Source organism: Pelagimonas sp. (genome assembly GCF_058892305.1).
In genome coordinates, this window is the sequence record NZ_JBZXVN010000001.1 from 22595 (window position 1) to 78665 (window position 56071).

A 56071-nucleotide genomic window follows, 5' to 3' on the forward strand; every position below is an offset into this window, starting at 1 on the left:
CGGGCGATGGAAGGGACAATCCGTCAGGAGATGCGCGCAGACGGCCTGACCGCGCAGCAGATCGAGGACCGGGACTGGGAGGTTGTCTCGCGGGCGGAGCGCCGGATCGAAACAGAGCAGCGCGCATATCTCGCAGCACATCCGGACCTGCTCGCACGCCCAAGCGATGTGGTTGACCGGTCCGAGCCCTACAGGGAGGCCATCACCGATGCGGCCCGCGCCAGCGAGATCACCCGCGAGGTCGACCGGATCATGGAGGGGCGCGATGCCCGTACCCCTGTTGCAGACGCAGTCGCGGACGACTTGCGCGCGCGCTATCCGGACATGCCGTCCCACCTCGCCCGTGGTCTCGGCGCGACCTATGCGGCCGTTGTCGAGATACGGGACACGGAGGCCATCAACCAGGTCCGCCGCGAAACCGAGATGCGCGAGGGGCTTGGGGTTGGCACGCGCGACGCACTCCTCGCAGCCCGCGGTGAAACTGCGCCGCAGTCTGACCGTGCCGACCGCCTTGCAGACGAGATTGCGCGTGTTCTGGACCATGAGCGGGCGGGGGAGTTGTCCGCGCCCTTCGAGACCGAGGGGGAGCGGGCCGCATTTCGCGGCGAGATCGCGCGGGTGCTGGACGCTCGCCAACTCGACCGGCTCACATCCGGCGATGCCGATGCGCTGGAAAAGGTTCTCGAGGACCGCCTCGACCGGCTCTATGTCGCCAAGGTCTATCTGCAATCCGATGCCGCGACGGCCAATACGGAGGCCCTGCGCCAGGTAGTCGATGATCTTGCCGACACCGAATACGAAAAACACCGCGCGACAGACGTGGATGGCGAGACCGAGCGGGGTCAGGTCCATTGAGCGCCCGCATGGGAAAAGCGCGGATCGCCACAGGCGTTTTGCTGGTGACACTTGTGACCGGGGCCATGGGCTATACCATCGCCTCGGCCGTGCTGACCTATCAGGATCTCGGCTTCGGGGCCGAGATCGACTTTGCCTATATTGCGCAAAACTACATGGCGATCCTGGACCGCCGCCCGGAGGACGCCCAACTCATCCACCTGATCATCGGCAGCTTCGCCGCCGTCGGCCTGATGCTGAGCCTCGCCCTCTCAGGGTCCGCCCTGACACGCTTTGGCCAGACCCATTGGCAGACCGCGCGCGAGATGAAGGCCAATGGGTTCTTCGGGGCGCCCGGTACCGGGTTCATCCTTGGCAAGCTGGGGCCGCCGGGCTCCCGCGCCAATTACATTTGCTCCAAGGTCTTCCCCCATGCGCTGATCGTGGCCCCCACAGGCCGCGGCAAGACCACGGGCTTTGTCATTCCGAACCTGCTGACCTGGCAAGGCTCTGCCGTGACGCTCGATGTGAAGGGGGAATGTTTCGAGGCCACGGCCCGGCACCGCGCAGCCCAGGGCGACAAGGTCTATCGCTTTGCCCCCACCGATTGGGAGGGCAAGCGCACGCATCGCTACAACCCGCTCCTGCGCATCTATCAACTGAAGGACCCTGCGCGCCAGCAGATGGAATTGCAGCTCCTCGCGACGCTGTTCCTGCAAAGCGACAACGACCGGGTGCAGGGTCTCCTCAAAGGCGGGATCGATCTCTTCGTGGCGGCGGGGCTCTTGGCTTTCCAGCGCAAGCGACCGACCTTGGGCGAGATCTACCGCATCGCCGCTTCGGGCGGGAACAAGCAGAAGGAGTATTTCGCGCGGGGCCACGAGGTGGATAACAGGGCCGCCAAGTTGATCTTCACGCGGTTGGCCTCCACCAACAACGATACGCTGACCTCTTACGTTTCGCTCCTTATGACCTCGGGGCTGGACCAATGGCAGAACCCGGCGATCGACGAGGCGACGGCGGTCTCGGACTTTGATTTCCGCACGATCCGCAAGAAGCCGTTTTCGGTCTACCTCGTGGTCCAGCCTCTCATGGTGAAGCCTCTGGCACCTCTGATCCGACTCTTCTTTTCCGATCTGCTCTCCGCCATGCAGGAAAAGGATCCCGGGCCAGACGAGCCTTGGCCGGTGATGATCATGCTCGATGAGTTCAATCGCCTCGGCAAGATGCCCATCGTGGTCGAGAGCATCGAGACCCTGCGCACCTATCGCGGTCACCTGGCCGTGGTCACGCAAACCATTCCCGCCCTCGATGAGATCTACGGCGAGAACACCCGCCGTGCCTTGCAGGGCAACGCAGGCGTGAAGCTTTACCTGACGCCCTCGGATGAGAAGACCGTCGAGGAGCTGAGCAAGGCGGTCGGCAAGACCACGAAGACCGTCATCACGCGCTCCCAGTCCATCGGCAAGAACCCCTTCGAGGGCCGCAGCCAATCCACCCGGACCGAAGAAAGCTCCTTGCTCCCTGAAGACGAGGCGCGCCGCCTGCCGCTCGATGAGATCGTCATGGTGATAGATGCGCAGATGCCGGTCCGTGCAAAGCGGATTCAGTATTTTGACGACCGGCTGTTCAAGGCGATCCACGCGGCGCAGACGGGTGAATTGCCGTTTCCAGAGCCGGGGGGAGGGGGATCGCAAGGCACGCTGCCGCTGAGTGTGCGCGCCATGCCGATGACGCCGCCGTCGGATGGGCCAGGGGGAACAGAAGCCGATGTGGAGAGGGCGAGCCAGGCTGGCGATGGTCAACCGTCAGGCCAAGCCGACGCCGCTCCAAAGAAGACCGCGCCTGTCGTTCAAGCCGTCATCGCCGAGGAACAGCGCCAGATGGAGATGGATTTTGGCAGCGGCGTCGTGGATTCTGAAGCTGCGAGCGTAGCTGATGAGGCGCAGATGCGCTCTGCAGTCGATGGCTTGGACGAAATGGAAGCGATGCTGCGAGAGGAGGATGGTGAAAGGCTGGTTGCGCGATAGGGTGGCGGACATCGCCTGTTTGTCGGGGAGGACGGAAACCGGACTTTCGCTGCGAGCACGAACTGCCCCTCGTTCAATTTCCAGACCGGACATTCAATAAACCATCAAGCGACTTCATACTGCCGCTAGCTCACAACCGCTCATGCGCGGAAGCCGATAACCGCAGCAATTGTTGCGGAAGTAGAGACCGGCCACAAAAAGGCAAAGGCGATGAGTTTCCCAAAGGCTTGCTAAAAACAGGATGCGCCGACATGTTGCCTTAAACGGCAATGCATATTGTGATCAATATTTTTTTAGGTTCCCATAGAATGAATGATTTTTTTGATACGTGGCTCACCACATCCGAGGAAACGGATCAACGCAAGACTTTGTGGCGTGCAACCGAAGCAGACACACAACGGCAAAACGCTGTTTCTGAACTTGTTGGTAGGACGCGCTCCCACTACGTCAAAGACGAAGAAATCGCAACGTTCCTTGATACCCTGGGATATGAAGGGGCCGCAGAAATTATTCGAACCAATTACCCTGAAGGTCCGACGTGTCGTTCGGGCGATCTGGGTGAGATTTTGTGCGCTGAAGTCATTGAAGAATGGTGTGATTTTGAAGTTCCAATTCGCAAACTTCGCTACAAAGACCACCGCGATCAAGCCATGCGCGGTGAGGATGTCATCGGCGTCGGAGAAACTGAAAATGGGCAGCTTAAGTTGTTGAAGGCTGAAGCAAAGAGTGCCCAAGCACTTTCGACCGAGACGGTTCAATCAGCCCGTGCAGGTCTCGAAGCGAACCTCGGTCGACCAACGCCCCATTCATTGATTTATCTTGCTCGCCGATTACTTGAAATGGGCGGTGCCAAAGAAGAACTAGGAAAGAGAATTCTTACCGAAGCGGGTAGCCAAGCAGTTCCTAAGGGTCGAATTACTCATTGTCTGTTTACTATCACCGGAAATCCAGCCGTCGAGATGCTAGACGATGATTTTGCAGATGCTGATGGTACTAGGGACCAATTCATTATTCACGTTCAAATCCCAGATCATGCGAACTTTGTTGAGCAGATATTTGACGGAGTAAACAATCTTGCGCTCGATTGAAGAAATTGAGCAATTCCTCGGAAGCGCGCTTCAGCCCGAAGCCAGAGGTAGATTGATCGCACGCGGCGAGGCAAGAGCAATTATCCGTCGGGCCGGTGAGTTGCCCTTAGACGCGCCCCAGTTCGCGGTTTCCATCGACACAGATCTCGCTGACCACGGCTTCGCGATACTGGATGCAGCACTCGAATTACGTGAGCTCGACAGGCATCATCCTATGCTAAAGGATGCGTTTCGTACTGCTGGCTCGATTTTCGAGTCTCTTGTCAGAAACGGAAGTTCAAACACTACAGAGCGTGGATTTCATAGGACGGTTGCAGCCGCAGCTTTCCATTTAGCCAGCTACGCTGCTGTTGCCTATGCACTGTTTCCAAATTTCAATGATGCCAATCTCAACCTCAGCCCTGCGGAAAAATCACTTATTTTCCTCATCTTGCGGGACTTTCGAAGTTTACGCGCTTCTTCGCAAAACTGGCTAGGCAACCCCGAAAACAGCGATGGTTCTTTGACCGAAGCTCTACTGACGGACGACCAGGATCAAACAGACACGTTGGGTACTGCAATCACAACGGGCTTCATGCGCAGCTTAGCTTACTTTGAATTCGCTCTTCAGACCGGGGATTCATCTCTTGTAGAGTTCGCCTTGGCCCAATTGGACGCTGCACTTGGTTTGGCTGGTGAAACTGGCCATGTGTCACTGTGGTGGGTGGCGAGACTAGCAAGGGGTCTGATTACCGATCTGTGGGCTAGTTCGCTTCACGTGGTGTTACCTATGGTGCCAAGCAGTGGCCTTACTAGTAATTTTGCTTCAAATCGCGAACTTTTCATCGCCTCGCTCTTTGCACAATCCAGCTCACAGGTTGAGTTATGGCCATCTCAGATCAATGCAGCAGCGAGAGCTGCTGATCCAGAAGATGACCTTGTGGTTGCTCTACCCACCAGCGCTGGCAAAACGCGGATCGCAGAGCTTGCCGCATTGACTTGCCTTTCGCAAAAAAAGCGCGTGCTAATCGTAACTCCGTTGCGCGCATTGTCAGCGCAGACCGAACGTTCTTTTCGTTCGGCGTTTACACCGTTGGGATTTCAAGTCTCTTCACTCTACGGAGCAAGTGGCCTGTCGTCTGGCGACGCAAACGCTCTGGAAACGGATGATATCGTTGTAGCCACCCCGGAAAAACTCGATTTCGCCCTCAGAAATGATCCCGACATCATCAATGATATCGGTCTGATCGTTCTGGACGAAGGTCACCTGATAGGACCGAGTGAACGCGAGGTCAGGTACGAGATTTTAGTCCAGAGACTTCTTCGTCGGTCCGACGCAGGTGCTCGTAGGATTGTATGTCTATCAGCTATCTTGCCGGAGGGCGAACAGCTTGATGACATGACAAAATGGATCCGATCGGACGCACCAGGTGACGCCGTACGATCAGACTGGCGACCGACCACTCAAAGATTTGGCACGCTGGAATGGCGGAATAATCGAGGAGCTTTGCGATATGACCTCGAAGAGGACGGCCCGTTTGTTTCACAATTTCTGAGCGAGATGCCCGCTTCGGGTGGAGATCACAATCCACGCCCCAGAGATATGAAAGATGTTTCTTTGATGAGCGCGTGGCGGTTCGCCGCAGAAGACAAAAGGGTCCTCATATTTGTAACTCAAGCCAACTGGGTCGAAGGGTTCGCCAAACGAGCAATCCTATTGGTGAAAAAGAACTATTTCGATTCATTGCCAGTAGATCAAGATGCGATCCAAAATGCAGTTACGATAGGGGAGGAGTGGCTTGGTTCCGATCATCCCGCTGTGGCTTGTCTTAAGATAGGTATGGCAGTTCATCACGGTGGGTTGCCAAGCCCATTCCTGCGCGAGATCGAGAAATTGCTTGCGACTGGTACAATACAGGTCACCGCGGCTTCGCCGACCCTGGCTCAGGGCCTCAATTTAAATGCTGCTGTTTTGTTGACCCCCTACATCGTGCGTTCCGGATCACCAATCTCAGGTGAAGAATTTGCGAACGTCGCCGGACGGGCAGGCCGTGCCTATGTAGATACCGAAGGCTTGATCCTTCATGTGATGGAAGACAACTATGACTATCGTCGACAGCAATGGAAGTCGTTGGTTCAGCGCGCAAAGGTAAGATCACTCAGAAGCGGCTTAAGCCAGATCATCGATCTAGTCGTAAAAAAGCTCATGAAGCGTGGTGTGGCAAACAATGCCGAAGGCTATGAGTTTTTGGCGAATTCGCGCGAAGACTGGTTGATTGAGCCCGTTGATCCAGAAGGTATTCCGATTGATGACTTGGTCGCCCGTTTAGATGCGATCATCTTTGGCCTGATTGAAGCGTTGGATGCAGATGAAGCTGCACTGCCAGCGTTGCTAGATGAAGCGTTGAGCGGGTCTCTTTGGGACCGTAGGATGGCTGGGTTGGATCCCGGTGTACGAAGTCTGCAGCGAGTTGTTCTGCAAACTCGCGCGAGATTAATCTGGTCCTCCACAACGCCGATCCAAAGAACAGGCTTTTTTGCAATGGGGGTGGGACTCGACAGCGGTCTGCAGCTTGACTTACAAGCTCCTGCACTCGAAGGCCTACTTGATCAGGCGGACCTGGCGGCATTGCAGGGGAATGTAACCGAACTTCATACTTCACTGGTTGAGATGGCCAACCATTTGTTGATGATCAAGCCTTTCTCTCAAGAGGCAGGGCAGGATCTGCCAGCCGGCTGGCAAAATGTACTCCTACAATGGCTGTCAGGATATCCAATCTCAGAAATTGGAGGCGAACATACTAAGTTGATTGAGGACGCCTTTGTGTATCGGCTGGTTTGGGCCATTGAAGCTGTTCGGACACGAAGAATAGCCCATGGGTGGGACGGTGGTGATCTTGCAAATTCAGGTATGGCAGCGTCTTGTCTCGATACCGGTTTGGCAGACTACAGAATGGCAATGCTGGTGCGCGCAGGCTTGCCGTCCAGAGCTGCCGCTAAGCAGGTCGTTGCAGAACTGAATCCTAGCTTTTTAGAAAGAAGCGAATTGCGCACTTGGCTCAGTTCTTCAGCCGTGGAAGAGCTGAGCCAGCATGCGGACTGGCCGTCGCCCGAAACATCCAAACTTTGGGCGCAATTTCGGGAAGTGATCACGCAACAAAAAGAAGGGCGTTGGTCAAAACGCATCCAGACTGGGAAATTTGACCTTAGCGGACATCCCGCAGGGCCCTTTCGAGTTCACCAAATGGAGGACGGAAGCAGTAACATACTAACTGCAGACTTCCGTGAGATAACAAGCTTTTCGAACGTTCTTCAGGCGCCGTATCATGGAGTTCAGTACTGCCGTAGAACGCAAGGTGACCAGCTAGAGTTTGTTACAATTGGTCCAGAGTAGAAGAAACTTCATCACGCTGAGTGACGGGAATCACGCATGTTTAACTCGGCAAGAAACCTTGGGCAGGCCTCGCCTCAAGGTTTGTGAGCTGAGTTCCGGTCACTTACGTTTACACACGGCAAGTGCGGTGGGCCAAAGGCCCACCGAATAGATCTTTAGTTCTCTTCGGCTGCCATGCCGTCAGCCTGAACAGCCAGATCGATCACATGGTGAACAAGAAACGCTTCGATCAAGGAAAGCGCATATTCACTGTCGATGGGCAGCATGTCAGCGCTCAAGTGATGATTATCGACATAGTCCTCGGCGTCCCAACGTGCACGTGTGCCCTTGGGATTGTCCGGTTCAATGCGACGCATCACCATCTCGAACGTGCTGTTGGCCAGCTCGATTGCCTCTTTCCGGTAAGCATCATCAACCGGTAGTGAAGTGATTTGATAGCCCGTCCGCGGTTGCACAGACGGCTTCGACTGCTGTGCCTCATAGTCCCGGATCAACAGACCCCAGCTTGCATAGCCTTCTTCTTTGGCAATGCGCGCCAGCGCTTGATTGAGTGGGATGTCTTCAGCACGACGCAACAGCTTCGCTTTACGTTTCAGTTCATTGATCGGCGCAGATAGATTCATTTGAGTTTCTCCTATTGCGAGCAAAAATTCACAATCCCTCCTTATGTGAGCGCTCGAACAGAAAAAGCTCTATTTCATACCCTGCATGCTGAATACTTTCCCATTGGAGGGGGGAGGCTGGGGCGTCAGCCATAGTCCAAGAATGGGAACTCTCCGGCTGCCCTTCAACCCCAAAGCGAAAGAATGATTGTTTGGTCGCGGTATCAGCTAGATCTTTGTCCAGTCGATCACGCCATGGTCTTTGACATGCTCAACAGCTTCAAAGCTGACATAGTCCCCGAAGATCACCATGTTGCTGCCGTCATGCCGCGCATTTGGCACCAAAAGCGCCGAGGGATCTGTTTCATCCTCTGAGCCTAGGAAATGCGCAGCCTCGCCGATCTTTTGGCAGGCTTCATACTCACCTTCCCGCTTAAGATAAGGCAGCTTTCCATATGTCGCCGGATCAATCCCAAGACCGGACAGGAATGACATGTCGGTTAGGTCGAGAACGCCATCGATCTTCACCTGTAGCTCATGCAGCCGGTACTTGATCTTTGAAGGCGCAATCGGCTGGCCCCGCGCGACATGATAGTACATCTCCGCAAGCGCCCCTTCCCGGCTCAAGGAGGTGTAGAGCACCTCAAATGTGCCGTCATCCCACCGGTTGCCGCCTGCAAAGAACAGCGTCGGATCGCGCCCGTCGCGCGTGACGCGCCACAGAGGGCCTTCATATGCCTGGGTCGTTAGTCCTTCCAGAGCATCGATGAGCGTGTGATCTCTGGGACCTTCGATCATGTGTTACAGATATCCGTCAGTGTCCAGACGATCGAGCACGCGGAAGATCTCCACCACCTCGCCATCATGGATCAAGTCAATGGCCCGCTGACCTTCGAGCTGCGGATGGCGCGCGTATAGCCAAAGACGAATTTCGTCATTGGAGTAGTAGTCTTCCAACCGCCTCACAACATAGATTAGGTCAGACAGAACCCGCTCGCTGGTTGGCTGCGGGCGCTTCGTCCCATTGCGCCAGCGAGAGACCGTGGCTTTGGAGACATCTGTGACATTCGCAATGTCTGTTCCGTTCAAACCACCGATAGATTCAAGATCTGATATGCTCCTTGCAATTGCTGTAGTTGTCATCTCTCCGTTCCAGTCTGGTTGAGTGGAGTGCTCCGACGCAAATCGCCGATCGCCCTCACCGTCGCCCCCTGTTCCGTACGTTCTTGTGCAAGATTTTCATATGTCCCCCTGAGTTTTTCTGATGACGTACTGAATTTGACGAGCCGCGCGCGCAGCTTCGCCAAATCTACATTTTTGGCCTCGGCTATCTCGGCTTTCGGATTGAGCTTCGCAGCCTTGTTCGCCGTGGCAACAACCTCGCGCATGCGCTTATCGGCAAAGTGATCCGGACGATTGACTGTCGGAATGGCGTTGATCTCATCCATGCGGCGCTGTGCATCGTATACGTTGAACTTGCGTGGATCGCGGCGGATGTCTTCCACACCGTTTGGTAGCACCGTCCGGTCGTTGGGCAGCAAGGCCGATTTCGCGCCATGCGCCGACATCAGCACATCCAGCTCCGCACTTGTAAATGTGCATCCAAGTGCCGACACACCGATGCGGGTTGCCCGTCCACCAGGCTTGTCCTTGTCGCGTTCTTCCGGAGGTTCCGCCCATTTTGTGGTTGTGAAGGACGTTTGTTCCCCAAAGCCATGTGCAATGCCTGACACGACATTCATGGCTGCCAAGGATTCGGCCGACAATCCACCCATATAATCCATCACAATCGGTTTCCCGATATTGTGCCACCGGGACAGCGTGCGCACGAGACGCTGCGCATTCACCGGTCCAAGAGCTTTGGACATCGACGCCCGCACCCAGAGATTGTCGTAAGGCAGATCCGACAGGTTTGGCATCATCTTCGATTGGAAGCTCTCATCCATGAAGTCCGTCAGCCGCGCGGCCACGAGATAGTCTATTGCGATTGACTTTCCGTCTTCTGAATCAAGCGCGCGGCGCAACAGCAAACAGGCGTCATGATCGATCGCCTGCCAGCCTTCAAAACCGGGATCAGCAAGGTAATGCGACGGCGACAACACGGCACTGACGCCATGTTTGACGGCACACCGCGCAATGGCCCCATAGATATCGGTCGGGTGACGGCCCCTAAACACATCTGGCGCAAGCGGTACGCCCCGTGTCTCAGGCGCCCATGGGGCGCTCGCGGCTAGTCCGGCACATTTGCGTCGCGCGGAGAGCTCGATGGTGCGCGGATCAAGAACGATCTCTGCACCAAGGCCCTGCAGAACCTGGATGATGTCTTTCTGAAAGCCGATTTTCGACCCATCAACCACAAAGCGCTTGCTTTTGATCACGCCCGCAGCGGCCAGTTCAGCGACTTTTCGGTAACTCGTTTCCCCCAGGCGTATATAATGCGCCACAGGTTGAAAGACGGAGGCTTGCTTTGGAAATGCGATAACGCTCATGGTGTGACCTTTCTGTTTCAGATACTAGATTCGTGAAACGACAAAGTCAATTCCATACTTTTTGGCAGGCAGGTCAGGCCTTAGCTAAACTGGTTCTTTTTCGGTTTTGGGGGCGTTGGAAGTTTGACTATGGCCAATCTAAATCGCCTTAAGCTCGCTTGAGTATCGATTTTGCTTCCGCAGCGAAAGTCCGGAATGCGGGATGCAACCGCAGCATCCGAGCAAGGTGCTGAGAGTCCGGATTGGGCCGTTGGCGGTCATTGGTTTGGAATCAAGTTGGTGATGGATACCGCTAATTCTCGGGAAGACCATCAATATCAGGATGATTTGGTAAGGGAGGAACCATGCACCAATGACTTGGCTCGATACTTTCGTGCATGAATTGACCTGGAGCCGTTAGGCGCAGGGCATTGCTGAACACTTCAATGGCCCAAGTTCCGGCATCATCATCCCAAGAAAGCTTCCCAAAGTGATCTGTTGTGATCCTTCCTGTGAGATCTCGAATTCGAAAGTACCCAACGAGCCTGTCGGTCTGGATTTCTTCATTGGTCGGCGAACGGTGTTCGAACTTGATCCACGATGTTGCAGGGTCTGTCATATTTACCTCCGCCCCAGCCTTCCCAAACGTGCAAGTTGCGCCAGCATTTGAGACCCTGCCCCCGGTGACCCAGTGCCGCTTGCCTGACCCGTCTGTCCCATGCCTTGCCGCACTGGCATCTGCTGTACCCCGAAGAACTGCCGCGCCCTGAGGGCTGCGTATTCCGCGCCACTTGCCCCGCCGATCAGGTAACGGTTGTAAGCCTGCTGACTGCCCATGGCGGCGCGGGCGAAGCTGTAGCCGCCGCCGAGGCCACCCGAGAGGGCGGGCATCATGATGTTTCCGGAGATCGCGCGGACGATGAAAGGCGTGGCGATAATGAAGCCCTTGGCCATGAGCACCATCATAAAGAAGGGGATGAGTGCGCCGATGTTTGAGGCGCCTTCGGGGTCGCCTAGTTCGCCGATGAGCGCGGAGGAAACGCCTGTGATCGTTGCGAACACGCCTGCGACAACGATGGGGTAGAGCGCAAAGGAAATCAGCGCCGACAGCCAGCGCGCGAAATAATCCTTGGTCACTTCGAAGAGGGTCAGGAAAATCATCACCGGGGCGATCCCGATCAGGAGCGCGATCATCAGCCGAGAGGCTACCAAGATGAAGGCGGCCAGACCGCCCAGGATCGAGAGTAGAAGAACACCGACGATGTCGAGCATGGCACCGGCCATCCAGTTCAGCTCGGACCCGGCGGCGTTCAGGTAATCGCCGAGTTCCGAGATCAGCCGATCGAACTCTTCCGCGAACGTGCCGGAGGGTCCGGGGCTGCCGCCCCCGACCGAAGCGACAAGTGCGCCGGCGATGCTGTCGATCCCGGCGAGGATGGCGGAGGAGAGCGCGTTGAACTGCACCCAGTTTGTCGCAAATATCCCGATGAGCCCGATCTTGACTGCGAGCCAAAAGGCCGTACGACCGTCCATCGCCTTGTACTGGTAGATCATGTTCAGGAAGACGAGGATCACCACCAGCGTTGTGCCCAACACCAGCAAGGTGCCAACCGTCGCCGCGACAGATCCGAACTGGGTTTCGGCGGCGGTGTCGAGATAGCCCTGTGAGGTTTCAACGAAATAGGTAACGACGCTCATTGGGGTTGTGCCTCACCAGTTGCCCGCGGCTTCGCAGATTGCTTTGGCCTCGAGACGGGCGTCGTTGGCGCGGCGGTTGTAGACATCCGAGGCTTGCAGCATTTCCCACCGTTCGGCGCTGGCGTGGTGTTCGCGGAAGGTGGCCTCGGCCTCGTCCCAAGTTGGGAACCGGATTGCGCAGTCGCAGCTGCCGGTCTCGACGATCCGCTCGAGGTTCTGGGCGCGGTAGATGTCTTGGACCAATACGCGCTGATAGGCTTGGCGCAGGGGGATTTCTTGCATCCAGGTAGGTTCCGCCGGGCGGTCCGTACAGACGTTGAAACTGGGCTCAAGCGTCGGCACAAGGTTGCGCTCGGCGAAGGCGGGCCCGGCCGTCAGGCCAACGGCCATCGCGATCAGGGCAATGAGACACCGCGCCTGCTTCATGACGTTGCTCCGATGGCTGTGGTTTCGCGCTTCAAGAAGACCGTGTGTCCCACGTTGGCGAATTCCGAGGAGTTGAATGATACGACTTCCCATCCTTCCGCACCCTTTGCATTCAAGGTGTTTTTCATGTCGGCGAGGCTGGTCTTGCGGGTCATCGGAAAGGAGAGGATGTCATACTCAAAGGTCTTCATTGGGATGCTCCGATTTCGCTTGTGCCGGGGAGGTAGAATTCGGTGATACCGCGCCGGCCGTCATGACGACCGGCCTGGATGATCACGTCGATGGAGTTCTCGATGTACTGGATCATGTCCGCATAGGTCATCGGGATCTCGGTCTTGAGGGCTGCGATCGCGAGGCGTTGCACGGCGAGCTGCGGGGTTTCGGCATGAAGCGTGGTCATGGAACCGCCATGGCCGGTGTTGATCGCCTCGAGAAAGGTCATGGCCTCTTTGCCGCGTACCTCGCCAAGGATGATCCGGTCGGGGCGCATCCGCAGGGTTGCTGTGAGCAGCACATCGGCGGTCTGGAATTCCGCATCCCGGTTGGCGATAAGGGTCACGGCATTGGGCTGTGTAGGCAGAAGCTCGGCGGCTTCCTCGATGGTGACGATGCGTTCCTCTGATGGGACGTGAGACAGGATCTTGCGCGCGGCCACGGTCTTGCCGGTGGAGGTGCCGCCCGAAACGATCATGTTGAGCTTGTTCTCGACGCAGAAGGCCAGCGCATCATCGATGACACCTGCGGCCACGACCTCGCGCAGCTCCCGCGCTTTTTCGAGGCGCAGCTCTTCGAGCTTGCGTTCCTTGCCATAGAGAAAGTCGAGTTTGATCCCCTCGAGCGGCAGGTTCGAGAAGAACCGCAAGCTGATCGACATCGCGGAGAGCACCGCGGGCGGCGTGATGACCTGGGCGCGGATCGGGCGGCCCTTGTAGGTGATCGAGACCGAGACGATAGGGCGGTCCTTGCTCATGGTGGTATTGGCTGAAGAGGCGATCTGGTTGCCGAGGTCCTTCACGTCTGTCGCGGTCAGCCTCTGATCCAGTGCGCGCATGAAATGATCGCCTTGGAACTCGCCCCAGCAGGTGCCGTCGGGGTTGATACAGATCTCGATGACATCGTCGCGGGCAGCGGCGTCGATCCGGTCGAGCGAGGTTTCGAGATAGCTCAGCGACATCGGCTCAGAAGATCTCCAGATCGCGGTCGACCATCACCGTGACGCGGGAGCCCTGGTCGACATAGATGACGGGCCCGATGGACAGGTAGTCGCCGATCACAGAGTCGGTGGCATCGGCCAGATCGTCGCCCACGTCTTCGAGAACGTCCGCAGCTGTCTCGTCCTGCACATTTGCGGCGGCTGCACTCGGCGCCGCGGAAATCAGTGAAATCAGCGCCGCTGAGCCGAAGCGCTCATCGAAGCGGGTATCGACAAAGCCGGTCACGCCGGAGCGGCCAAGTTCATCGCCCCCGAAAGAGCTGATCTGGATCGTCTGGTTGTCGGGCAAGATGATCCGGTCCCAAGCGATCGTGACGCGGCGCTGCGCGATATCGACGCCCGAGCGATAGCGCCCGATGAGGCGGGAGCCACGGGGGATCAGGAGGCGGGAGCCGTCGAAGCTGAAGACATCTTCCGAGACGACAGCGCGGGTCTGCCCGGGCAGGGAGCTGTCGAGGGCTGTTTCCATGACGGCCTGGATCATCGTGCCCTGGATGATGGTGTTCGACGGATTGGCGATGACTTCGGCCTGGGTGACGGATGTGGGCAGCGCGCCGTTCAGCACGAAATCCGTCACCTCGCCGAAGGTGCGTTCCGTCAAAGCGGCCTCGCTCGCTCCGGACGTGCCACCAAAGGCGATGGTCGGTGAGGCGATGCGGCGTTCCTGAAACGCGCGTTCCTCGGCAGCGCGGCGTTCGAGTTCCGCCAACCGGCGTGCCTCTTCTTCGCGGCGCAGTCGTTCTTCTTCCCGAGCGCGCAGCTCGTCCTCAGACGGCCCTAAGGGCGCGGGGGCAGGGCGATTGGCTTCGAGTTGGAGCAGTTCCAGATCCATGCGCAACTGCTCGAGGTTTCGATCCCGGGCATTGAGCTCGTCCTGGAAGCGTTGCTGCGCGGCTTCCGAGGTGGCCTGCAGCGCCGCGATCTGGGCTGTCAGTGCATTGATGGCTTCTGCTGCGGCGGTATCTTCCTCGACGACCGGTTCGGGGGCGTTGCGCAATTCCTCGATCTGAGCCTGCAAGGCTGCGATCTGGCTCAGGAGTTCCGCGTTTGGCTCGACCGGATCGGGTGCAACCAAAATCACTTCGGGCTCGGGCGGCGGCAGGGTTTCGATGGCCCCGAACCCATCGCCCTCGTTTTGGAACACATCTGGCGTCGCGGTGGGCAGGGCTTCCTCTTCCTCGGGCTGAGAGAGCAGGTAGAGCATCGCCCCGCCAGCACCGATGACGAGCGCCACCACCAGCGCCAGGAGCGGCGAACGGCGCGGTGCGGCAGGCAGGCGACGCGTGCTGCCTTGCTCCAGGGCCGCGAGGCGTTTTTCCAGCTCGGCATTGCCTGTGTCACTCATGACGACGCCCCTGCTGGTGGCGTGGCCTCGATACAGACCACCTCGTCACCGATCCGCAGGACCCATTGCCTGTTCACGCCGGAGACGCGGATCACGCCGTCCTCGGTGGCCTGCGTGTTCACCGTCCGCTCGCGCCCGCCCCCATAACGGAAGATCGCGGGCACAGGGGCATTCTGCGGGAACGCAAAATACGTAAATGTTCCATCATCCCAGACGCGTGTCGGCGTGAACTCGGTGCGTGCGCTGGCCCCATAATTGTAGTTGGGAGCTTGCGCCGCGATGGCGCGGGTTGGGCGGGTAGCGTCGTTAGGATAGCGGAACTGGACCACGTAGAAGGTCGGGCTGCGCGCTTCCTGGACGTTGAAATAGTAGCTGCGCCGGTTGGTATAGACCGTCACATTGGTATGGACACCACGCGCGACGGGCTTGATCGCGAAAGCCTGGCCACCCGGCACGCCGTCGATCTCAAAACCTTCCGTGTCGCCCGCGATGATCGAGCGGATGCTTTCGCCCTCGCCAAACTCGACGGTGGTGACATGGGTAAGCGAGACGTTGAGACGGTAGACCTGACCCTCCTGGTAGGTGGCCACGCGCACGCGATTATCGTTGGGACCGCCGCGCGGGATGGCTTCGGAAAGGGCGAGACCTGGCAGCAGCACAAGCACAATTGTTACGAGGGCCTTCTTAAGCAAACTAATTCTCCAATCTGTCGGAGCGGATGGAATATTCGAGGACCGTGAAGCCGAACGGGTTGGTCCAGACCTCGTCGATGGAGCGGCGGGTCTCGGGGCGGAACTCGAAGAGAAGCGTGGCGGTGAAGAGCCCGGTCTGGACGCCATTGATGGATGTCAGACGCTTGCGCAGGCGCACGGTGGCGCGGTTGTTGCCAATGCGATTGATGCTGAGGATCTCCACATCGAGCCGGGCATTGGGGCCATAAACTGTCGGCGGGTAGTTCTCATTGGCGCTGTTCCAGATCTGGCGCAGCCCGCTTTCAGCCGCCCCGTCCGAGCGGCGCAGCACGCTGCGGATGCGCAGATCGTTGTCGAGCTGGTTATAGACCTCGCGGTCGGTCACATAGCGGAAGACCTCCGCCTCAATGACCGCCTGGTTGGCTGTGACCGAAGTCGCGCCCACCGAAGCCTCGGGCAGGGCAAAGCCGGTGGCAGGATCATAGGGCACGACCACAGGCGGCGGATCGACATCGAGAATTGCGACTGCCGCCGCGCTCAGGCATCCGAGGATGCCGAAGATGAGCCCGATGAGCCCAAGGCGCTGCCAGAGCCGTTCGCGGCGCAGGGCACCATAGACCAGCTCCTCTTCGATGATGTCCTGTTCACTCGCCACGCGTCATGCCCTCGCTCGGCGTTTCGAAATGAGTTGAATCGGTTCTTCGCTGCCTCTCGCTGCGCTCGAACGCGAAAACCGATATTTCAAATTCTGGGTCAATTTCGAAACACCTTAGTCTGCCCGGAGGTCCGGCAAAGTGAAATCCATGAAGCGCTGTTCTTCGGCGATGGTGGCGGCATCGATCACGCCGCCGGTGCCATCGCCCACGGTCTGGATGGCTTCGAGTTGCCACATGGCGACCAGCGCAATGGCGAGCTCCGCGGTCACGCGCGTGTTGAGATCGATGCTTTCCTTTAGTTCGTCCATGTCGTCGATGAGTCCGACAAGGCGGTCGACCCGCTCGAGCGATTGGCCGGCATCCTCATAGCTGTTCTGGGCCGCCGCCGAGACAAGGGCACCGGTGGTGGCCTGCGTCGCCACGCGGTTGGCCCCGGGATTGCCGCTCGTGGCCATTTCCGAGAGGGTGTCATCGTCAAATCCGAGATCGGCCAGCACCCGATCCATCTGGGTTTCGATTTCGCCTGCGCCAGAACCGGAGAGGCCTGAGAAATCGCCCGTTTTGATGGCTTCGATGGTCGCTAGGATATCCCCGAACTCCTGATCGAGCAGGCCGTTCAGCTCGTCTTCCATCTCGGTGCGGATGATTTCCGGCAGTTCGGCGAGACGGGTGAGCGCTTCATAGGTCCGTTGCAGCTCCGCGAGTTGTTCCGTGAGTGTGGCAAGCTGTTCGCGGAGCTGCGTCAGCTGCTCGTTTTGCAGGATCTCGTCTTCGATCATCTGCCGGAGCTGCTGGATGTTTTGCGCGATGTTCTGGGTATCGACGACGGGCACGCCTTGTGCTGCGACAGGGGGTAGGGCGCTGAACTGCAAGCCCATGCCAAGCGTTGTGACCAAAGCTGTCCTCAAGAGCAGACGTCCCATCATTCAATCTCCCTGATCGTAAAATCCATGAACGCGCCTTCGGCCATGCGGGCGCTGGCCTGGGCCAGCTCCTCGGCAGAGAGGACTCGGGTGCGTGCAGCCTGAAGCCGGATGCGTGCAGCGACGAGGCGCACGAGTTCGGCGCGGGCATAGGTGTTGAGCGCGACGCTCTCCTGCACGTCCTCGGTTTCGGAAATCCGTTCGACGATATCGCGGATGCGCAGGGCGGCTTGGTGGATCGCGGCTGGTGAGTTGTTGCCATAGAAGGCAGCGCCGTGCCCGGTGATTGAGAGGTTAGCATTGGCCAGAAGCGCGGGGTCGATCGTGCCAAGCGCTTCGATCCCGCCGATACGGGTCAAATAGAGGTTATAGCGTTCGGGGATCACCTGGACGTAGTGCTGGGTCTCGCGGAAGGGCGGCACGCCGCCATACTCGAAAACCCGGCCTGGTCCGGCGTTATAGGCCGCGAGCGCGTTGATGATATTGCCATCGAATGTGTTGAGCTGGGTCGCGAGATAGCGCGCGCCGCCATGCACCTGCAGGTAAGGGCTGTCATAGTATTCCGGGTTAATGCCCAGATCGCTGGCGGTGCCCGGCATGATCTGGGTGAGACCATAGGCGCCGACGGGAGACCGTGCCCCAATGGTGAAACGGCTTTCCTGCCAGATGAGCGCTTGCAGCAACGCGCGCCACTGGACGGGTGAGAGCCCTGCGCGGCCAACTCCCGCAAAGCCGCTGGTTTCCTGGGCGACGCGGATGATGAGCTGCTCGATGTTCTCGGCGGCGTCGCCGAACATCTGCGCACCGCCGGGATTGGGGTCGATGTCGGCATTGCCATAGACCGCCTCGACTGACCGGGCCGGATCCCCGCTGCCGCTTTCTAGCCCCAAGACCATAGCCGGCAAGCCCTGACCGCCGAAGCTGGTCTGGGCATCGAGGATGCGTTGCAGGGTTTCCAGCTGCTCCCGTTCGATCTCGGCAATGAGTTCGCGCACGGCAAGCTTGTCCGCCTGAACGGCCAAGTCAGCCTCGCGATCGCCAGTCTCGACGATGTCACGCGCGGTCAGCCCACTGTCATTGGTCGGCACGCCTTGAGACAAGGCGAGACCGGGCAGCAGGCAAAGTGCCAGGATATGAGGCAGGCTAGACTTCAATGTCGCCCTCCGGCGCATCTAGAGGCGTAAAGGTGCAATCAGGCGCGACAGGTGCCGTGGACGCGAGGAATGTGAAGCAGTTCGCCTGCGGTTCCTGGTACTGGGCGCAGGAGGCCAAAGCGCCGAGCGCGGTGAGAAGAAACAGGGTACGAATCATGAAAGCCTCCAGAAGTCTGGGCGGTCGCGGTAATCGGCGCCGACGAGCGCCTCGCCTTTCTCCATGCCGCCGAGGATGGTGAGATTGGGCCCGAGAGCACTGAGATCGGCATCGACCACGATCGAGCCCTGATCGTCGCGGATCAGCGCCAAACGGCTGTTGCTGCCCGTGTTGAGAAGGACGTCGAGCTCCTTCTCCGTGAGGTTCAGCATGGCGTAATCCGCAGGCTGCGCGCGGATATTGGGCAGCAGGATCTGCGTCGGCACCGCCTCGATGATGGTCTTGCCGGTCCGGGTGCGCTCGAGCTGGCTCGCGTATTGCGTCATCATCACCGCGACGGTGTTCTGCTTGCGCGCGGTCACCAGCCAGTTCGACAGCCGCTCGGCGAAATACGCGTTATCGAGGGCCTTCCAGGCCTCGTCGATCACGATGATGGTGGGGCGGCGGTCCTCGATCTCGCGCTCGACCCGGCGGAAAAGATAGGACAGGACCGCCATCCGTTCCTTGTCGGCCTCGCTGTCGAGAATGCCGGTCAGATCGAAGCCCACCACATCGCCCTTGAGCGAGAACGTGTCCTCGAGGCTCTGCCCGAAGATCCAGCCATAGCGGCCGTCTTCGGTCCACTCGAGCAGGCGCTGGTGCAGATCGCCGCCATCATCGGTGGACACAAAAAGCGACGCGAAATCCCGCCAGTTCCGCAGGGCAGGGTTTGTAGCTTGCGCGTTCTGGCGCACGACTTCCTGGATGCGGTTGGTTTGTGCAGGCGTCAGCGGCTTGTCGGCACGGTAGAGCAGGGTCGCAAGCCAGTCCGAGAGCCAGGCAGTGCCGCGCGCATCTGTCTCGGTCCAGAGCGGGTTGAGGCCCGTGGGCTGACCAGCGTTCAGGGACGCGTAGCGCCCGCCATTCGCGCGGACCGCCATCTCCATACCAAGACGGTAATCGAAGACAAAGACCCGGGCGCCCGCGCGACGGGCCTGGGTCATCAGGAAGGCCGAAAGCACAGACTTACCTGACCCGGGCCGCCCCATGATCAGGGTATGGCCGCTGGTGGGTTCTTTGTCGGGCGAGCCTTGCTCGTGATAGGAAAACCGGTAGGCGCTCTGCTCCGGCGTGGGCAAATAAGTGACGACCCGGCCCCATGGGGTTTTCGCGGCGGGTTTGCCGAGCTGCGTCCGGTGAAAGGCCGCGAAATCCGCGAAGTTGCGATTGGTGATGGCGCTGGCGCGCACGCGCTTGGGCTGGTTGCCGGGATGCTGACTGAGGTAGTGCGCCTTGGCGGCGACCCGTTCGCCGATCATCTTCACGCCCTCGGTGGCCGCGGCGTTGACGATCTCGGCGCTCAGGGTCTGCAACTCGTCCAGCGTGTCGCAAAAGATCGTCACGACCATGTGGTGTTCGCCAAAACTCTGGCGTTTGGCTTCGAGATCATCTGCGGCGATGTCGAGCGCTTCCATCAGTGAGAGGGCCGCATCCTGTGAGGCTTGCATTTGGCGCTTTTGCCGCTTGATCCGGCCCGCCATCAGGTTCGAATTGATCGGGGTGAAGGAGTGCGTGACGATCATGTCGACTGGCAGGTTGAGCATGTCGAACATCGTGCAGGATGTGGCTTCGGAGTATTCCCCGATAGTGAAGCTCTTGCCGTAGCGATGGCCGACAACGCCTTCGGAAAGCTCAAAGTGATCCCCCTGAAACGTCACGCGGGTATTGGCGACGTTGAAAGACAGGAAACCGTAGGTGTTGGCAGGATAGAGCGGCAATTCCTGGCCGGTGTTCAGGGCCCCCAGAAACCCGATCAACTCGCCACTATCGGAGGTCAGCACACGCGGGTTCAACTCGGTGAGGCCTGACACGAACACACTCACGGCTTCGCCCAGACGGCGCAGGCGCTTCTTGGTTGCTTCTTTCAGCCGGTCCGGCGCGCTGCGGTTCAAGAACGGCAGGACGCTTTTCGGGGGCGGGCGGTGAATGACCGTCAGCGTCAAGGTTTTGTCGCGCAGGCCACTGGTCTTGAGTTTTGCGCGCCAAAGCCGGTCCACCTCGCCCGCGAAGCTGTTCTCCGGCACCGGCTCCAGTTCCGGCGCAATCGCCTTGGAGACCTTGTGCACATAATAGCTGAATTCTGGACCAAGCTGGGCGACGATACGGGCAAAGAGTGACGTGACCTTATCGAGATAGGCATCATCAGTTGTGTAACTGTTGACCCCGTCGAGGCGGATGCATTGGAACAGTTCGTTCACCCGCGTGCGCACCGTTTGGTCATCGACCAAGCTGACATAGGGCAGCATATGCGCGAGGCGCGTTTCTCGCGCATACCAGTTCGGTGTCAGGGTGTGGGGATCAAGCGTTTCGTCCAGGGCATCATTATGGCGCATAGCTGTCCCCGCCATGGATGCTTCTGTTCCGCGTCGGCGGCGTCTCCTGCAGAGCGGTCATCATCACGTCGATGAATCGGGGATCCCAATCGGCCGCTTTCCAAAGAACCGGATAGAGCACGATCGCAACCCCAAGAATCACGATGTGCTGGACCCAGACGAAGAGCAGCACCGAGCCAAAAAGCCAGATCATCGCATACATGATGGGCAGGCCCAGAAGCTTTGGTGGGCGCACGAGGCCAAGGAAGAGGGGCGAGCGCTCAGGCACCGGCGAAGACCGCTGCAACGATGGTGGGGGCGGCGGCAACACCGGCGATCCCGACCAAGACCCAGAGCGCCTGGCGGAGATCGATGATGTTGAAGAACCAGCTGAGGAAGACGCCGAGGACCGCGAGTGTGGCGATGACCACACCAAGAGGTCCGGTCAGCGCATCGACAATGCCCTGCAACAAGCTCTGGATCGGGGAGAGATCGATGCTCTGTGCAAGGGCGGGCTCGGCAATGAACAGGAATAGCGCCAGCGAGGCGACAAAGAGGTTTGAAATCTGTTTCATGAATTTGATCCTTCCAATCGGGCCACGACGGCCATGACGCGGGCCACGTGGTTCTGGGTTTCTCGGTAGGGGGGAAAGCCGCCATATTGGCGGACCGCATCTGGGCCGGCGTTGTAGGCTGCGAGGGCAAGACGCGGATCGCCGAACGTGTCCAACATCATCGCGAGGTAGCGGGCTGAGCCATCAAGGTTCTGAAGTGGATCACGCGCGTCGACACCGAGATCGCGCGCCGTCGCGGGCATCAGCTGCCCTAGGCCAATTGCTCCTGCACTCGAGACTGCCTCCTGGCGGTAGGCGCTCTCGACCTCGATATTTGCGCGGTAGAGGGTCAGCCAATCACGAACCGAGAGATCCGCGCGGCGTAGCCCGGGATGCCCGGCGTAGCGAAGGGCGGTGGATTCGATGGCCGCCAGAACATCGGCGCGGGGCAGGGGTGCCGAACGGGCGAGTGCTGCAAAACGCAATGCGTCAGGTTCAATAGCTGGTTCATCTTCACCGAGGAATGCCAGCTCATCAGCAGCGGACCCCTGTCCGATGCCGTCATTGTAATTGCGGGCAAAGCTGTCCTGGGAGCGGGACGGGGTCAGAGAGCCATCGCTCTCCATGACCAGTACCATCTGCGCAGTGGCTGAACCCGCGAGAAACCAGAAAAGGAGAAGGCTACTTGCTGCCGCCCTTGTCGCTCGCAGCCAGCTTGTGCGTTGTCTGCTGGCCTTCTTCGAGCGGCACATCGGCATGAGAGAAGCCGATCCCGATAAGGAAGGAGACCACGCCCGTGATGGTTTTGAACTCGCGGATCTTGATGTCGTTATAGGTCGTCCGGGTGCGGGCCGTGACCAGCAGCTTTTCCACGCCATCGTCAGAGACGACGCGCATGATCCAGACCCCGTAATAACTCGGGCCCTTCTTGTGTGCCGACTCCTGGCAGAGGATTTCAGCGCTATAGCCACTTTCCACGAGTTCGCGGAAACGTGCTTCCGTAACCACATTCGGTGCTTCGATGTCCCAGTTCATGGCCCGGCTCACGCTTTCTTCAAACGCGCAACGCCCGGGCATTCCCACTTGAAGCCCAGAGTTACGATAGTATACTATTAACCGCAAGATATAATGCGGCAGATACGGCTGTATCTCGGTTACTCAAACTCTAGGCACGGCCATTGGCGTCTATCAAGGAAAATAGGGGTTTCAGAAACCTGCGGTTGAGCCGATGGGTGACGATGCAGGCTGTGGCCCTCCTGATGCTCGCTCCGGTCGCAAGCCAGGCCGGATCCTGTCTCGCCCCGCTCCGGCCATTCGTTCCAAGCGATTCGCAGGCCGCCCGGGATTATGCCGACATCATCCGACGGGACTTTGAGGTCTACATCGCGGACATTCAGGACTACTTCCGCTGCCTCGAGCAGGAGCGCGCGCGTGCATTCGAGGAAGCGCGCGAAGTTAGCCACGACTACGGTCGGTTTCTGGAAATGGTTGGGGATTGATGGGCCTCTGGGCATGCACCAGACTTGAACCCCTTGGAAACCAGACGCCGATAACACCCTCATATATCTACTTTTTAGATAACAGATTCCATCCGCTAGCGACGTCACAAAAGGTATGTGACGCGTGGCGAAAACAATCAGAAGCAAAGGTCAGGAGGCTCTGTGCCAGGCGTTGGTCGACGCCCGGAATAAAGCAGGACTCAGCCAGAAAGAATTGGCAGTCAAACTCAGGCATCACCAATCGTTCGTGGCCCGTGTCGAAAGCGGAGAGCGCCGAATTGACGTCGTTGAGCTTATCCAATTGTCGCGTGCCATCGGATTTGACCCCTTCGAGATATTGGCGATCGTCGAAGCCGCCACGGAGCCCGACCACAAGATTTGAAAACAAAGAAGTTTTGGGACGCTCCGATTCGTGCGTCCCCATTTGAAGTGAGCTTCTCAACAAAGAGCAGTTAGTCAACATCCCCTAAGCGCGGCATGCGGTGCAGGCGAGCACCGCTGTTCGTCACGCTGCAATATCAGAGCCACAGTGCAGGAAGTCCGTAAACAGTGAACGATGATAAAGGTGAGGGCGTTGCGATCGCAAATCTGATCGGGACCGATGGGTGCAGCGTTGTTGGTTGGGTGTATCGCTGGACTACAGGCGCGCATGTGGTGATGTGGGACGTCCATGGGCCCAAGCCGGTATCGGAAATCCGGCCGGACCTCACTGCGGAACAGAAGCAGGAAATTGATTTCGACGCGCTCACGCAGATCGGAAGAGACGAGGGCGGGTGAGGAGGGCAATCTCGCGGCGTTTGCCGAAACGCCATGCTGCCCTTCGACTACCAGGCCCGCGAGGCGCAATTGCACACGTCCGCGATACCGGTCTTCCAGACCGAGCCAATTGTCGTCGGGTCAGTAGTTCACCTGTTCAAAGCCGTAGTTGCCCTCGTAGTCACGCCAATCGACGAAGACAGATCGATGATAGATACCAGGGCAATTCTGGCCCCATCGTTCAAGTCCCACATGGGCTTCGGGCAGGGCAGTTATCGAAGATCTATGCCAAGCGAAATCGCCTTGGGTCCCGTAAGTGCCAAGGACTACAGTCTCGCTACGATTGCAGTCACCGTCACGACCGGATTCGTGCTGCCGCGCATACCGCACATCAAAGACTCTGATGGATCGCACGAAGTTGAACTCAGGTCCGCTGATATCGATGTCCGCGCGATCCTGAACAAGCCGGAGTGCCGGGTCGGTGGGAACGAGATCATGGACTGGCAAGGATTGTAGCGGTCGACGGCTGTCCGTCTGGTACAAGGCTTCAAAGATGCGGCCAGAGTTGTCTAATGGCCGATCGCTCTCATAGGAGGCGCCCATGGGACAGCGCCAGATCTGCAGCGGCGGTTCCACCGGCCAGGGCGTAATCCGCCTGATGAATTCGGCGCGAGCCCGACTACAAGGGACGGAAGCGGGCCATCCGCCAGACAGGCACAAGAGGATCGCGCAATCGATAGCGTAGGTCTGCGCGCGCGCGGGGACCGGTAGCGAAGAACCTGTCACGGTCAAAGCGACCGCGACCGAGGAGAGGAGCTTCGTGAGTAAATGGCGCATGCTGAGGAACCTCCGTGACAGGAGTTCAGCATACATACGATAATATACTATCGCAACGCTAAATATAAAGTCGCATAATGAAGTTTATGTTAATTTACCCTCCAGATCCCCTCTTCCTGAGCCACTCGCGATTCAGAAAGAAGTTTCTGTAAATGAGCCACAACATTCCTTTCGGCGGCCATTGCAATATGCGGGTCAGATTTCTTGTAGACTGAAGCGGCGATATTCTGGACTGTATCGGAAGTATTTAGGAGATGCTTGAGGATCTGGGTCTCGCGGCGCATCCGGTTGGCAAGTAACCGTTCGATGTAAGGGCGCGGATCCTGGAGTACGGGCCCGTGACCCGGCAGGCAGATCCTATCGTCGCGATCAATAAGCCGTTGAAGCTGGTCGCAGTAATCACGCATGTTGCCGTCAGGGGGGCTGACGATCGAACTGTTCCAACTCATCACGTGGTCGCCCGTGAATAACACTCCATCCAGCTTCGCAAAGCAGAGGTGATCGCTCGCGTGACCGGGTGTGTGAAGGACAGTAAGACCGGCAATCCTTTGCCCGTCTTCCAAAAACCCGTCGGGTTGAAATGCATCGTCTGGAAAGGCACGCGAAACATAAACGGGCAGACCTGTCCGTTCGCGCAATCCCGGCACGGCACCGAAATGATCGGAATGGTGGTGTGACACTAGAATTCCGGCCGGGTTGCCTCCCAGATTCTCGACAATTGCTTCGAAATGTGCACTGTCTTCTGCTGGACCCGGATCGAGAATGAACCGACCGTCAGGTGTATCAATGATGTAGCTGTTCGTCCCGTGATAGGTCATCTTCCCGGGATTGCTCGCAACGATCCTCAGGATTCCCTCGGCCACCTGTTCTGCACGCGCGCGACACGGTTCCGGCTCTGTGTGAAACATGCTGCGTTTTGTCATTGAATACGACCACTTTCTGACAGTGAAAAGTCTGGGACTTGCAAAGCCGCCTTTTGCTTTTGCATAGCTTTGGAAGCCTCGGGCTGGCGTCCAGCGCCGGTCAGAACCGGCGCTGGAACAAGGCAACAAAGCCCAGCAGTCAAGCGTGACCCCGATTATGGAAACCTGTGTACAGCACTACAGCAATTGCTGCCTTCGTCAGGTCTCCAAGCAGGAACGGGTAAAGCCCGGCGTTCAGCAATTTTTCGCCATAGCCGACAAAGCTACCCAACCAGAATAGCCCTGCGCAATACATAAGTATCGAACCGGAAAGGACCGCTACAGATGCTCTGATTGAAGGCGGAAGCCCTGCCAGCTTTTGAACCATCCATCCTGCAGCCGCCGCCGCGAGCGCAAACCCAATCAAGAATCCGCCAGTGGGACCCGCAAAATAGGCCAGACCCGCCGGTGCGGGAGGCGTGCCAGCGAAAACCGGCAGGCCAAACAGACCTTCCAGAAGGTACGCAGCGACAACTAGACTACTGCGCACCGGCCCCAGGAAAAGGCCGAGACCCAAGACCACCAGGGTTTGTGTTGACATCGGTACCGGGTAGAACGGCACCGCGATTTTGGCGGATAGTGTCAGAAGTATTGTGCCGATGAGTATTATTGAGATCTCTCGGGTCAGTCTTGCGACCGGTTGGCGTTGAGTGGCTTCCAAATTCATCTGTTTCGTCCTTGTTTCTGTAGATCGTTGATTTGCTGGATAGGGAAGCTCACATGCGCTTGGCGACTTCTTCCAGCATGACCTCGCTCGCACCGCCGCCGATGGCCTGAACACGGGCGTCGCGCGACATGCGTTCAACCGGGGTTTCGCGCATATAGCCCATGCCGCCGTGAAACTGGACGCAGTCGTAGAGCACGCTGTTTACCAGTTCGCCGCAATAGGCCTTGACCATCGAGACCTCTTGCACGCAATCGTGGCCCGCCGCGTCCAGACCTGCGGCATGATAGACCAGCTGCCGTCCCGCCGCGATCCTCGTCTGGCAGTCTGCCAGCCGCTGGCGCACCACCTGCTTGTCCCATAGAACACCGCCAAAGGCCTTGCGCTGCTTGACGTATTCCACTGTCATGTCCAGCGCGGATTGCGCTTCGGCACAGGCCATTGCGCCCAGGACGATGCGTTCGTTCTGGAAGTTTTTCATCACCGAATAAAAGCCTTTGTTAACCTCGCCCAGCACATCCTCGGCCGGGATGCGGACATCCTCAAAGATCAGTTCGGCCGTGTCCGAGCAGAGCCAGCCGGTCTTGTTCAGCGCCCGACCGACCGAAAAGCCCGGCGTACCCTTTTCGATCGCGAACATGGTGATCCCGCGGGAACCCTTTGCATCGGGATCGGTCTTGGCACCGACAAAGTAGAGGTCGCCATGCACGCCGTTGGTGATGAACATCTTGGTGCCGTTCAGCACCCAGTCCGACCCGTCCTGCACCGCGCGGGTACGCATGCCAGCCACGTCCGATCCTGCGCCCGGTTCAGTCACGGCCACGGCGGTGATCTTTTCGCCCGATATGATCGATGGCATCCAGCGCGCCTTCTGTTCCGGCGTGCCGGCATTTTCCAGATGCGGCGAGGCCATATCGGTATGGACCAGTACCGTGGCCGAGAACCCGCCGAAGGTAGACCGCCCCACCTCTTCGGCCAGTACCACGCTGGACATCACGTCCAGCCCCGCACCGCCATATTGTTCGTCATAGCGCATGCCCAGCACGCCCAGATCGCCCATTCGGCGCAGCACGTTGCGGGGCACCATGCCCTCCTCTTCCCAGGGCTCCGCCTTGGCTGTTACTTCGGTTTCAATGAACCGGCGCAGCTGGTCGCGGATCATGTTGAGGTCTTCGTTGAACGGGCCGGTGGCCGCGGTGATGGTGTCTTGTCTGGTCATGTGTTTTCCTCCGGGTCGAGTTTGATAAGTGGGGCGTGCCCGGCGACCGTATCGCCTGGTGCACAATAGATTTCTGTCACCACGCCCGCGACCGGCGCGGGCAGGCTTTGCAAGAGCTTCATGGCCTCCAGCACCACCAGCGTGTCACCGGCTTCGACGCGGTCGCCGAGCGCGACACGTACCTCGGCAACGGCGCCGGGCATGGGCGCCGACAACATGTCAGCGCCGCCAGATCCGCCGGTGGCGGCACGATGCAGATGCTGATCTTCAAGCGTACGCAGGTCTGTCGCGGTCATTCCGGCAGGGGTTTGCAGGTGCACCCGCCAGTGACCCGGCGCGCGCACGACATGGACGATGCGCGAAAACGGAACGCCGTCGATGCGTCCGCTCAGACGGTTCCCTGTCAGGGCGACATTTTCGGCCGTTATTGTCTGGCCGTCCGGCTGTACGGCGGCAAGCACCGTCCCGGGCCCCGGCCCGGACCCGGTCACGCGGATCGGCGCTTCGTTGGTTGTGTCCCAATAGGAGGCCGCACCGAGCCGTCCGGCAGGAGCCGTGAGCCGCCATGATCCCAGGCTTTCCCAAGGCGACGCACTTGCCGGGGCGAGATGCAGATGCAGCGCGATTGCAGCAAGGGACAAGTCCTGGGGATCGGCGGACGGGTGCGTCCAGCCACCCGGGAACATCTCGGGCAGGCCCGAGGTATGGTGCCGGAACATCTGAAAATCCGGGTGTTCCAGCAGCGCGCGCTGATAGGCCAGGTTCAGGCCGACACCGCCGACGGCAAAGGCATCTATCGCGGTGACCGCCCGACGGATCGCCCCGATCCGGTCCGGCGCGTGGACGATCAGCTTGGCAATCATTGAATCATAATGGTGGCCGACGACCGAACCGGACTCTACCCCGGTGTCCAGCCGCACACTCGCGGGCGGATCCCAAAGAGTGATCTGGCCCGTCTCGGGGCGGAAATTCTCGGCTGGGTTCTCGGCGGCGATGCGGATTTCAATGGCGTGCCCGTCAAACTGCACATCGCTTTGCGTCAGCGCCAACGGCTCGCCGCGCGCGATGCGCAACTGCCATTCGACCAGGTCGATGCCGGTGATTGCCTCGGTCACGGGGTGTTCCACCTGCAACCGGGTGTTCATCTCAAGAAAGTAGTATTCGCCGCGCTCGGGGTCATAGAGGTATTCCACCGTCCCGGCGGACCGATAACCGATCGCCTGCGCCAACCGCACCGCCGCCGCGCGTATGTCGTCGCGCACAGCCTCGGGCAAATCGGCGGCGGGGGCCTCTTCGATCAGCTTTTGGTGGTTGCGCTGGAGAGAGCAATCACGGTCGCCCAGATGCAGCACGGTGCCGTGGGTGTCGCCCAGAACCTGCACTTCGACGTGGCGGGCACGGGGCGCGTAGCGTTCGAGGAATACCGCCGGATCGCCGAAGGCGCCCTGCGCTTCTGCCCGGGCAGATGCAATCGCTTCGGGTGCGTCGCTCAACTCGCGGACAAGCCGCATCCCGCGCCCGCCGCCGCCTGCGCTGGCCTTGACCAGAAACGGCGTGCCGAGCGCTTTCGCTTCTTCGAGCAATCGCGCGTCAGACTGATCTTCGCCGCGATAGCCGGGCAAGACGGGCACGCCTGCGGCTTCGGCGGCTGCCTTGGCCTCGATTTTCGACCCCATCATGGCAATCGCGTCAGATTCCGGCCCGATGAATACAAGCCCCGCCGCCTTTACGGCAGCGGCGAAATCGGCGTTTTCCGACAGAAAGCCATAACCCGGATGCACCGCCCCCGCCCCGGTCGCGTGGGCGGCGTCCAGAATGGCCTCGACGTTCAAATAGCTTTCCGAGGGCGCGGCCCCGCCGATGCAGAGGGCGTGATCGGCCTCGGCCACGAAGGGCGCGTCGCGGTCTGCGTCCGAAAACACCGCCACGCTTTCCAGACCCAGTTTACGGCACCCGCGCTGGATGCGGCGGGCGATCTCGCCGCGGTTGGCGATCAGGACTCGGGTGAAACTCATTTGACTCGCCATGACGGAATGCCCTTGTTGAGGAAGCTGTTGATACCTTCGATACCTTCTTCGGTTTCCCAGGCATCGGCCAGTCGGTCGGCGGTGTAGATCATATTGGTTTCAAGGTCGTGGGAGCCGACATAGGCGACGAGAGCCTTGGTGTCGGCAACGGCCCCTGGTGCGGCCTGAAGGTGATCGTGCACCACTCGGTCCACTGCGACGTTCAGGTCGTCCGGAGCGGCAACTTCGGTCAGCAGACCGATCCGTTCGGCGCGCGTCGTGTCGAACAGGGCGCCCGACAGCATGGTTTCGCGCGAATGCACCTTGCCGATGCGCGCCACGACGTAGGGCGATATATTCGCGGGCAGCAGCCCAAGTTTCACTTCGGTCAAGCCAAAGCGCGCGCCTTCGGCACCGATGGTATAGTCGCAGACCGAAATCATGCCGACCCCGCCGCCATAGGCTGGCCCGTTGATCCGGCCGATCAGCGGTTTGGGCAGGGTATCAAGGCGGCGCAACAGATGCGCCAGCGTGGCGCTTTGTTCGACCCGCTCAGCGCGGGTTTTCTCGACGTTCGAGGCGAACCAGTTGAAATCGCCGCCCGCACAGAAGCTTTTTCCCGCGCCGGTCAAGACCACGATACGCACGCCTTCATCCGCGGCGAGATTTTCGGCGGCATCATAGAGCTCGGCAATAAGATCGCCGTTCAGCGCGTTGTGTTTTTCGGGGCGGTTAAGCGTCACCGTGGCAACGCCGCGCGCATCGGTTTCGACAAGGATTGTTTTGTAGGTATTGGTCAACTTGAAGCCTCACATTCTGAATACTGGCGTGTGGCGCCCTGCCTCGGGCACCGAAGAGACAATGGCCAGGCACAGGCCCAGAATATCACGGGTCTGCCCAGGCTCGATCAGCCCGTCATCCCAGAGCCGCGAGGTCGCGTAATAGGGGTCGGACTGTTCGCCATATTGGGCGCGCACCTGCGCCTCGATTTTGGCCAGATCGGCCTCCATCTCTTCCGGGGCATCGCCCTTCTGGCGGCGCAGCTCCAACATCACGTTTGTGGCGATATCGGCAGACATGGTGGCCAGTTCCGCCGTCGGCCAGGCAAAAAGGAAATTCGGCGAAAATCCGCGTCCGCACATGCCGTAGTTGCCCGCCCCGTAAGAGCCCCCCAGTAGAACCGATAAACGGGGCACCTTGGCCACCGACATGGCATAGACCAGCTTGGCACTGTCTTTGGCGATACCACCGCGTTCGGCGTCGGTGCCGACCATGAAACCGGAAATGTTGTGCAGGAAAACAAGCGGGATGTTCCGCTGATCGCACATAGATACGAATTGCGCGCCCTTGAGCGAGCTTTCGGACAAAAGTGCCCCGTTGTTGGCCAGAATACCCACGCGATAGCCGTGGATCCGTGCCGTGCCGCAAACCAATGTTTCACCCCATCCGGGCTTGAACTCGCGGAATTCGCCGGCGTCGATCATTCGCAGCAGAACCTCGCGCATGTCGTAGGGCTCCTTGCGGTCGGCGCTGATGACGCCAAGCAGCTCGGACGGATCATGCGCAGGCGGCTGGGGTGCCTCGTCTGGCTGAATCGGGCGCGACTGACCAAGCTCGGCCACAATGTCGCGCATCAGTGCGAGCGCGTGGTGCTCGTCCTCGGCCAGGTGGTCGGACACGCCGGAGACGCGCGAATGCATCTCGGCCCCACCTAGAGTTTCACCATCGACCTCTTCGTTGATCGCCACCTTGACGATCGAAGGCCCGCCCAGATGGATGCGCGCGTTGCCCCGCACCATGATGACCTCGTCCGACAGCGCCGGGATATAGGCTCCGCCCGCGGTGCAGCCGCCAAACACGGCCGAGATCTGCGGCAAGCCGCTGGCCGACATGTTGGTCTGACGATAGAAGGAGTTGCCGAAGTGGCGCGCATCAGGAAAGACCCGGTCTTGTTCGGGCAGATAGGCCCCGCCACAATCCACCAGATAGAGACAGGGCATCCGGTTTTCCGCCGCGATTTCCTGGGCGCGGATGTGTTTCTGCACTGTCTCGTGGTAAAAAGACCCCCCCTTTACCGTCGCATCGTTGGCGATCACTATGCAGGGCAATCCGTGGACGATCCCGATCCCAGTGACGATCCCGGATCCAGGCACCTCGCCCCCGTATTGCCCGTAGGCAGCCAGCGACGACAGCTCAAGAAACGCGGTGCCCGGATCCACCAGCAGGTCGATCCGTTCCCGTACTAGGAGTTTCCCGCGTTTGCGATGCCGCGCGACCATGTCGGGGCGCCCGCCTGCCGTGGCCTCGGCAATGCGCGCGCGCAGGGTCTCGACGCGCTCGCTTTGCGCCGCGTGGTTGCGGGTGTAGGTCTTCGACGCGGTCTGTACCGCTGTTTCAAGACGTGCCATATATCAGGTATCCTGTCTTTCGAGTATCCCGTTGAGGAATACATCGGCATAGGTGCGTGACAGCGCATCGGCGCTGCCGCGGTTCGGGTCGAACCAATCAAGCGTGGCGTTCAGTGTACCGATCAACATCAGGCGCAGCTGGCGGATATCGACGTCGTGTTTCAGCGCGCCGTCATTCTGAAGCCGGGACAAAAGGCGGTCCCATTCGGCCTCATAGGCGCGCCTCGTCGGCAGATTGGCATCCCGGACGGGCTGTGGCACTTGCCCGAAAATACGCACATTGGCCGAGGTATAATCGCTGACGTCGAGAAGCGCGCGCAGATGCGCTCTGATCGCGGTGCGTAGGATCGTTTCGCCATCGGTATCCGACGGCAAGGCGGTGACGGCTTCTCTCATGCTCTCGTGAACGACTTGGATACCAGCATCGAGAACGGCCGCAACGATCTCGTCCTTGGAGCCGAAATGATAATATATGCTGCCCGCCTTGATCCCGGCGGCCTCGGCGATTTTTCTGAGCGAAACGGACCCATAGCCCTGTTCGCGGAAGAGTCGTGCCGCAATATCCAGGACGCCATCCCGCCCGACCGCTCTGCGAGAAGTCTCGCCGACCTTGATTGCTGTGGTGTCCGTCATGGGTCCTTTTTCCAGCAAACTGCCTAACTAACATATGTTAGGTACTTTGCTGCAATAAGTCAATACTCCTGAACGTGTTGGATTGGTACTTATGGAAAGTGCCGTCCGAGCAACCGTCAAATGGTCGCCCGAACGGAAAGTTTTCAGCCAAGGCCCAAACGCTCGGCGTAGTGGCTGGTGCTAGATCACGAATCCGCCGCCGCAAATAATGTGCTGACCCGAGATGAAGTTCGATTCTGGCGCACAGAACAAATAGACCGCGCCCGCGGCCTCTTCCGGAGTGCCGACCCGGCCAAGTGGAATCATGCGTTCCATCTGGGACAAGAGATCAGGGTTCACGCCGACCTTGATCTCTTTTTCCTCGACCTTGATCGTGCTGTCCCCGTCCGCGCTACCCTCGGTCAAGCGGGTGCGGATCGGTCCGAAGGCTACGGCATTGACATTGACTTTGTAGCGCCCCCATTCCTTGGCCATTGTCCGGGTGACCCCCAGGATTCCGGCCTTGGCGGCGGAATAGTTGATCTGGCCGGCATTGCCGCCGGTCCCCGCGATGGACGAGATGTTCACCACCTTGCGGAACACCTCTTGCCCGGCGGCGGCCTCTTCCTTGGCCTTGGCGCTGATTACCGGCTGGGCGGCGCGCAGGATCTTGAAGGGCGCGGTCATGTGAACGTCGATGATCGCCTGCCACTGCTCGTCGGTCATCTTCTGAACGACGCTGTCCCAGGTGTAGCCGGCGTTGTTCACGATGATGTCGAGTCCGCCGAAGCTGTCCACGCCCGTCTTGATGAACCGTTCGGCAAAACCGTCTTCGGTCACGCTGCCGGCGCAGACCACCGCTTCGCCGCCAGCGGCGCGGATAGCTTCAGCGGTGTCATTGGCCGGGTCGGCATCCAGATCGTTGACCACCACGCGCGCCCCTTCCGAGGCCAGCTTGAGCGCGATCTCGCGGCCAATGCCTCGGCCCGAGCCCGAGATCAGGGCAACACGCCCGTCGAGTTTTCCAGTCATATTAGTTCCTTCCGAAAGGCGCTATCAGGCTTTTTCATAAAGTGTGGTGACACAGGCCCCACCGAGGCCCAGATTGTGCTGAAGTGCCAAGCGCGCGCCATCGACCTGGCGCGCATCAGCCTGCCCGCGCAACTGCTGGACAAGCTCGGTACATTGCGCAAGGCCGGTCGCCCCAAGAGGATGACCTTTGGACAACAAACCGCCCGACGGGTTGGTCACGTATTTTCCGCCATAGGTGTTGTCGCCATCATCAACAAACTTCGCAGCCTCGCCTCGGCCGCAAAGGCCAAGCGCCTCGTAGGTGATGAGTTCGTTGTGGGCGAAACAGTCGTGCAGTTCGACCACATCCACGTCTTCGGGCCCGATGCCCGCAGCCTCGTAGACCTGATCGGCGGCGCGCTTGGCCATCGAAAAGCCGACCACCTCGCGCATATCATGGGCTTCGAAGGTTTCCGGACCATCCGTTGTCATGGCCTGCGCCGCGATCCGAACCGAACTGTCCAGTCCGTGCTTGTCGGCGAATTCCTTGGAACAGATGATCGCGGCGGCTGCGCCACAGGTTGGCGGACAGGCCATAAGCTTGGTCATGACGCCGGGCCAGACCACCTGCGCAGCCATGACGTCTTCCGCCGTCACTTCCTGGCGGAATAGGGCAACCGGATTCTTCGCCGCATGTCGGCTGGCCTTGGCGCGGATCTTGGCGAAGGTCTCAAGAGGCGTGCCGAACTCGTCCATATGCGCCTTGCCCGCACCGCCGAAGTACCGCAGTGCCAGCGGGATCTCCGAACTGCCAACCAGATCGTCGGTTTCCGCGTCGAAAGCCGCAAACGGGCTGACCCGATCGTGAAACATCGCGCCGATTGCGCCGGGTTGCATTTGTTCGAACCCAAGCGCCAGAGCACATTCCACCGCCCCGCTTTCCACGGCCTGGCGGGCCAGGAACAGGGCAGACGACCCGGTCGAGCAGTTGTTGTTCACATTCACAACCGGGATGCCGGTCATTCCGACATGGTACAAGGCGCGCTGGCCACAGGTGCTGTCGCCATAGACATAGCCCACATAGGCCTGTTGGACTTTTTCGTAATCCAGACCCGCGTCGGCCAGAGCGGATCGGGTCGCCGCGGTTGCCATCACATCGTAGCTCTCGGATTTTCCCGGCTTCTGGAACGGGACCATCCCGACGCCGGTGACATAGGCCTTACCTTTTGCTTTCATTCTTTAGCTCCAATTTCTAACGTTTGTTTGATTTCTAGGCGCAGCCACGCTCTCTGTCAACGTCCGCGCAAAGCTGCATCGGCAATCTTGTCTGGCATTCGAACATATGTTCGGTTTAATATTGTAAATATTCAATTTCGACGAGGATACAGTTTGGCGGACGGCCTTTTCTTGAGCGACTGTCGAGGACAGAACTGTGATTGCTACGCTGCCTGATACGGGACTGCGTCTTTCGATCATCGGCTCATCCCTGGTCAGTCCGAGAATCGAGGCACTCAGGACTAACCTCCAAACGGCGTTCTCAAGCAAGAAAGGCAAATTCCGGTGGCAGCAAAGAATCAGAAAACGTCTTCACCAGAATTAATGGCCCGGATCGCGGAGGTCTGGAACGAACGGGCACAGGGCCTGATAACTGAATTGAACCTTCAGATAGAAAGATCGGAACCTGATGGCGTTCAGCTTCGGATGCCTCACAATCCCGAATTTTGCGTCGATGAGGACGGCACGCTGTTGCATGGCGGCATCTTGACCGCTCTACTCGACAGCGCATTCGGACTTGCCAATTTTCTGGCCGTCGAAAACCTTGACACCATGGCGACACTGGATTTGCGGATCGAGTATCTGAGCCCTGCGCAATCGCGTGCTGACGTGATCGTTTTCGCCGAATGCTATCGACAGACGCGGCACGTGGTGTTCAACAGCGGCCGGGTCTGGTTCGACACACCCGGACAGCCCGAAATCGCTCGCGGGTCCGCAACATTCTCGATCATGCGGGGGGCAAACAGCCTACTTGACAAACTTAACACGAAAGGGCCGGGGCAATGACTCGCGACGAGTTGCAGGCACAATGCGAAAAAATACCGTTCTTTCGGTTCCTCGGTTTCTCTATCGTCGAAGCCGGCGACACCTTTATCCTCGCATGCATGGAACAATCTGACCGCCACATCGGTAACCCGGTTATACAAGCGTATCATGGCGGCATCACCGCCAGCTTGATGGAAGCCGTCGCATCAGTTTCCGTATCCCACAACTGGGCCATCCTGCGACCCAAGCCGATTAACCTGACCGTGGACTATTTGCGCCCAGCATTAGTCGGCACCTTGTACGCTCGTGCCGAAATCTTGAAGAAGGGCCGCCGCATGGCCAGTATCGAAACCGTGGCCTGGCAAAAGGACACCGAAAGGCCGGTCGCCAAGGGTCTTTTCCACTTTTTGCTCGTATAGCGCGAACTGCCCAGAGGGTTTTTGCCCGACCAAACTACAAAGAGGTACCAATGGCTCATTGCTATGAATTCAAAGGCTTTATTCCGATCGTCCCGGAAGACACATTTGTTCATCCACAGGCGGTGCTGATCGGCAATGTCATCCTTGGTCACGGATGCTACATCGGGCCAGGGGCGAGCCTTCGCGGAGATTTCGGCAGGATCGTGATTGGCGATGGTGCCAATGTTCAGGATAATTGCATTGTCCATTCGTTCCCCGGTCGAGACGCAGTGGTCGAAGCCGACGGTCATATCGGCCACGGCGCTATCCTGCACGGCTGCACTGTCGGCCGAAATGCTCTGGTCGGGATGAATGCCGTCATCATGGACGGGGTGGATGTTGGGGCGGAATCGATTGTCGGAGCACAGGCGTTCGTTCGCGGCGAAACGGTGATCCCGCCGCGTTCGATGGTGGTCGGCTCGCCGGCAAAGGTGATCCGCGACGTCACCGAAAAAGAAGTCGCGTGGAAATCACGCGGCACGGCGGAATACCGGCAACTGGCGCGCGATTGTCTGACCGGGTTGACGCCCGTCGAGCCGTTGAAGGCGGTCGAAGCCGACCGCCCGGTTGTCGAGCCTTCGGACCTTGTCTCATTGCAGCAGGCAAGGAACAGTACTGAGTGACCGCGCGCCCAGAGCCATGCCTGCGCAAACCATCGCCCAACCGGGGCGGTTATTGACCGGTTGAAGGTAGCGGGCCGTGTTTGCGGCGTAAAATGGCAGATGAGAACTCTGCTTACAGGACAGGAGCCTAGATTCCCAAACCAAGTGCGACACCCGGTATACGCAGGGTCGCTATGGGAACGATATACAACCACTTTACGCTTGAAGAGCGGTGTCGCTTGACAGGCATGATCGAGATGGGCTTTCCGGTGACAGAGATTGCCCGCCGCCTGGGCCGCCATCGCGGAACCATCCACAGGGAGCTGGGCCGGAACCGCAATGTCGACGGTTACCGACCTGACAGTGCGGAACGCCGGGCCTGGGCGCGGAAGCTGCGCGGATCGAGGATCGAGCGTTCCACCCGCCTCGGCACCCACGTGAAGGACTGCCTTGCCATGGGATGGTCCCCTGAGCAGATCGCCGGGCGGATGGAACTGGACGGAGTCGAGCACAGCGTCAGCACCGAGTCCATCTATCGCCACATCTTCAGCCCGGCCGGCCGACGGGACGGCTTGCCGAAATACCTGCCTCAGCGCAAATCCAGGCGCGGGCGAAGGGCTCGGAACGGCAAGCGGGAGCCCGGCATCCCGAGCCGCGTGTCGATCCATCAACGCCCTGACGCGGTTGGAGAAAGGACCGAGTTCGGTCACTGGGAAGGTGACCTGATGCACTTCCGCCGCCAGCGCGACATCCTGCTCACGCTGCAGGAACGCAGCACCCGGCTGACACTCGCCCGTCGTCTTCTCAGCAAGAACTCCGACGAGACCGCCGCCGCAATCATCGCGGAACTTGGTGGTTTGCCTGCGCATGAACCGCCCCGGTTTTACCGGAGACTGTTTAGTTCTTCTTACGCGACTTTATCGACTGTGTTCATGTTTGCATAGAATGCCTCCTCAGCTTCGGCTGGCGTGATGTATCCGATGGGTTCGAGCAGGCGGCGGTTGTTGAACCAGTCGACCCATTTCAAGGTTTCCCATTCGACGGCAGCGGCTGACTTCCACGGCCCCAACCTGTGAATGACTTCCGCTTTGAAGAGGCCGATCATCGTCTCGGCCAGTGCATTGTCATACGAGTCACCGACCGTGCCCACGCTGGGTTCCAGCCCAGCATCGCCAGCCGTTCGGTGTATTTGATCGACACATATTGGGCGGATTCAACCGGTCGTCGCAACACCCCTATGATGGAGGTGTAGATGACAAATGCCACATAGACAAAGCCTTGCCAGGTCGAGACATAGGTGAAGTCTGATACCCAGAGTTGGTTGGGCATCGTTGCTCGGAACTGCCTGTTCACGCGATCCATTGGACACGGCAGGGCTTTGTCAGACCAAGTCGTTTTGATCTTCTTGCCGCGCCTGACACCTTCAATCCCAATGTCACGCATGAGCCGTTCGACCGTGCAGCGTGCCAGATCATGGCCCTCACGGAGCATGGCACGCCACAACTTACGTGCACCGTAAACAGATCGATTGTCTTCCCAGACCTGCTTCATTGCGGGTCGTAATTGGGCGTCCCGCTTGGCGCGATCCGATGCAAGGTCCGGATCACGCTCGATAGCCAGATGCGCATAGAACGTTGACGGGGCAATCTGAAGTACGCGACAGACCGGCTCGACCCCAAAGATAGCCCGATGCTCTTTGATGAAGGCAATCATTTCCGAAACGGGCGGTCGAGCTCCGCCTGAGCAAAATACGCCGAAGCTTTCTTCAGAATCTCATTGGCCTGTCGAAGCTGCCGGTTCTCACGCTCAAGTGCCTTAATCCGGTCCCGCTCAGCGGTCGTTACACCGTCTCGCCGACCCGTGTCAGTCTCAGCTCGTCTCACCCACGCCCGAAGCGTATCCGGCCCACAACCGATCTTCGGAGCAATCGATTTGATCGCAGCAGATTGACTGTCAAATTCGCCTTGATGTTCAAACACCATCCGCACAGCACGTTCGCGCACCTCTGGTGAATATCTGTTTCCACACTTGTTCTTTTCCATAACCCAGTATCCTTACTTCTGGGTCTCCGGCAAACAAGGGGCGGTTCAGCAAGCCCTGCGCACGATCACCCACGACAACGGCGGCGAGTTCGCCCGGCACACCACGGTCACGAAACGGACCGGTCTCACGGCGTACTTCTGCGATCCACACAGCCCTTGGCAACGCGGCGGCATCGAGAACGGCAACGGCCTTCTACGCCGTGACCTGCCGCGCCCCACCAACCTCTCGGATCACCAGGATACCGACATCGACGACATCGTCTGGATGCTCAACTCAACCCCGCGAAAATGCCTCGGCTTCCAGACGCCCATCGAGGCTTTCGCTCAACAACTCGGTGTCGCACTTGAAATGTGAATCCAGCGACAATCAAAACACTACGGTGTCTTAGCCATTATTGGGCTTGGCCGTAATGTACACGGTCCCGGTAAAACCAGCAATCAGGGTGCCTTCGGAGTTCAATACTTCAACCTGATACACAGCAATCCTGCGCGAACGTGAGATTTCATGCGCCTTCGCGACCAACACCTCACCGTCCGACACACCGGCATGGTATGTCATATGCGTATCTATCCCGGCGGCGAGAATTCCGTGGCTGTTTGATGCGACGCCGAAGGCGCTATCTGCCAGCGCGAAAAGCGCACCGCCATGACACGTCCCGTTGAAATTGATGTGGCAGGATTGCACCCTCATACGCAGCTCCGACGTTCCGGAACCGACGTCGTGCAAATTGATGCCCAAGTGCTGCATGAATCCGTCGCGGCGGGCAAATTCCCTGCCAAGATCGGCGGGTGGTGTAACGACACCATCAGCCATCGTGAACTTCTCCTCCAAGGTCATTCAGAACCTGCCTCGCTCCCTCTGAAAGGCTGAGCCGTGCCTCTTGGATGCCTTGAACGATCAAAGCGATCGCCTCCGACCGGCTCTGCATGACATGGGTCTCGGCCGCCTTGGACACCGCCTGTGCCAACAGGTGACGTGTTCGTCCAGCCAAGGCTGAACGGTCGTCGCGCCTTTCTGTGCGGTCAGCCAGGGCATCCACCGCGTCGGCAAGATCGCCCACCCCGGCCCGGTTGATGGCATCGGTACACAGAACCGGCACCGAACGCTCGGTTGGACCGCGCAAGCCAAGCATTGTCTTCAACTGCTGGTGAGTTTGCGAGGCCAATGGCTGATCGGCTTTGTTGACCACCAGAATGTCGGCGATTTCGAGAATCCCCGCCTTCATTGCCTGCACATCGTCACCCAACCCCGGCGCGGATATGACCACCCGAATATCGGCGATCGTTGCCATTTCGACTTCGGATTGGCCAGTGCCGACGGTTTCCAGTATCACCACGTCTCGCCCCGCCGCGTCCATCAGATCGGCCACTTGCGCCGCCGCGGCCGACAATCCGCCCAACGCCCCTCGCGAGGCGAGAGAGCGGATGAACACGCCCTGATCCAGTGTGTGTTCCGCCATGCGGATCCTGTCGCCGAGCACGGCACCACCGGTAATGGGGCTTGATGGATCCACCGCGACCACGCCCACGGTTTTGCCGCGTTTGCGCAATTCTGCGATATAGGCATTTACCAGCGTCGACTTGCCCGCCCCCGGCGGGCCGGTAAAACCAACCACGACCGCATGACCCAGATGCGGCCGGATCGCACGCAGAATGTCGATCGCCATCCGCGTGTCACTTTCGACCAAACTGATTGCGCGCGCCAGCGCCGCAGGCTCACCGTCGACAAGGCGCGCTGCCAGTCTTGGCGTTTCCGGTACATTGTGATCCATCAGGTCAGGCCACGACAAGAGGTCGGCCAAAGCCCAGCTCGTCGCGCAGAACGGCAATGATTTCGCCCTGGGTCGCGCCTGTACGGGTGGCGTCCACGAGGGGGCCATAGGTGTTCTGGCTTTCAGAGCGGGCCGCCGCGCGCAAAGCCTCTAGCGCCGTGTCCACCCGCGCCTGATCGCGGGTCTTCTTGTAGACGGCAAGGCTGTCGATCTGCTTTTGTATCCAAGCGGGGTCGGGCCGGTCAATAGCCGGATGCGAGGTGCCGTCAGCCTCGTCCTCATAGGCGTTGACGCCCACGATGATTTGCTCGCCTGTATCGACCGCATCCTGGAAATGCGCAGCGCTTTCCCCGATCGCCTTCTGGACGAAACCGGATTCGACCGCTTTGAACATACCGCCCTGATCGTCGATCTCCTGGATTACACGCAGGATTTCGGTTTCCATCTGGTCGGTCAGAGTCTCGACATAATAGGAGCCGGCCAGCGGGTCTATGACATCGCACAGCCCGGCTTCGTACTTGAGGATATTCTGCGTTGCGATGGCCACCTTTGCCGGACCCTCGGTCGGGGTGGTGAACACCTCGTCATACCCATCGGTATGCAGCGATTGCAGCCCGCCCAGGATCCCCGCCATTGCCTGCACGGCGACCCGCGCGATATTGTTCAGCGGCTGTTGACGCGTCAGATCGACGCCAGATGTCTGGGCATGGAACTTGAACCGTTTGGCGCGTGGGTTGGTGACCCCGAAACGTTCCTCGACCAGCCGCGCCCAGATGCGCCGCCCTGCGCGGAACTTCGCGACCTCTTCGAAAAAGCTGATGGAAATGTCAAAGAAGAAGGTAAATCGTTCGAGAAACTTATTGGGGTCCAGGCCGCACGCCTTGCAATCCTCGGCATACTGAACAGCCGAGGCAAGTGTCAGTCCCATTGCTTGCGCCGGTGTGGCCCCCGCCTGTTGCATGTGCTGACCCACGACCGACAGCGGGTTCCAGTTCGGGACGTTTTCGGCAAGCCACTCAATCGCATCCAGTTGAACCCGGCGCGCGCCTGTCAACGACAGGCGATAGAACATGTGATTGGCGACGAAATGCGAGATATAATCGCTTTGGTTCGATGTGCCGGTGATCCTGTCCCACGAAATATCGCGTGCTTCTGCCACCACAAGAAGCTGGGCCAGCATGGTGAACGGGTTGGGGTCGTTCAGTCCGATGGAAATTTCGCCGATGGGTATATCGGCCAGACAGATGTCCATATCCTTCTCGGTATTGATAATCGTGCCGCATGTGCCCAGCAGCTCTGGCTCCACCTCGTCGGCGTCTATTCCACGATAGACCGAGTTGCAGGGAATGATGCTCAGTGCCGAGGCGCCGGACTTCAGTATTTTCTTGATCCGCCCGTTGAAATCCTCGGGTCTGCCCAGGCCGATCAGCTGGCGTTGTGTCCAGGTGCGACCCCGATGCATCGACGGGTAGATACCGCGAGTCATCAACCCTGCTCCCGGAAATCCCAGCTTTCGGTCGAATTCCGGGTCAGTCCCGGCCTCGGGCCAGTAGAGCGGTTGGATTTCCAGTCCGGATCGGTTTTTGACAACCTTGTCCGAGCTGACCTGTTCCTCGTAACCGCGCCGCCACTCTTCGGCCATGGCATCACGGTCCGCTCTATCGTCAAGTACCTTGGTGTCTATCTTGTTCATGCGTCTAAACCTTCCTTAACCGTCAGAGCGATTTGCATTGGCGTCCCTTGCCAGCCGCGCCACAACGTCAACAATGTATTCGCGATCCGCGCCGGGATGGAACACGTGTGATACGCCGGATTTCAGAAGAACCGCTTCTTCGTTATCCGGAACGATGCCGCCAACGATTACGCGAATATGACCCAGATCTACGTTACCGAGAGCCTTCATCAGCTTCGGCACTAACAGATGATCCGTTGCCAGCGAACTGATCCCGATCACATCCACGTCTTCCTGTAGTGCCAGCGCCACCACCGAATCGATCTTCTGCCAGGGTTCGGTATAGATCACCTCCATTCCTGCATCGCGCAGGTAGGCAGCGACGATGCGGCTGCCGCGGTCATGGCCGTCGAGGCCGATTTTCGTTACCAGCACACGCGCCGGGATAGTTGCCGTCAGGGTCATGTTTCCTCCTTATGTGTCTCGCTGCAGTCCTGCGCAAATCGCAGATTGGCGATAAACAGCCGCGCCAGACAGGACGGAGTTTCCCCCCCCTCCCGGTACCAGAGCGGGACGTGGTTAAGTGCTCCGATCAGCATCAGCCGAAGCAGGCTTGGATCGGTATCCGAAAGCATCGGCAATGCCTCTACCAGAGCTGTGAATTTCTCTTCATAGCCGTTGCGCAGCGCGACCAACTCTTCCGCGGCCCCGGGCGCGTCCTGCGGTATGACGCGCACAATTACATGGGCGAAATCGCTACCTTCGAGCAATGCGGAGAGATGCGCCTGACATGCCGTCTGCAGCCGATCCCATGCATCCCCCCGGCTGTCTGCCAGCGCCGTGTCCACCGCCTCGCTTATTCGCGTCACACCCTCCTCAAAAACGGCCAGCAACAAGGCCTCCTTGGACGGGAAATGGTAATAAAGCGATCCCGGCAGCATGCCCGCCGCATTTGCGATGTCGCGGATAGACGTGCCGTTAAAACCCTTGCGGACGAAAAATCCAGCCGCGATCTCAAGGATGTGTTCCCGGCGATTGTTCACCTGAGGTTTGAGTTTGGCGCGAACGGTCATTGTGACCCATTAAAAAGCAAACGATTGTTTGGTTATGAGTGAAAAAACCCGCCCTGTCAACTTGCAGGTAAAAGCCCAATTGTGGCCTTGCCAGATCACGGTGTTTCTCATCGACGCTTCTGTTCTGGTCAAACCAGTCTACCACCCGTATCGCGAGGCCCGAGAACCCTGAGGCCGCAGCGATTTGTTCGCCCGACCAAATTGGGCCCGCGTGCGGCTCTTTACTTAAGGGGTCATCCAATGGCTGTGCTTGTTCGAGCAGACGTTTTTCACTCCGCCAACTTGGCAGCAATCGCGCCCAGCAGACGCTGTCGCAAAAAAGGGATATCCGTCTATGCTTCGATCCGCGCGTTCCCCCATTCCCACGTCATAGTCGGAAGATCCCGTAGTGCGGATCGTCGATCGGCGCGTTCAGCGAGGCGGAAATCGACATGCCAAGCGCATTGCGTGTGTCCGCCGGGTCAAGGATGCCATCGTCCCACAATTCCGAGGTCGAGGTATAGGCTTCGACATCTCGGCGGAATTTCTCCAGCACGGGATCACGGATCGCGGCGATTTCTTCCTCGCTCAGTTCTTTGCCTTCGCGCTGAAGCTGCCGGATCTTGACGTCGGCCATGGTATTGGCAGCCTGATCCGCACCCATCACGCCGATTTCGGCCTGCGGCCACATGAACAGCGTGCGTGCATCCCAGGCCCGCCCGCACATGCCGTAATTGCCTGCCCCGTAAGAGGCATTGGCGATCACGGTAAACTTCGGCACGACCGAGCCGCCCTGCGCCATCAGCATCTTGGCGCCGTCCTTGGCGATGCCGCGTTCTTCGTATTCGCGGCCCACCATATAGCCGGTGATGTTCTGGAAAAAGACCAGAGGCGTACGGTTCTGGTTGCACAGCTGAATGAAATGCGCGGCCTTGAGCGAGCTGTCGTTGAACAGCACCCCGTTGTTGGCGAGGATGCCGACCTTGTAGCCCCAGATGTGAGCGTAACCGCAAATCATCGTGGTGCCGTAGTCGGGCTGGTATTCGTGGAAGCGCGACCCGTCTACGATCCGGGCCAGAACCTCGCGCATGTCGAATTGGGTTTTCCGGTCCTTGGGAATGATCCCGTAAAGCTCCTTCGGGTCGTAGTAAGGTTCTTCATAGGACGCAGTTTCGATGATCGTTTTCGGTGTGCGTTTCCATTGGCTGACAATCTCGCGCGCCAGTGAAAAGGCGTGCTGTTCGGTCGCGGCACGATAATCGCCGGTGCCCGAAACCGAGGTATGCATAACCGCCCCACCAAGTTCCTGAACACCGACCTCTTCGCCGGTGGCCGCCTTGACCAGCGGGGGACCGCCAAGGAAAATCGCCCCAGTGCCTTCGATGATGATGTTGTAATCGCTCAGCGTAGGTACATAGGCACCGCCTGCGGTGCAATGCCCGCCGACCACAGCAATCTGCGGGATATTGGCCTGACTCAGCTTGACCTGGTTGCGAAACACCCGCCCGCCCAGATAGCGGTCGGGAAAGACGCCATGTTGCAGCGGCAGGAAACCGCCGGCGCTGTCGCAGATATGGACGACCGGCAACCGGTTCTCCAGCGCGACATCCAGAAGGCGCACGACCTTTTTCACGGTATGCGGATACCAGGCACCGCCCTTGACGCTGGCGTCATTGGCATGAATAGCGACCTCGCGGCCCTGCACGATGCCAATGCCCGTAACCACGGCGGCACCCGGCACTGTTCCGTCATATTCGCGACAGGCTGCGAGGGTGGAGAATTCCAGAAACGGTGTGCCGGGGTCCAGCAGCAGTTTTAGCCGTTCGCGCACGCCCAGCTTGTTTTGCCGCTCAAGGCGGTCAATGTCGCGTTGCGGGCGTTCGAAACGCGCCGCGTGCTGGCGGGCGTGAAATTCCTTCAGCCGCTCGGACATGGCGGCATAATTTGCCTTGTAGTCGGCGGCGTTGGTATCGATCAGACTTTCAATCCTGCGCATTCTCACTCCTCCTCCGGGGCCAATTGGGCCAGGATATCTTTCAGCCCAAAACTGTCGCCTTCGGCGAATGGCATTTCGGCAACGACCCCGTCGCGTGGCGCCGTCAGTGTGGTTTCCAGCTTCATGCTTTCGATAACCAAAAGCGGCTGGCCTTCTTCAACTGTATCGCCGGGTTTGACCGCGACCGACACCACGACTCCGGGCATAGGCGCGACCAACCGATCATCGCTTGTGCCACCATCGCTTCCAGCCAGGCGCTCGGCGGGATCAACCCGCCCGACTTCGTAGGTGCGGCCGTTCATGTGCACAAAAGTTGCTTCCGGCCCCACGGCCAGTCGCAATTCGCGGACAACACCCTTAGCCCGCAACGTATAACCGCCCGGCAGGCCAGTCGGGTCCAATTGGCAGGCAACAGTACCATTGGGGGTATTAAGTACGAACCGGCTGCCATCATGGCCCAACCAACATTCAGTCTCTTCTCCGTCGATCTGAAAAATCCGTTGCATCAGTTTCTCCACCCGCCCATCTTGCGGTGCATTTCCGGTATTTGCATTACGTCGCTCACCAGCCGTTCGTCTGACAGGGCCGCCGCCGCCATCAGCAGGTCAGAGATATCTTCCCCCGGTGCAGTCAGCGTTTCGGATTGTTCAGCTAGGAAGCCGGTTGAAACATCGCCCGAGGCAAAATCTGGATGTGCAAGGATTGCATCTAGGTATCCGGTGTTGGTCGTCACCCCGAGAACCACATAGTTTTGCACCGCTTGCCGCGCACGGGCGATGGCCTCCACGCGGTCGCGGCCATGCACGATCAGCTTAGACAGCATCGGGTCGAAATCGGTGGTCACCTTGCCGCCGTCCAGAATGCCGCTGTCCACGCGCACGCCGGGGCCGGAGGGTTCATCCAGCAGCAGGAGATCCCCGATCGAGGGGCGGAAATCGGCCGTCGCGTCCTCGGCACAGATGCGTAGTTCGATTGAATGGCCAGTCTGGGGAATATTCGCCTGCGTCGCGCTCAGCCCCTCGCCTGCAGCGATGCGCAGTTGCTCGGCGACCAGATCGAAGCCAGTCACCAGTTCGGTCACCGGATGTTCGACCTGAAGGCGGGTGTTCATTTCGAGGAAGTAAAAGGCCCCGTCCTGCGCATAAATGAATTCGACGGTCCCTGCCCCGCGGTATTTGACGGCGCGGGCAATCCCCGCAGCGGTTTCACATATCTCGTCCCGCTGTTCTGGGGTCAGCGCCGGTGACGGCGTTTCCTCGATAATCTTCTGGAACCGGCGCTGGATCGAGCATTCGCGTTCCCAGAAATGGACCACGTTGCCCTGCCCGTCACCCATCACCTGCACCTCGATATGGCGCGGACGTTCGATATAGCATTCGACGAACAGACGACCGTCGCCGAAATACCGCTGGCCTTCGCGGCGCGCGGTTTCGATTTCGGTCTCCAACGTGCTATCCTCGCGCACGACGCGCATGCCCTTGCCGCCGCCTCCGGCCGAGGGTTTGATGAGTAGCGGATAGCCAACGGCGCGGGCGCGTTCGACAAACGTCGCCGGATCGTCATCCTCGATGGCCGAAGGCGCCACCGGAAAGCCGCGCTCTTCAACAAAGGCGCGCGCACGGATCTTGTCGCCCATCAGGTCGATGGTCTCGGACGTCGGGCCGACAAATGTCACACCGGCCTCTTCCAGCGCCGCGACGAAGGCCGCATTCTCGGACAAAAAGCCATAGCCGGGATGCACCGCATCAGCGCCGATCTTTTTTGCGGCATCGACGATCTGCGGAATATCGAGATAGGCGGCCACAGGCGTCGGGCCGTCGATCATCACAATCTCGTCTGCGATCAGATGGGCCGGCCCCTCTTGTTCAGCGACGTGGCGCAACACAGCCGTCGCAAGGCCGCGGGCCTTGGCAGTACGCAAAACGCGCGCCGCGATTTCACCCCGATTGGCGACCAGGAGTTTTGAAATGGTCATGGTATTGTCCTTTTAGTTCCGGTCCGAGGCGTTCAGCCCGTCGCGCGCGGCCAGATCGACCGGCACAGGAATTTCAATATCAAGCAGCATCTGCGCAAACCCTTTGCCTTGCGGATCGATGCGGACCGAGGCGATGCCGCCCCCGCCCAGCGATTCATGCAGCAGGAAGTTCAGCGCATGGCTTCCGGGCAAATCAAAGCGTTCGACCGCGCCGTCACACAGGTGGGCGAAATAGGCTTTCACCGTGTCTTCGGTCAGGGCCGACCGGATATAGGGCAGATACTCCGGCTTGCGCGCAAGGATGCCGATGTTGGCGATATCGCCCTTGTCGCCCGAACGGCCCCACGCCAGGTCGACGAGGCGCACCTTGACCGCGTCCGGACCGGGCGCGCGGCTATCTGTGGGCGGCGCGGCAGGCGGATCAAGTTGCACAGGTTTGGTGGCCACTGTGACGGGCACATCCTTGCCATCAACCTCAACCGCGACGGGGGTGTCGGCCTTGTCCTGAAGGAAGGAGAACAGACGGACCACCGGCTGTACCTTTGGCCGTCCGGCGAAGAACCCGGTCAGACCCTGCGCGGTCGAAATCGCCATGGGTGCGATTTCTCCGGCAAAGATGTTCAGCGCGGCGCGATCATCATGGACCGCGCCGATCTTGAGCACCACTTCGCGCGTCAGGGCGCGGGCGTTGGCGCCATAGGCGGCCTCGGCGCCCAGCACTTCGACGCTAACCTGCCGGAAATCGCCCATGTTGCGGTCGCGGAAAATTCGGCGGCAGCGGGTCAGGATCGCCTCGGCCACGCGCTCGGCCTTGGCGGGGGCATCAATCGCGGCCAGTGTCAGGGTAGAGACCGCGCGCCAGCCATCGGCATGGGTCGCCGACACCTTGTAGCTGTCGGTGCGCCCGAGACCCTTGCCGCCCTTGACCAACACCCGATCGGGTCCGACCTGTTCAAGGGTAACCCCGGACCAGTCGCAGGTCACGTCGGGCAACAGGTAAGCGCGCGGATCACCGATTTCATAGAGCATCTGCTCTCCGACCGATCCCGGCACGACCAGCCCGCCGGTGTCAGGCGTCTTGGTCATGACGAAACTGCCGTCTTCCGACACCTCGACGATGGGCATCCCCATATTGTCCCACCCCGGCACGTCCTGCCAGTCGGTAAAGTTGCCGCCCGTTCCCTGGGGGCCGCATTCGATCAGGTGGCCGGCCAGTGATCCCTGGCTGAGCTTGTCCCAGTCGTCATCGCCCCAGCCGTATTCGTGCATCAGGGGGCCAAGCGCGACCGCGCTGTCGGCGCAGCGCCCCGTGATTACGATGTCGGCCCCGGCATCCAGCGCGGCCGCGATGGGGCGGGCACCCAGATAGGCGTTCATGCTCCAGATGTCGCCCGGAAACGCGACATCCGAGAACATCTCCGTCTGGCCGGCGGCGCGGATGTCGTCGGCCCGCGCCGACAAATCATCGCCCAGCACGACTCCGATGGACAAATCGATCCCGACCTCGGCGGCGGCTTTGGCAAGCGCATCGCGGCAGCCGCGCGGGTTCACGCCCCCGGCATTGGTAACGACCTTGATGCCCTGACGTTTGATTTCAGGCAGCCACGGAACCAGCGCCTTGACGAAATCCGGCGCATAACCCGCCTCGGGCGTCTTTGCGCGGGCACGCGCCATCAGCGACATTGTCACCTCGGCCAGATAGTCGAACACCAGATAGTTGATCTCGCCCTTGGAGACCAGTTGACCGATCGCTTCAGGCGTGTCGCCCCAGAATCCCGATGCGCATCCGATGCGCAGTTTTCGATCTGACATATGCTTCTCCTCCCCGCTTGTTTAGCGGCCTGTCCATTCAGGTTTGCGCTTCGCAATGAAGGCATCAAAGCCTTCGCGCGCGTCTTCGGTCTGTGCTACTCGCGGTAAAAGTGTTTCTGCAAACCGCATTTGCTGCGGATAGGTCATGTCCTCCATCGCGTGACAGGCGTATTTTCCCAGCCGGATCGCGCTCGGCGACTGCGCAGCAATCTGGGCAACCAGTTCTGCAACCTTGTCGTCCAACCCTGCGGCATCGGTCACATAGTTGACCAGATTGAATTGCAGGGCTTCCTCGGCCGTCAGAGGAACGCCGGTGATGAACATCTCCATCAGCCTCCGCCGAGGCAAAACACGCATCATCGGTGGTACGATCGTCATGGGAAACAAACCCACCTTCACTTCCGGCGTTCCGATGCGGGCGTGGTCCGCCATCACAGCCAGATCGCAGGCACAGATAATGCCCGCCCCTGCCCCCATCGCGACGCCGTTGACACGCGCGATCGTCGGCTTTCGGCAGGCCTGTATCGTTTCGAACAACCTTCCGGCGAAATGATCAGGATCGGCCGGATCCTGAACGAACGGACCACCGTCCGCACCCGCCTTGATGTCGCCGCCGGCGCAGAAGGCGCGATCTCCCTCGCCGGTCAGAACGATCACACGGCAATCGCTGTCCTTCTCGGCAGCATATATGGCGGCCATGATCCCGTCTGCGACTTCACGGTTTAGGGCATTTCGATTCTCAGGACGTCGAATCGTGATACGAACTTCGTCGCCACGCATCTGCGATTGAACAACGCTCTCACCCATTTCCGAAGCTCCCCCAAAATAGTTTGTGCGCCGTGCCTTCTAACGTCAGGTCGCAAAAAGCTTGGCTTGATCTATTTTCTAACATGTGTTTGATTTTGGTCAACACCACAAACGACATTTCTCGGGAGGATGATATGACGACTCAAAGTGAGGCTATCGCGGCTGACCTGGAAGCCATCAGGGCAAACTATTCGTTGACCGACGAGCAACGCCAGATTGTCGATCACGTGGATCGTGTGTCGCGCGAGGTACTGCACCCGTTGCAGGCGCGCATGGACGAGGAAGAATGGTGGCCCGAAGACCTGTTCAAGCAAATGGGTGAGCTGGGCCTGCTGGGAATCACCGCTCCCGAGGAGCTGGGCGGATCGGGACAAGATGAATTCACCCAGGCGCTGGTGTCCGAGGTGATCTCGAAATGGAACCCGGCTGTGGGGTTGTCGCATGGCGCGCATGACAACCTGTGCCTGAACAACCTGCTGCGCAACGGGTCCGAAGAGCAGGTAAAGAAATACGTACCGGGCCTTTGCTCGGGCGAGCTTGTCGGTGCTCTGGGTCTGACCGAACCGGGTGCGGGATCCGATGCGCTTGGGTCCATGGCGACCACCGCGCGCCGTGACGGTGATGACTACGTCATCAACGGCTCTAAGATCTACATCACCAACGGCCCGATTGCCGACGTGATTCTGCTTTACGCAAAGACCGACAAATCGAAGGGCGCCAAGGGCATTTCCGCCTTCATCATTGAGACCGACAATCCCGGCTTCAAGGTGGCGCAAAAGCTCGATAAAATGGGCTTCCGAGGCTCTCCGACCGGAGAGTTGGTGTTCGAAGATTGCCGCGTGCCCGCATCCGCCATGGTGGGTGAGGAAAACACCGGCGTTTCGGTGGTAATGAGCGGGCTGGATCTGGAGCGTGCTATGGTTGCCTCAGTCTGCGTTGGCATGGCCGAACGCGCGCTGGAACTGGGTCTGGAATACGCCAAAATTCGCGAACAGTTCGGCAAGCCGATCGCAAGTTTCCAGATGATGCAGTCGAAACTGGCCGAGATCTACATCGAGGTCGAGACGGCGCGCGCCTTCGGGTATCGAGCGCTGGCCGCCTGTACGGGCCTGCCAAAAGGGGCCGGAGGCCGCGGCGAAATTCACAAACTGACTGCGGCGGCCTGTCTGTACGCCGGCGAGGCATTCAACAAGGCGGTGACCGAAGCCTGCCATATCCATGGTGGCTCTGGCTACATGCAGGACACCGAGATCAACCGGTTGTTCCGCGCCAACAAGTTGTTGGAAATCGGCGCGGGCACAAGCGAAGTCCGCAAGATCATCATTGCCGAAGAACTTCTGCGCGCCTGAGGGGGGGACGAAACCATGAACAAGCAACTTCGCAACGACACCGCTTTGCCAACACATTTCATGACGGAGGAGCAACAGGCTCTGGCCGATCAGGCCGGCAAGTTCTTCATGTCCGAGTTTCACCATCTGAATGCGGAAATGGACGACACTGATGACCTGCCGCCTTCGGTCTTTCCCAAGCTTGGCGAGATGGGCTATCTGGGCCTGAACGTGCCGCCTGAATTCGGCGGTGCGGGGCTGGATTTTACCTCGGCCTGTATCATCACCGAACAGCTTTCGCGGTCCTCTGCCGCCATCGGGCTAACCCATGTGGCCCACGACAACTTGTGCGTCAACAACATCTATCGCAACGCCAGTGACGACCTGCGCCGCAAGTATCTGCCGGGCCTTTGCGACGGCACGCTGATCGGCGCCCTGGGTCTGACCGAACCCGGCGCGGGGTCTGACGCGCTCGGTTCGATGCGGACCACGGCCAAAAAGGATGGAGACGACTACATCCTGAACGGTTCCAAGATCTACATCACCAACGGACCGATTGCCGATCTGGTCCTGGTCTATGCCAAGACCTCGCCGGAAAAAGGGGCCAAGGGAATTTCCGCCTTCATCGTTGAAACCGACACGCCAGGTTTCAAGGTTGCCCAGAAGCTCAACAAGATGGGCTTCCGTGGCTCGCCCACCGGGGAACTGGTGTTCGAAGATTGCCGCGTTCCGGCCAAGAATATGGTCGGCAAACTGGATGGCGGCGTTGCCGTGACGATGTCCGGGCTGGATCTGGAACGTGCCATCGTCTGCTTCAACGCAATGGGCATTGCGCAGCGGGCGCTGGATATTTCCATCGACTACGCCAAGACACGGCAGCAATTCGGCAAGCCGATCGCCAGTTTCCAGATGGTGCAGGCGATGCTGGCCGACATGTACACCCAGATCGAGGCGGCGCGCAGCCTGTCCTTGCGTACCGCGGCCATGTGTGAGGGCCTTGAAGAGGGCGAAGGCGGGCGTGGCGAGATCCACAAGCTCACCGCTGCGGCAATCTACAAGGCCGCCGAGGCGACATCCTTCGTGCTGGACAAGGCCGTCCAGATTCACGGCGGTTCGGGCTATATGCGCGATACCGAAGTGAACCGGCTCTACCGTACCGGTCGCGTGCTCGAGGTCGGCGCGGGCACCCAGGAGGTGCGCAAGCTCATCATCTCTGGCGAACTTCTGAAAAACTAAGGGGGCTGAACATGAGCGAAGAAAAATCAAGACGTTACGCAGCGGACCTCATGGCGGGACAGGTTGCCCTGGTCACGGGATCCGGATCAGGTATGGGCCGGGCGACGGCGCTTGAAATGGCCTCTTGCGGGGCCAGACTTGCGCTGTTTGCGCGCCGGGAAGAGCCGCTGGAGGAGACCGCCGAGATGATCCGGGCTGCGGGGGGCGAGGCGTTTGTGGTGCCCGGCGATACCCGCGACGAGGACAGTATCGAAGCCGCGATGGGACGCATCAAGGACCACTACGGACAGCTCGACGTTCTGGTGAACAATGCCGGCGGCCAGTATATCGCGGCCGCCCGCGATATCACCAACAAGGGCTTCGAAGCCGTGATCCGCAACAACCTGATCGGGTCATGGCAGATGACCCGCGCCGCCGCCGATCACTTCATGTATGACAACGGTGGATCGGTCGTGTTTGTCACCGCCATCTCGGCGCGCACCGCGCTCAGCGGCTTTACACACACCGTCGCCGCGCGCGCCGGTGTGACCGGCATGATGAAGACGCTGGCCGCCGAATGGGGCGAGTATGGCATCCGTCTGAACTGTGTCGCGCCGGGCACGATCAAGACCGAGGCGCTTGGCCGCTACCCCATTTCACCGGATCGATGGAAAGAGCTTAACCGCTCGGTCCTGAACCGGATGGGTATGGCCGAGGACATCGCTGGGACGATTATCTTCCTTGCGTCCGATCTGGGGAATTTCATCACCGGCGAAGATATCTATGTGGACGGTGGGGAAACCCTGCATATGGGCCACGATGCCCGCGACATGATCAATCCCGACATGTTCGAAAAACGCGAACGCGGAGATGGAAAGAATGAGTAAGCAACCCGTCCTTTTGGACATTTCCGACAGGATCGCCACGGTCACGCTGAACGATCCCGAGCGTCGCAACCCGATCACCGGTAATGAAATGATCGCCGCTCTTTTGGACACATTCGCCAAGGTGCAGGCAGACCCGCAAGTCAGCGTCATGATCCTGACCGGCGCCGACCCGGCCTTTTGTGCCGGCGGCGACATCAAGGAGATGAACGACCCCGACAGCGTCTTCCGCAAGGAGCCGCTTGCGGCGGCGCAGAGCTATGTCGATGGGGTGCAGCGCCTGCCACAGGCGCTCTATAACCTGGATGTTCCGACGATCGCCGCGGTCAACGGACCCGCGGTCGGCGCGGGGTGCGACCTGACCATGATGTGCGACATGCGCATCGCCTCGGAGAAAGCAAAGTTCGGCGAGGTGTTTCTGAATCTCGGGATCATTCCGGGCGATGCAGGCAGCTGGTTCCTGTTGCGTCGTCTGGGCCACCAGATGGCCGCCGATCTGACCTTCTCGGGGCGCATGGTCGAGGCCGAAGAGGCGCTGGAGCTTGGCATGGTGCTTGAACTTGTGCCCCATGAAAAATTGATGGAACGGGCCCGCGAGCGGGCCGCCGTCATCGCAGCGAAACCACCGCGCGCGGTGCGGGTCGCCAAACGTCTGATGCGCAATGCCGAACGGATGGACCTACCGGATTTCCTGAATTCCGCGGCGGCCTATCAGGCACTCATGCATCAGACCGAAGACCACCACGAGGCGGTTGCTGCTTTCATCGAGAAACGAAAACCCAACTTCACTGGGCGTTAAAGGAAAGATCGCATGTCTGACATCACCAAGAAGAAGATGGAGCAAATCGCGCAAATGTGGAATGCGCGCGGCAAGGGCCTGATTACGCATATGGCGCTTGAGATCGAAGAGGTTTCGAGCGAAGGTGTTCGGGTTCGGATGCCGTTTAATCCGGATTTTTGCGTCGATGCGGACCAGACCCTGCTTCATGGTGGTATCCTGACGGCTCTCCTGGACAGTGTCTTCGGACTGGCAAACTTTGTGGCAATCGAGGGCGTCAGCACCATGGCCACTCTCGACCTCAGAGTTGATTACCTGCGCCCCGCCTATTCGCGCGCGGATGTCATCGTTCGCGCGCATTGTTTTCGGAAGACCCGCCATATTGCCTTCAATTCCGGCAGCGTCTGGTTCGAGGGCCATGAGAATGCTGAAATAGCCCGTGGAACCGCCTCGTTTGCTTTGACGCGCGGCGGCACTGACCTGTTTGATGCGATGACTAAAGGAAAAACCTCGTGATGGATGTGCAAACTGCCAATGCCAATGTATCCAGGGTGCCGTTCTTCCGATTTCTCAATTTTGAGATCCGAAGCTTGGACAACCTTCATGCCGAGGCTGAAATGACCTTTGATGACCGCCATATCGGTAACCCTGTCATGGAGTACTACCATGGCGGAATCATCGCGAGTTTCATGGAAGCCACGGCCGCGATCGCGGTACAGCCCGACTTCGCGGATGTCCCGGCCAAGCCGATTAACCTGACCGTCGATTACCTCCGACCTGGCGTGAAGGGCCCGCTTTTTGCCCGCGCCAACGTGACGCGCAAGGGCAAGCGGATGGCGAGCGTCAGCGTGATCACCTGGCAGACGGACCGGGAAAAGGCGGTTGCGGAAGGGCTGTATCACTTCCTTCTGGTCTGACCACTGCGACTGCTTTCAGGTCGTGCCTTGTCCTGTGGACGGGGCGGTTTCCCGGTTGCAAATTCCTTCCAGCAGAAGCTTGATGAGCATACCGGAGAACTCAGGCAGTGAGAGATACCCTTCCACTCCTGCCTTGTTCGGGTCGAACCACTCTACCGTCCAGTTCAAGGCACCCAACATCACCTGGCGCAAAGGAACGATCTTGATATCCGACCTTATGGCACCGTCTTGCTGCGCTTCGCGAAGGATCATGTCCCAAAGTCGTCCGTAGTCGTGGCGAATGCCTCGGTGCCTTTCCCGAAAGTGGTTGGGCAGCATCCCATAACTTCTGATGTTCGCTGAGGTGAACTCGCTTGCCTTAAAGAGAAAATCGAGATGCGTCCAGATTGCGGTTGCTATTCTGGTGTGATGATCGCATGGGGAATCGAACTTCTGAACGGCTGCACTGACACCGGATAGCAGATCGCTTAACCCTTCGTTGAGTACCTCGTCCACGATCGCTTCCTTGGATTTGAAATGGTAGTAGACGCTACCCGCCTTCATGTCCGATTCGTCAGCGATCTTCCGCAGCGTTGTCGCCTTGTAGCCATTGTCCCTCAGAACGCGCGCCGCCACTCGCAGGATCTCTGCGCGGGTCTTCGCGGCCTTGCCGTTGGTATCAGGGATATTGACGGGAGCGGCGGGGGTCAGCTTCAGACCTTCTGTTTCAGCTCTGCGATCCAAACACATACCGTCAAGTATCAGCTTGCTCATACGTTCAGCGAGGATGTGCACCGGATACTTTTCGACATCGTACCATTCCACGGTCCAGTTCATGGCACTCAGGATGAACTGGCGGATCACAGTAATGGATATGTCTCTTCGAAGGTGACCGTTACGTTTTGCTTCTTTCAGGAAATTGCCCCAGGCTGCTGCATAAGAGGCACGCAGATCACGGTGGGGAGCGCGTGTTTCATCCGACAACATCGGATAGTTCCGGATATTGGCCGAGGTGAAATCGCTCTCAGTCAACAGGTAGGTCAGGTGGGTTTCGATCAGCAATGCGAAAGTCCTGCGGAAATCCTCCGGATTCTTCTTTGCAACCCGAACGATTTGACTGACCGTTTCGTAGAGCTGACGCACACCAAGTTCCAGAACCTCGGTGAGAATCTGATCCTTGGATTGAAAATGGTAGTATATGCTG

At 59.2% G+C, this 56071-nt stretch carries 58 protein-coding genes, 2 pseudogenes and 1 other annotated feature (1 of these 61 only partly in view); of the genes and pseudogenes, 18 read left to right on the plus strand and 42 right to left on the minus strand.

Features of this window, described 5'->3' with window-relative positions; all coding sequences use genetic code 11:
• From AC5EFR_RS00130 to AC5EFR_RS00145, 4 genes and pseudogenes are all read left to right on the plus strand, one after another.
• A pseudogene (locus tag AC5EFR_RS00130) lies at window positions 1-855 on the plus strand (endonuclease); the annotation flags it as partial.
• Between the two features lie 8 nt (window positions 856-863).
• On the plus strand, window positions 864-2864 hold the full coding sequence (locus AC5EFR_RS00135; RefSeq protein WP_493574094.1) for a type IV secretory system conjugative DNA transfer family protein: 2001 nt from the start codon (window positions 864-866) through the stop codon (window positions 2862-2864).
• A gap of 269 nt (window positions 2865-3133) precedes the next feature.
• Window positions 3134-3952, plus strand: a complete 819-nt coding sequence (locus AC5EFR_RS00140; protein WP_493574089.1) for a Hachiman antiphage defense system protein HamA — start codon at window positions 3134-3136, stop codon at window positions 3950-3952.
• Window positions 3939-7325, plus strand: a complete 3387-nt coding sequence (locus AC5EFR_RS00145) for a DEAD/DEAH box helicase (protein WP_317939138.1) — start codon at window positions 3939-3941, stop codon at window positions 7323-7325. Before AC5EFR_RS00140 ends, AC5EFR_RS00145 begins: the two co-directional genes overlap by 14 nt.
• Window positions 7326-7480: 155 nt before the next feature.
• On the opposite strand, the gene AC5EFR_RS00150 is transcribed toward AC5EFR_RS00145, so the two are convergent.
• From AC5EFR_RS00150 to AC5EFR_RS00245, 20 genes are all read right to left on the minus strand, one after another.
• Entirely contained in the window at window positions 7481-7948 is a 468-nt protein-coding gene (locus tag AC5EFR_RS00150; RefSeq protein ID WP_317939137.1) for a P-loop NTPase family protein, read from the minus strand.
• A gap of 207 nt (window positions 7949-8155) precedes the next feature.
• On the minus strand, window positions 8156-8725 hold the full coding sequence (locus AC5EFR_RS00155) for an RES family NAD+ phosphorylase (RefSeq protein ID WP_317939136.1): 570 nt from the start codon (window positions 8723-8725) through the stop codon (window positions 8156-8158).
• A gap of 3 nt (window positions 8726-8728) precedes the next feature.
• Window positions 8729-9070, minus strand: coding sequence for a hypothetical protein (locus tag AC5EFR_RS00160; protein ID WP_036049168.1), 342 nt, complete (start codon window positions 9068-9070; stop codon window positions 8729-8731).
• Window positions 9067-10416, minus strand: coding sequence for a hypothetical protein (locus tag AC5EFR_RS00165; RefSeq protein WP_317939135.1), 1350 nt, complete (start codon window positions 10414-10416; stop codon window positions 9067-9069). The genes AC5EFR_RS00160 and AC5EFR_RS00165 overlap by 4 nt, the downstream gene beginning before the upstream one ends.
• 292 nt (window positions 10417-10708) lie before the next feature.
• Entirely contained in the window at window positions 10709-11014 is a 306-nt protein-coding gene (locus tag AC5EFR_RS00170; RefSeq protein WP_317939134.1) for a hypothetical protein, read from the minus strand.
• Window positions 11015-11016: 2 nt separating this feature from the next.
• Complete coding sequence (locus tag AC5EFR_RS00175; protein ID WP_317939133.1) at window positions 11017-12093, minus strand: TrbL/VirB6 family protein; 1077 nt, start codon at window positions 12091-12093, stop codon at window positions 11017-11019.
• 12 nt (window positions 12094-12105) lie between these two features.
• A complete protein-coding gene (locus AC5EFR_RS00180; RefSeq protein ID WP_317939132.1) occupies window positions 12106-12519 on the minus strand; it encodes a hypothetical protein in 414 nt (137 codons plus the stop codon).
• Window positions 12516-12710: a DUF4177 domain-containing protein gene (locus AC5EFR_RS00185; protein ID WP_317939131.1), complete on the minus strand. Its 195-nt coding sequence runs from the start codon at window positions 12708-12710 to the stop codon at window positions 12516-12518. The genes AC5EFR_RS00180 and AC5EFR_RS00185 overlap by 4 nt, the downstream gene beginning before the upstream one ends.
• Window positions 12707-13693: an ATPase, T2SS/T4P/T4SS family gene (locus AC5EFR_RS00190; protein WP_317939130.1), complete on the minus strand. Its 987-nt coding sequence runs from the start codon at window positions 13691-13693 to the stop codon at window positions 12707-12709. Before AC5EFR_RS00190 ends, AC5EFR_RS00185 begins: the two co-directional genes overlap by 4 nt.
• Window positions 13694-13697: 4 nt before the next feature.
• Window positions 13698-15077: a TraB/TrbI/VirB10 family type IV secretion system protein gene (locus tag AC5EFR_RS00195; protein WP_317939128.1), complete on the minus strand. Its 1380-nt coding sequence runs from the start codon at window positions 15075-15077 to the stop codon at window positions 13698-13700.
• Window positions 15074-15769, minus strand: coding sequence for a TrbG/VirB9 family P-type conjugative transfer protein (locus tag AC5EFR_RS00200; RefSeq protein ID WP_317939126.1), 696 nt, complete (start codon window positions 15767-15769; stop codon window positions 15074-15076). The genes AC5EFR_RS00195 and AC5EFR_RS00200 overlap by 4 nt, the downstream gene beginning before the upstream one ends.
• A gap of 1 nt (window position 15770) precedes the next feature.
• Entirely contained in the window at window positions 15771-16424 is a 654-nt protein-coding gene (locus AC5EFR_RS00205; protein ID WP_317939125.1) for a VirB8 family type IV secretion system protein, read from the minus strand.
• 114 nt (window positions 16425-16538) lie between these two features.
• Complete coding sequence (locus AC5EFR_RS00210) at window positions 16539-17348, minus strand: type IV secretion system protein (protein WP_317939155.1); 810 nt, start codon at window positions 17346-17348, stop codon at window positions 16539-16541.
• Window positions 17348-18436 (minus strand): lytic transglycosylase domain-containing protein, encoded by a 1089-nt coding sequence (locus tag AC5EFR_RS00215; RefSeq protein ID WP_317939154.1) that lies wholly within the window; start codon window positions 18434-18436, stop codon window positions 17348-17350. Before AC5EFR_RS00215 ends, AC5EFR_RS00210 begins: the two co-directional genes overlap by 1 nt.
• A gap of 55 nt (window positions 18437-18491) precedes the next feature.
• A complete protein-coding gene (locus tag AC5EFR_RS00220) occupies window positions 18492-18659 on the minus strand; it encodes a hypothetical protein (RefSeq protein ID WP_162841715.1) in 168 nt (55 codons plus the stop codon).
• A complete protein-coding gene (locus AC5EFR_RS00225) occupies window positions 18656-21031 on the minus strand; it encodes a VirB4 family type IV secretion/conjugal transfer ATPase (RefSeq protein WP_317939123.1) in 2376 nt (791 codons plus the stop codon). Before AC5EFR_RS00225 ends, AC5EFR_RS00220 begins: the two co-directional genes overlap by 4 nt.
• Window positions 21021-21299 (minus strand): VirB3 family type IV secretion system protein, encoded by a 279-nt coding sequence (locus tag AC5EFR_RS00230; RefSeq protein WP_317939122.1) that lies wholly within the window; start codon window positions 21297-21299, stop codon window positions 21021-21023. The genes AC5EFR_RS00225 and AC5EFR_RS00230 overlap by 11 nt, the downstream gene beginning before the upstream one ends.
• Window positions 21292-21585, minus strand: a complete 294-nt coding sequence (locus AC5EFR_RS00235) for a TrbC/VirB2 family protein (RefSeq protein WP_317939121.1) — start codon at window positions 21583-21585, stop codon at window positions 21292-21294. Before AC5EFR_RS00235 ends, AC5EFR_RS00230 begins: the two co-directional genes overlap by 8 nt.
• Window positions 21582-22202, minus strand: coding sequence for a lytic transglycosylase domain-containing protein (locus AC5EFR_RS00240; RefSeq protein ID WP_317939120.1), 621 nt, complete (start codon window positions 22200-22202; stop codon window positions 21582-21584). Before AC5EFR_RS00240 ends, AC5EFR_RS00235 begins: the two co-directional genes overlap by 4 nt.
• 43 nt (window positions 22203-22245) lie before the next feature.
• Window positions 22246-22599, minus strand: a complete 354-nt coding sequence (locus AC5EFR_RS00245; protein ID WP_317939119.1) for a hypothetical protein — start codon at window positions 22597-22599, stop codon at window positions 22246-22248.
• A gap of 203 nt (window positions 22600-22802) precedes the next feature.
• On the opposite strand from AC5EFR_RS00245, the gene AC5EFR_RS00250 reads away from it, so the two are divergent.
• The 3 genes from AC5EFR_RS00250 (at window position 22803) to AC5EFR_RS00260 (ending at window position 23840) form a co-directional block, all read left to right on the plus strand.
• Window positions 22803-23063, plus strand: coding sequence for a hypothetical protein (locus tag AC5EFR_RS00250; protein ID WP_317939118.1), 261 nt, complete (start codon window positions 22803-22805; stop codon window positions 23061-23063).
• Between the two features lie 124 nt (window positions 23064-23187).
• Window positions 23188-23445, plus strand: coding sequence for a helix-turn-helix domain-containing protein (locus AC5EFR_RS00255; RefSeq protein ID WP_274841181.1), 258 nt, complete (start codon window positions 23188-23190; stop codon window positions 23443-23445).
• Window positions 23446-23612: 167 nt separating this feature from the next.
• Window positions 23613-23840 carry a hypothetical protein gene (locus tag AC5EFR_RS00260; RefSeq protein WP_317939117.1) on the plus strand — a complete coding sequence of 76 codons (228 nt, stop codon included), beginning with the start codon at window positions 23613-23615 and terminating at the stop codon, window positions 23838-23840.
• 120 nt (window positions 23841-23960) lie between these two features.
• On the opposite strand, the gene AC5EFR_RS00265 is transcribed toward AC5EFR_RS00260, so the two are convergent.
• From AC5EFR_RS00265 to AC5EFR_RS00310, 10 genes are all read right to left on the minus strand, one after another.
• On the minus strand, window positions 23961-24656 hold the full coding sequence (locus AC5EFR_RS00265) for a hypothetical protein (RefSeq protein ID WP_317939116.1): 696 nt from the start codon (window positions 24654-24656) through the stop codon (window positions 23961-23963).
• 89 nt (window positions 24657-24745) lie between these two features.
• On the minus strand, window positions 24746-25579 hold the full coding sequence (locus AC5EFR_RS00270) for an MBL fold metallo-hydrolase (RefSeq protein WP_341235560.1): 834 nt from the start codon (window positions 25577-25579) through the stop codon (window positions 24746-24748).
• Between the two features lie 139 nt (window positions 25580-25718).
• Window positions 25719-26285: a biotin transporter BioY gene (locus tag AC5EFR_RS00275; protein WP_341235561.1), complete on the minus strand. Its 567-nt coding sequence runs from the start codon at window positions 26283-26285 to the stop codon at window positions 25719-25721.
• Window positions 26286-26334: 49 nt separating this feature from the next.
• A complete protein-coding gene (locus AC5EFR_RS00280) occupies window positions 26335-27501 on the minus strand; it encodes an acyl-CoA dehydrogenase family protein (RefSeq protein WP_101657172.1) in 1167 nt (388 codons plus the stop codon).
• Window positions 27498-29516, minus strand: coding sequence for an ATP-binding protein (locus AC5EFR_RS00285; protein WP_341235562.1), 2019 nt, complete (start codon window positions 29514-29516; stop codon window positions 27498-27500). The genes AC5EFR_RS00280 and AC5EFR_RS00285 overlap by 4 nt, the downstream gene beginning before the upstream one ends.
• The gene (locus tag AC5EFR_RS00290; protein WP_101657170.1) at window positions 29513-30307 is read right to left on the minus strand and encodes a crotonase/enoyl-CoA hydratase family protein; all 795 of its coding nucleotides are present in this window, start codon (window positions 30305-30307) and stop codon (window positions 29513-29515) included. Before AC5EFR_RS00290 ends, AC5EFR_RS00285 begins: the two co-directional genes overlap by 4 nt.
• Window positions 30308-30316: 9 nt before the next feature.
• Window positions 30317-31915: an acyl-CoA carboxylase subunit beta gene (locus tag AC5EFR_RS00295; protein ID WP_341235563.1), complete on the minus strand. Its 1599-nt coding sequence runs from the start codon at window positions 31913-31915 to the stop codon at window positions 30317-30319.
• A gap of 3 nt (window positions 31916-31918) precedes the next feature.
• The gene (locus AC5EFR_RS00300) at window positions 31919-32548 is read right to left on the minus strand and encodes a TetR/AcrR family transcriptional regulator (RefSeq protein ID WP_101657168.1); all 630 of its coding nucleotides are present in this window, start codon (window positions 32546-32548) and stop codon (window positions 31919-31921) included.
• Window positions 32549-32728: 180 nt separating this feature from the next.
• Complete coding sequence (locus AC5EFR_RS00305) at window positions 32729-33559, minus strand: SDR family NAD(P)-dependent oxidoreductase (protein ID WP_101657167.1); 831 nt, start codon at window positions 33557-33559, stop codon at window positions 32729-32731.
• A 24-nt stretch (window positions 33560-33583) separates the two neighbouring features.
• On the minus strand, window positions 33584-34774 hold the full coding sequence (locus AC5EFR_RS00310) for a lipid-transfer protein (protein ID WP_341235564.1): 1191 nt from the start codon (window positions 34772-34774) through the stop codon (window positions 33584-33586).
• Between the two features lie 363 nt (window positions 34775-35137).
• Between AC5EFR_RS00310 and AC5EFR_RS00315 the strand changes: the two genes are divergently transcribed.
• The 4 genes from AC5EFR_RS00315 to AC5EFR_RS00330 all read left to right on the plus strand — a co-directional run bounded on the left by AC5EFR_RS00315 (window position 35138) and on the right by AC5EFR_RS00330 (window position 37582).
• On the plus strand, window positions 35138-35599 hold the full coding sequence (locus AC5EFR_RS00315) for a PaaI family thioesterase (protein WP_341235565.1): 462 nt from the start codon (window positions 35138-35140) through the stop codon (window positions 35597-35599).
• Window positions 35596-35997: a PaaI family thioesterase gene (locus AC5EFR_RS00320; protein WP_341235566.1), complete on the plus strand. Its 402-nt coding sequence runs from the start codon at window positions 35596-35598 to the stop codon at window positions 35995-35997. Before AC5EFR_RS00315 ends, AC5EFR_RS00320 begins: the two co-directional genes overlap by 4 nt.
• A gap of 50 nt (window positions 35998-36047) precedes the next feature.
• The gene (locus tag AC5EFR_RS00325) at window positions 36048-36659 is read left to right on the plus strand and encodes an acyltransferase (RefSeq protein WP_341235567.1); all 612 of its coding nucleotides are present in this window, start codon (window positions 36048-36050) and stop codon (window positions 36657-36659) included.
• A 173-nt stretch (window positions 36660-36832) separates the two neighbouring features.
• Entirely contained in the window at window positions 36833-37582 is a 750-nt protein-coding gene (locus tag AC5EFR_RS00330; protein ID WP_341235568.1) for an IS30 family transposase, read from the plus strand.
• On the opposite strand, the pseudogene AC5EFR_RS00335 reads toward AC5EFR_RS00330, so the two are convergent.
• Window positions 37546-38680 (minus strand): annotated as a pseudogene (locus tag AC5EFR_RS00335) (IS3 family transposase). The gene AC5EFR_RS00330 and the pseudogene AC5EFR_RS00335 overlap by 37 nt on opposite strands.
• Window positions 38277-38393, minus strand: a sequence feature (AL1L pseudoknot). It overlaps the preceding pseudogene by 117 nt.
• Here AC5EFR_RS00335 and AC5EFR_RS00340 point away from each other — a divergent pair.
• Window positions 38667-39035: an IS30 family transposase gene (locus AC5EFR_RS00340; protein ID WP_341235569.1), complete on the plus strand. Its 369-nt coding sequence runs from the start codon at window positions 38667-38669 to the stop codon at window positions 39033-39035. The pseudogene AC5EFR_RS00335 and the gene AC5EFR_RS00340 sit on opposite strands and share 14 nt — an antisense overlap.
• 30 nt (window positions 39036-39065) lie before the next feature.
• Here AC5EFR_RS00340 and AC5EFR_RS00345 read toward each other — a convergent pair whose 3' ends face one another.
• From AC5EFR_RS00345 to AC5EFR_RS00390, 10 genes are all read right to left on the minus strand, one after another.
• Complete coding sequence (locus AC5EFR_RS00345; RefSeq protein ID WP_348483982.1) at window positions 39066-39494, minus strand: PaaI family thioesterase; 429 nt, start codon at window positions 39492-39494, stop codon at window positions 39066-39068.
• On the minus strand, window positions 39487-40452 hold the full coding sequence (gene meaB / locus AC5EFR_RS00350; protein WP_348483983.1) for a methylmalonyl Co-A mutase-associated GTPase MeaB: 966 nt from the start codon (window positions 40450-40452) through the stop codon (window positions 39487-39489). The genes AC5EFR_RS00345 and meaB overlap by 8 nt, the downstream gene beginning before the upstream one ends.
• Window positions 40453-40456: 4 nt before the next feature.
• A complete protein-coding gene (locus AC5EFR_RS00355; RefSeq protein WP_341235572.1) occupies window positions 40457-42145 on the minus strand; it encodes a methylmalonyl-CoA mutase family protein in 1689 nt (562 codons plus the stop codon).
• Between the two features lie 15 nt (window positions 42146-42160).
• Window positions 42161-42589 carry a cobalamin B12-binding domain-containing protein gene (locus AC5EFR_RS00360; RefSeq protein WP_341235573.1) on the minus strand — a complete coding sequence of 143 codons (429 nt, stop codon included), beginning with the start codon at window positions 42587-42589 and terminating at the stop codon, window positions 42161-42163.
• Window positions 42586-43197, minus strand: coding sequence for a TetR/AcrR family transcriptional regulator (locus AC5EFR_RS00365; protein ID WP_341235574.1), 612 nt, complete (start codon window positions 43195-43197; stop codon window positions 42586-42588). Before AC5EFR_RS00365 ends, AC5EFR_RS00360 begins: the two co-directional genes overlap by 4 nt.
• A gap of 367 nt (window positions 43198-43564) precedes the next feature.
• The gene (locus AC5EFR_RS00370) at window positions 43565-45172 is read right to left on the minus strand and encodes an acyl-CoA carboxylase subunit beta (RefSeq protein WP_341235575.1); all 1608 of its coding nucleotides are present in this window, start codon (window positions 45170-45172) and stop codon (window positions 43565-43567) included.
• Between the two features lie 2 nt (window positions 45173-45174).
• Window positions 45175-45678, minus strand: a complete 504-nt coding sequence (locus tag AC5EFR_RS00375; protein WP_341235576.1) for an acyl-CoA carboxylase biotin carboxyl carrier protein subunit — start codon at window positions 45676-45678, stop codon at window positions 45175-45177.
• The gene (locus AC5EFR_RS00380) at window positions 45678-47147 is read right to left on the minus strand and encodes an acetyl-CoA carboxylase biotin carboxylase subunit (RefSeq protein ID WP_027238776.1); all 1470 of its coding nucleotides are present in this window, start codon (window positions 47145-47147) and stop codon (window positions 45678-45680) included. The genes AC5EFR_RS00375 and AC5EFR_RS00380 overlap by 1 nt, the downstream gene beginning before the upstream one ends.
• A gap of 12 nt (window positions 47148-47159) precedes the next feature.
• The gene (locus AC5EFR_RS00385; protein ID WP_027238775.1) at window positions 47160-48959 is read right to left on the minus strand and encodes an acyclic terpene utilization AtuA family protein; all 1800 of its coding nucleotides are present in this window, start codon (window positions 48957-48959) and stop codon (window positions 47160-47162) included.
• Window positions 48960-48980: 21 nt separating this feature from the next.
• Window positions 48981-49766, minus strand: a complete 786-nt coding sequence (locus AC5EFR_RS00390; protein WP_027238774.1) for an enoyl-CoA hydratase-related protein — start codon at window positions 49764-49766, stop codon at window positions 48981-48983.
• Between the two features lie 134 nt (window positions 49767-49900).
• Here AC5EFR_RS00390 and AC5EFR_RS00395 point away from each other — a divergent pair, with 134 nt between their 5' ends.
• From AC5EFR_RS00395 to AC5EFR_RS00420, 6 genes are read left to right on the plus strand one after another with little or no spacing between them, the layout of a single operon-like run.
• Window positions 49901-51115 carry an acyl-CoA dehydrogenase family protein gene (locus AC5EFR_RS00395; RefSeq protein ID WP_051360508.1) on the plus strand — a complete coding sequence of 405 codons (1215 nt, stop codon included), beginning with the start codon at window positions 49901-49903 and terminating at the stop codon, window positions 51113-51115.
• A 15-nt stretch (window positions 51116-51130) separates the two neighbouring features.
• Entirely contained in the window at window positions 51131-52330 is a 1200-nt protein-coding gene (locus tag AC5EFR_RS00400) for an acyl-CoA dehydrogenase family protein (RefSeq protein ID WP_027238772.1), read from the plus strand.
• 11 nt (window positions 52331-52341) lie between these two features.
• Window positions 52342-53196 carry an SDR family NAD(P)-dependent oxidoreductase gene (locus AC5EFR_RS00405; RefSeq protein ID WP_027238771.1) on the plus strand — a complete coding sequence of 285 codons (855 nt, stop codon included), beginning with the start codon at window positions 52342-52344 and terminating at the stop codon, window positions 53194-53196.
• Window positions 53197-53209: 13 nt separating this feature from the next.
• On the plus strand, window positions 53210-53992 hold the full coding sequence (locus tag AC5EFR_RS00410) for an enoyl-CoA hydratase-related protein (protein WP_493574090.1): 783 nt from the start codon (window positions 53210-53212) through the stop codon (window positions 53990-53992).
• Between the two features lie 12 nt (window positions 53993-54004).
• Window positions 54005-54487, plus strand: a complete 483-nt coding sequence (locus AC5EFR_RS00415; RefSeq protein WP_027238769.1) for a PaaI family thioesterase — start codon at window positions 54005-54007, stop codon at window positions 54485-54487.
• The gene (locus AC5EFR_RS00420; RefSeq protein ID WP_027238768.1) at window positions 54487-54888 is read left to right on the plus strand and encodes a PaaI family thioesterase; all 402 of its coding nucleotides are present in this window, start codon (window positions 54487-54489) and stop codon (window positions 54886-54888) included. The genes AC5EFR_RS00415 and AC5EFR_RS00420 overlap by 1 nt, the downstream gene beginning before the upstream one ends.
• Before the next feature lie 15 nt (window positions 54889-54903).
• Here the strand turns inward: AC5EFR_RS00420 and AC5EFR_RS00425 are convergent, their stop codons facing one another.
• Window positions 54904-56071 carry the 3' portion of a TetR/AcrR family transcriptional regulator gene (locus AC5EFR_RS00425; protein WP_493574091.1) on the minus strand. Its footprint extends 155 nt past the window's final position, so 1168 of the gene's 1323 nt are visible here — the last part of the coding sequence; its start codon lies beyond the right edge, outside the window — the gene reads right to left on this strand; it ends in the stop codon at window positions 54904-54906.

Coding starts and splice junctions, on each gene's coding strand:
- AC5EFR_RS00210 (WP_317939155.1), bottom strand. CDS start 17,348: ATGGGACGTCTGCTCTTGAGGACAGCTTTGGTCACAACGCTTGGCATG.
- AC5EFR_RS00160 (WP_036049168.1), bottom strand. CDS start 9,070: ATGACAACTACAGCAATTGCAAGGAGCATATCAGATCTTGAATCTATC.
- AC5EFR_RS00245 (WP_317939119.1), bottom strand. CDS start 22,599: ATGAACTGGGACATCGAAGCACCGAATGTGGTTACGGAAGCACGTTTC.
- AC5EFR_RS00325 (WP_341235567.1), top strand. CDS start 36,048: ATGGCTCATTGCTATGAATTCAAAGGCTTTATTCCGATCGTCCCGGAA.
- meaB (WP_348483983.1), bottom strand. CDS start 40,452: ATGGATCACAATGTACCGGAAACGCCAAGACTGGCAGCGCGCCTTGTC.
- AC5EFR_RS00155 (WP_317939136.1), bottom strand. CDS start 8,725: ATGATCGAAGGTCCCAGAGATCACACGCTCATCGATGCTCTGGAAGGA.
- AC5EFR_RS00305 (WP_101657167.1), bottom strand. CDS start 33,559: ATGACTGGAAAACTCGACGGGCGTGTTGCCCTGATCTCGGGCTCGGGC.
- AC5EFR_RS00420 (WP_027238768.1), top strand. CDS start 54,487: ATGGATGTGCAAACTGCCAATGCCAATGTATCCAGGGTGCCGTTCTTC.
- AC5EFR_RS00285 (WP_341235562.1), bottom strand. CDS start 29,516: ATGAGTTTCACCCGAGTCCTGATCGCCAACCGCGGCGAGATCGCCCGC.
- AC5EFR_RS00270 (WP_341235560.1), bottom strand. CDS start 25,579: ATGACAAAACGCAGCATGTTTCACACAGAGCCGGAACCGTGTCGCGCG.
- AC5EFR_RS00360 (WP_341235573.1), bottom strand. CDS start 42,589: ATGACCCTGACGGCAACTATCCCGGCGCGTGTGCTGGTAACGAAAATC.
- AC5EFR_RS00315 (WP_341235565.1), top strand. CDS start 35,138: ATGGCCCGGATCGCGGAGGTCTGGAACGAACGGGCACAGGGCCTGATA.
- AC5EFR_RS00370 (WP_341235575.1), bottom strand. CDS start 45,172: ATGCGCAGGATTGAAAGTCTGATCGATACCAACGCCGCCGACTACAAG.
- AC5EFR_RS00275 (WP_341235561.1), bottom strand. CDS start 26,285: ATGAATTTGGAAGCCACTCAACGCCAACCGGTCGCAAGACTGACCCGA.
- AC5EFR_RS00175 (WP_317939133.1), bottom strand. CDS start 12,093: ATGAGCGTCGTTACCTATTTCGTTGAAACCTCACAGGGCTATCTCGAC.
- AC5EFR_RS00250 (WP_317939118.1), top strand. CDS start 22,803: ATGCAGGCTGTGGCCCTCCTGATGCTCGCTCCGGTCGCAAGCCAGGCC.
- AC5EFR_RS00140 (WP_493574089.1), top strand. CDS start 3,134: ATGCATATTGTGATCAATATTTTTTTAGGTTCCCATAGAATGAATGAT.
- AC5EFR_RS00170 (WP_317939134.1), bottom strand. CDS start 11,014: ATGACAGACCCTGCAACATCGTGGATCAAGTTCGAACACCGTTCGCCG.
- AC5EFR_RS00380 (WP_027238776.1), bottom strand. CDS start 47,147: ATGACCATTTCAAAACTCCTGGTCGCCAATCGGGGTGAAATCGCGGCG.
- AC5EFR_RS00375 (WP_341235576.1), bottom strand. CDS start 45,678: ATGCAACGGATTTTTCAGATCGACGGAGAAGAGACTGAATGTTGGTTG.
- AC5EFR_RS00310 (WP_341235564.1), bottom strand. CDS start 34,774: ATGAAAGCAAAAGGTAAGGCCTATGTCACCGGCGTCGGGATGGTCCCG.
- AC5EFR_RS00150 (WP_317939137.1), bottom strand. CDS start 7,948: ATGAATCTATCTGCGCCGATCAATGAACTGAAACGTAAAGCGAAGCTG.
- AC5EFR_RS00235 (WP_317939121.1), bottom strand. CDS start 21,585: ATGAAACAGATTTCAAACCTCTTTGTCGCCTCGCTGGCGCTATTCCTG.
- AC5EFR_RS00400 (WP_027238772.1), top strand. CDS start 51,131: ATGAACAAGCAACTTCGCAACGACACCGCTTTGCCAACACATTTCATG.
- AC5EFR_RS00135 (WP_493574094.1), top strand. CDS start 864: ATGGGAAAAGCGCGGATCGCCACAGGCGTTTTGCTGGTGACACTTGTG.
- AC5EFR_RS00330 (WP_341235568.1), top strand. CDS start 36,833: ATGGGAACGATATACAACCACTTTACGCTTGAAGAGCGGTGTCGCTTG.
- AC5EFR_RS00220 (WP_162841715.1), bottom strand. CDS start 18,659: ATGATTCGTACCCTGTTTCTTCTCACCGCGCTCGGCGCTTTGGCCTCC.
- AC5EFR_RS00345 (WP_348483982.1), bottom strand. CDS start 39,494: ATGGCTGATGGTGTCGTTACACCACCCGCCGATCTTGGCAGGGAATTT.
- AC5EFR_RS00405 (WP_027238771.1), top strand. CDS start 52,342: ATGAGCGAAGAAAAATCAAGACGTTACGCAGCGGACCTCATGGCGGGA.
- AC5EFR_RS00195 (WP_317939128.1), bottom strand. CDS start 15,077: ATGAGTGACACAGGCAATGCCGAGCTGGAAAAACGCCTCGCGGCCCTG.
- AC5EFR_RS00415 (WP_027238769.1), top strand. CDS start 54,005: ATGTCTGACATCACCAAGAAGAAGATGGAGCAAATCGCGCAAATGTGG.
- AC5EFR_RS00265 (WP_317939116.1), bottom strand. CDS start 24,656: ATGCGCCATTTACTCACGAAGCTCCTCTCCTCGGTCGCGGTCGCTTTG.
- AC5EFR_RS00355 (WP_341235572.1), bottom strand. CDS start 42,145: ATGAACAAGATAGACACCAAGGTACTTGACGATAGAGCGGACCGTGAT.
- AC5EFR_RS00390 (WP_027238774.1), bottom strand. CDS start 49,766: ATGGGTGAGAGCGTTGTTCAATCGCAGATGCGTGGCGACGAAGTTCGT.
- AC5EFR_RS00180 (WP_317939132.1), bottom strand. CDS start 12,519: ATGAAGCAGGCGCGGTGTCTCATTGCCCTGATCGCGATGGCCGTTGGC.
- AC5EFR_RS00185 (WP_317939131.1), bottom strand. CDS start 12,710: ATGAAGACCTTTGAGTATGACATCCTCTCCTTTCCGATGACCCGCAAG.
- AC5EFR_RS00165 (WP_317939135.1), bottom strand. CDS start 10,416: ATGAGCGTTATCGCATTTCCAAAGCAAGCCTCCGTCTTTCAACCTGTG.
- AC5EFR_RS00190 (WP_317939130.1), bottom strand. CDS start 13,693: ATGTCGCTGAGCTATCTCGAAACCTCGCTCGACCGGATCGACGCCGCT.
- AC5EFR_RS00365 (WP_341235574.1), bottom strand. CDS start 43,197: ATGACCGTTCGCGCCAAACTCAAACCTCAGGTGAACAATCGCCGGGAA.
- AC5EFR_RS00225 (WP_317939123.1), bottom strand. CDS start 21,031: ATGCGCCATAATGATGCCCTGGACGAAACGCTTGATCCCCACACCCTG.
- AC5EFR_RS00320 (WP_341235566.1), top strand. CDS start 35,596: ATGACTCGCGACGAGTTGCAGGCACAATGCGAAAAAATACCGTTCTTT.
- AC5EFR_RS00295 (WP_341235563.1), bottom strand. CDS start 31,915: ATGGCACGTCTTGAAACAGCGGTACAGACCGCGTCGAAGACCTACACC.
- AC5EFR_RS00300 (WP_101657168.1), bottom strand. CDS start 32,548: ATGACGGACACCACAGCAATCAAGGTCGGCGAGACTTCTCGCAGAGCG.
- AC5EFR_RS00385 (WP_027238775.1), bottom strand. CDS start 48,959: ATGTCAGATCGAAAACTGCGCATCGGATGCGCATCGGGATTCTGGGGC.
- AC5EFR_RS00395 (WP_051360508.1), top strand. CDS start 49,901: ATGACGACTCAAAGTGAGGCTATCGCGGCTGACCTGGAAGCCATCAGG.
- AC5EFR_RS00240 (WP_317939120.1), bottom strand. CDS start 22,202: ATGGTACTGGTCATGGAGAGCGATGGCTCTCTGACCCCGTCCCGCTCC.
- AC5EFR_RS00280 (WP_101657172.1), bottom strand. CDS start 27,501: ATGACCAGACAAGACACCATCACCGCGGCCACCGGCCCGTTCAACGAA.